The 57,671-nt window shown below is 42.9% G+C and carries 51 protein-coding genes, 1 tRNA gene and 1 other RNA gene (1 of these 53 running past the window's edge); 9 read left to right on the forward strand and 44 right to left on the reverse strand.

Going from position 1 to position 57,671, the window contains the following annotated elements:
- Positions 1-582: 582 nt before the first annotated feature.
- The 6 genes from ACIQZD_RS15485 to secG form a co-directional block, all read right to left on the reverse strand.
- Complete coding sequence (locus ACIQZD_RS15485; protein WP_402904269.1) at positions 583-1,080, reverse strand: DinB family protein; 498 nt, start codon at positions 1,078-1,080, stop codon at positions 583-585.
- A gap of 1,300 nt (positions 1,081-2,380) precedes the next feature.
- Positions 2,381-2,742, reverse strand: a transfer-messenger RNA (tmRNA) gene (gene ssrA, locus ACIQZD_RS15490).
- Between the two features lie 123 nt (positions 2,743-2,865).
- On the reverse strand, positions 2,866-3,333 hold the full coding sequence (smpB, locus tag ACIQZD_RS15495) for an SsrA-binding protein SmpB (RefSeq protein ID WP_101223703.1): 468 nt from the start codon (positions 3,331-3,333) through the stop codon (positions 2,866-2,868).
- Positions 3,334-3,400: 67 nt separating this feature from the next.
- Positions 3,401-5,749: a ribonuclease R gene (gene rnr, locus ACIQZD_RS15500; protein WP_402904272.1), complete on the reverse strand. Its 2,349-nt coding sequence runs from the start codon at positions 5,747-5,749 to the stop codon at positions 3,401-3,403.
- A 30-nt stretch (positions 5,750-5,779) separates the two neighbouring features.
- Positions 5,780-6,526 carry an alpha/beta hydrolase gene (locus ACIQZD_RS15505; protein WP_101223705.1) on the reverse strand — a complete coding sequence of 249 codons (747 nt, stop codon included), beginning with the start codon at positions 6,524-6,526 and terminating at the stop codon, positions 5,780-5,782.
- Between the two features lie 141 nt (positions 6,527-6,667).
- Positions 6,668-6,901: a preprotein translocase subunit SecG gene (gene secG / locus ACIQZD_RS15510; RefSeq protein ID WP_034309999.1), complete on the reverse strand. Its 234-nt coding sequence runs from the start codon at positions 6,899-6,901 to the stop codon at positions 6,668-6,670.
- A gap of 176 nt (positions 6,902-7,077) precedes the next feature.
- Here secG and ACIQZD_RS15515 point away from each other — a divergent pair, with 176 nt between their 5' ends.
- Both ACIQZD_RS15515 and ACIQZD_RS15520 read left to right on the forward strand, forming a co-directional pair.
- Positions 7,078-7,620, forward strand: coding sequence for a hypothetical protein (locus ACIQZD_RS15515; RefSeq protein WP_101223706.1), 543 nt, complete (start codon positions 7,078-7,080; stop codon positions 7,618-7,620).
- A 55-nt stretch (positions 7,621-7,675) separates the two neighbouring features.
- On the forward strand, positions 7,676-8,506 hold the full coding sequence (locus ACIQZD_RS15520; RefSeq protein WP_402904277.1) for a M15 family metallopeptidase: 831 nt from the start codon (positions 7,676-7,678) through the stop codon (positions 8,504-8,506).
- Positions 8,507-8,685: 179 nt separating this feature from the next.
- Here ACIQZD_RS15520 and eno read toward each other — a convergent pair whose 3' ends face one another.
- The 9 genes from eno to ACIQZD_RS15565 form a co-directional block, all read right to left on the reverse strand.
- The gene (gene eno / locus ACIQZD_RS15525) at positions 8,686-9,981 is read right to left on the reverse strand and encodes a phosphopyruvate hydratase (RefSeq protein WP_034309992.1); all 1,296 of its coding nucleotides are present in this window, start codon (positions 9,979-9,981) and stop codon (positions 8,686-8,688) included.
- A 30-nt stretch (positions 9,982-10,011) separates the two neighbouring features.
- Positions 10,012-11,547, reverse strand: a complete 1,536-nt coding sequence (gene gpmI, locus ACIQZD_RS15530) for a 2,3-bisphosphoglycerate-independent phosphoglycerate mutase (RefSeq protein ID WP_402904280.1) — start codon at positions 11,545-11,547, stop codon at positions 10,012-10,014.
- Positions 11,540-12,301: a triose-phosphate isomerase gene (tpiA, locus tag ACIQZD_RS15535; protein WP_402904284.1), complete on the reverse strand. Its 762-nt coding sequence runs from the start codon at positions 12,299-12,301 to the stop codon at positions 11,540-11,542. The genes gpmI and tpiA overlap by 8 nt, the downstream gene beginning before the upstream one ends.
- Positions 12,302-12,346: 45 nt before the next feature.
- Positions 12,347-13,531 carry a phosphoglycerate kinase gene (locus tag ACIQZD_RS15540; protein WP_402904287.1) on the reverse strand — a complete coding sequence of 395 codons (1,185 nt, stop codon included), beginning with the start codon at positions 13,529-13,531 and terminating at the stop codon, positions 12,347-12,349.
- Positions 13,532-13,779: 248 nt separating this feature from the next.
- On the reverse strand, positions 13,780-14,787 hold the full coding sequence (gene gap, locus ACIQZD_RS15545; RefSeq protein WP_076368241.1) for a type I glyceraldehyde-3-phosphate dehydrogenase: 1,008 nt from the start codon (positions 14,785-14,787) through the stop codon (positions 13,780-13,782).
- Between the two features lie 32 nt (positions 14,788-14,819).
- Complete coding sequence (locus ACIQZD_RS15550; protein WP_402904291.1) at positions 14,820-15,854, reverse strand: sugar-binding transcriptional regulator; 1,035 nt, start codon at positions 15,852-15,854, stop codon at positions 14,820-14,822.
- A gap of 139 nt (positions 15,855-15,993) precedes the next feature.
- A complete protein-coding gene (locus ACIQZD_RS15555; protein WP_137023278.1) occupies positions 15,994-16,245 on the reverse strand; it encodes a glutaredoxin family protein in 252 nt (83 codons plus the stop codon).
- A gap of 5 nt (positions 16,246-16,250) precedes the next feature.
- On the reverse strand, positions 16,251-17,588 hold the full coding sequence (gene rpoN / locus ACIQZD_RS15560) for an RNA polymerase factor sigma-54 (RefSeq protein WP_350445729.1): 1,338 nt from the start codon (positions 17,586-17,588) through the stop codon (positions 16,251-16,253).
- 317 nt (positions 17,589-17,905) lie between these two features.
- A tRNA-Arg gene (locus ACIQZD_RS15565) sits at positions 17,906-17,977 on the reverse strand.
- 289 nt (positions 17,978-18,266) lie between these two features.
- On the opposite strand from ACIQZD_RS15565, the gene clpP reads away from it, so the two are divergent.
- Positions 18,267-18,875: an ATP-dependent Clp endopeptidase proteolytic subunit ClpP gene (gene clpP / locus ACIQZD_RS15570; RefSeq protein WP_063233960.1), complete on the forward strand. Its 609-nt coding sequence runs from the start codon at positions 18,267-18,269 to the stop codon at positions 18,873-18,875.
- A gap of 97 nt (positions 18,876-18,972) precedes the next feature.
- On the opposite strand, the gene ACIQZD_RS15575 is transcribed toward clpP, so the two are convergent.
- From ACIQZD_RS15575 to ACIQZD_RS15645, 15 genes are all read right to left on the reverse strand, one after another.
- Entirely contained in the window at positions 18,973-19,230 is a 258-nt protein-coding gene (locus ACIQZD_RS15575; RefSeq protein ID WP_101223717.1) for an HPr family phosphocarrier protein, read from the reverse strand.
- A gap of 20 nt (positions 19,231-19,250) precedes the next feature.
- Complete coding sequence (gene whiA, locus ACIQZD_RS15580) at positions 19,251-20,204, reverse strand: DNA-binding protein WhiA (RefSeq protein WP_101223718.1); 954 nt, start codon at positions 20,202-20,204, stop codon at positions 19,251-19,253.
- Positions 20,205-20,271: 67 nt separating this feature from the next.
- On the reverse strand, positions 20,272-21,258 hold the full coding sequence (locus ACIQZD_RS15585; protein ID WP_402904298.1) for a gluconeogenesis factor YvcK family protein: 987 nt from the start codon (positions 21,256-21,258) through the stop codon (positions 20,272-20,274).
- Positions 21,248-22,147 carry an RNase adapter RapZ gene (gene rapZ, locus ACIQZD_RS15590; RefSeq protein WP_214743933.1) on the reverse strand — a complete coding sequence of 300 codons (900 nt, stop codon included), beginning with the start codon at positions 22,145-22,147 and terminating at the stop codon, positions 21,248-21,250. Before rapZ ends, ACIQZD_RS15585 begins: the two co-directional genes overlap by 11 nt.
- 45 nt (positions 22,148-22,192) lie before the next feature.
- A complete protein-coding gene (locus ACIQZD_RS15595; RefSeq protein ID WP_063233957.1) occupies positions 22,193-22,651 on the reverse strand; it encodes an NUDIX hydrolase in 459 nt (152 codons plus the stop codon).
- A 563-nt stretch (positions 22,652-23,214) separates the two neighbouring features.
- On the reverse strand, positions 23,215-24,162 hold the full coding sequence (gene trxB / locus ACIQZD_RS15600) for a thioredoxin-disulfide reductase (RefSeq protein WP_350300537.1): 948 nt from the start codon (positions 24,160-24,162) through the stop codon (positions 23,215-23,217).
- 103 nt (positions 24,163-24,265) lie between these two features.
- Complete coding sequence (locus ACIQZD_RS15605; protein WP_402904303.1) at positions 24,266-25,768, reverse strand: tetratricopeptide repeat protein; 1,503 nt, start codon at positions 25,766-25,768, stop codon at positions 24,266-24,268.
- Between the two features lie 442 nt (positions 25,769-26,210).
- Positions 26,211-26,867 carry a bifunctional phosphoribosyl-AMP cyclohydrolase/phosphoribosyl-ATP diphosphatase HisIE gene (gene hisIE / locus ACIQZD_RS15610; protein WP_402904306.1) on the reverse strand — a complete coding sequence of 219 codons (657 nt, stop codon included), beginning with the start codon at positions 26,865-26,867 and terminating at the stop codon, positions 26,211-26,213.
- Entirely contained in the window at positions 26,864-27,622 is a 759-nt protein-coding gene (hisF, locus tag ACIQZD_RS15615; protein ID WP_402904309.1) for an imidazole glycerol phosphate synthase subunit HisF, read from the reverse strand. The genes hisIE and hisF overlap by 4 nt, the downstream gene beginning before the upstream one ends.
- Positions 27,623-28,357 (reverse strand): 1-(5-phosphoribosyl)-5-[(5-phosphoribosylamino)methylideneamino]imidazole-4-carboxamide isomerase, encoded by a 735-nt coding sequence (gene hisA, locus ACIQZD_RS15620; RefSeq protein WP_402904312.1) that lies wholly within the window; start codon positions 28,355-28,357, stop codon positions 27,623-27,625.
- Positions 28,354-28,986, reverse strand: coding sequence for an imidazole glycerol phosphate synthase subunit HisH (gene hisH, locus ACIQZD_RS15625; RefSeq protein ID WP_402904315.1), 633 nt, complete (start codon positions 28,984-28,986; stop codon positions 28,354-28,356). Before hisH ends, hisA begins: the two co-directional genes overlap by 4 nt.
- 2 nt (positions 28,987-28,988) lie before the next feature.
- Positions 28,989-29,576 (reverse strand): imidazoleglycerol-phosphate dehydratase HisB, encoded by a 588-nt coding sequence (hisB, locus tag ACIQZD_RS15630; protein ID WP_063233950.1) that lies wholly within the window; start codon positions 29,574-29,576, stop codon positions 28,989-28,991.
- Between the two features lie 100 nt (positions 29,577-29,676).
- On the reverse strand, positions 29,677-30,957 hold the full coding sequence (gene hisD, locus ACIQZD_RS15635) for a histidinol dehydrogenase (RefSeq protein ID WP_402904318.1): 1,281 nt from the start codon (positions 30,955-30,957) through the stop codon (positions 29,677-29,679).
- A 26-nt stretch (positions 30,958-30,983) separates the two neighbouring features.
- Positions 30,984-31,613: an ATP phosphoribosyltransferase gene (hisG, locus tag ACIQZD_RS15640; RefSeq protein ID WP_402904321.1), complete on the reverse strand. Its 630-nt coding sequence runs from the start codon at positions 31,611-31,613 to the stop codon at positions 30,984-30,986.
- Positions 31,606-32,790 (reverse strand): ATP phosphoribosyltransferase regulatory subunit, encoded by a 1,185-nt coding sequence (locus ACIQZD_RS15645; protein WP_402904324.1) that lies wholly within the window; start codon positions 32,788-32,790, stop codon positions 31,606-31,608. Before ACIQZD_RS15645 ends, hisG begins: the two co-directional genes overlap by 8 nt.
- Before the next feature lie 489 nt (positions 32,791-33,279).
- Here ACIQZD_RS15645 and ACIQZD_RS15650 point away from each other — a divergent pair, with 489 nt between their 5' ends.
- The 3 genes from ACIQZD_RS15650 to ACIQZD_RS15660 all read left to right on the forward strand — a co-directional run bounded on the left by ACIQZD_RS15650 (position 33,280) and on the right by ACIQZD_RS15660 (position 35,201).
- Positions 33,280-34,344: a processed acidic surface protein gene (locus tag ACIQZD_RS15650; RefSeq protein WP_402904327.1), complete on the forward strand. Its 1,065-nt coding sequence runs from the start codon at positions 33,280-33,282 to the stop codon at positions 34,342-34,344.
- 1 nt (position 34,345) lies between these two features.
- Complete coding sequence (locus ACIQZD_RS15655; RefSeq protein WP_402904331.1) at positions 34,346-34,987, forward strand: class D sortase; 642 nt, start codon at positions 34,346-34,348, stop codon at positions 34,985-34,987.
- A 70-nt stretch (positions 34,988-35,057) separates the two neighbouring features.
- Positions 35,058-35,201 (forward strand): hypothetical protein, encoded by a 144-nt coding sequence (locus tag ACIQZD_RS15660; protein ID WP_230176162.1) that lies wholly within the window; start codon positions 35,058-35,060, stop codon positions 35,199-35,201.
- Positions 35,202-35,236: 35 nt separating this feature from the next.
- Here ACIQZD_RS15660 and ACIQZD_RS15665 read toward each other — a convergent pair whose 3' ends face one another.
- From ACIQZD_RS15665 to ACIQZD_RS15710, 10 genes are all read right to left on the reverse strand, one after another.
- A complete protein-coding gene (locus ACIQZD_RS15665) occupies positions 35,237-35,755 on the reverse strand; it encodes an acyltransferase (RefSeq protein WP_402904335.1) in 519 nt (172 codons plus the stop codon).
- The gene (gene ppaX, locus ACIQZD_RS15670) at positions 35,752-36,420 is read right to left on the reverse strand and encodes a pyrophosphatase PpaX (protein ID WP_101223733.1); all 669 of its coding nucleotides are present in this window, start codon (positions 36,418-36,420) and stop codon (positions 35,752-35,754) included. Before ppaX ends, ACIQZD_RS15665 begins: the two co-directional genes overlap by 4 nt.
- The gene (locus ACIQZD_RS15675) at positions 36,410-37,354 is read right to left on the reverse strand and encodes a nucleoside recognition domain-containing protein (protein WP_402904339.1); all 945 of its coding nucleotides are present in this window, start codon (positions 37,352-37,354) and stop codon (positions 36,410-36,412) included. The genes ppaX and ACIQZD_RS15675 overlap by 11 nt, the downstream gene beginning before the upstream one ends.
- 27 nt (positions 37,355-37,381) lie before the next feature.
- A complete protein-coding gene (lgt, locus tag ACIQZD_RS15680; RefSeq protein WP_402904342.1) occupies positions 37,382-38,194 on the reverse strand; it encodes a prolipoprotein diacylglyceryl transferase in 813 nt (270 codons plus the stop codon).
- A 26-nt stretch (positions 38,195-38,220) separates the two neighbouring features.
- Positions 38,221-39,156 (reverse strand): HPr(Ser) kinase/phosphatase, encoded by a 936-nt coding sequence (hprK, locus tag ACIQZD_RS15685; protein ID WP_137016681.1) that lies wholly within the window; start codon positions 39,154-39,156, stop codon positions 38,221-38,223.
- Between the two features lie 548 nt (positions 39,157-39,704).
- Entirely contained in the window at positions 39,705-40,805 is a 1,101-nt protein-coding gene (locus tag ACIQZD_RS15690; RefSeq protein WP_402904345.1) for a DUF4097 family beta strand repeat-containing protein, read from the reverse strand.
- Between the two features lie 569 nt (positions 40,806-41,374).
- Complete coding sequence (gene uvrA, locus ACIQZD_RS15695) at positions 41,375-44,254, reverse strand: excinuclease ABC subunit UvrA (RefSeq protein WP_402904348.1); 2,880 nt, start codon at positions 44,252-44,254, stop codon at positions 41,375-41,377.
- 6 nt (positions 44,255-44,260) lie between these two features.
- Positions 44,261-46,246: an excinuclease ABC subunit UvrB gene (uvrB, locus tag ACIQZD_RS15700; protein WP_402904351.1), complete on the reverse strand. Its 1,986-nt coding sequence runs from the start codon at positions 46,244-46,246 to the stop codon at positions 44,261-44,263.
- Positions 46,247-46,464: 218 nt separating this feature from the next.
- Positions 46,465-46,695 carry a CsbA family protein gene (locus tag ACIQZD_RS15705; RefSeq protein WP_034309928.1) on the reverse strand — a complete coding sequence of 77 codons (231 nt, stop codon included), beginning with the start codon at positions 46,693-46,695 and terminating at the stop codon, positions 46,465-46,467.
- A gap of 191 nt (positions 46,696-46,886) precedes the next feature.
- Positions 46,887-48,509, reverse strand: a complete 1,623-nt coding sequence (locus tag ACIQZD_RS15710; RefSeq protein WP_402904355.1) for a catalase — start codon at positions 48,507-48,509, stop codon at positions 46,887-46,889.
- A gap of 247 nt (positions 48,510-48,756) precedes the next feature.
- On the opposite strand from ACIQZD_RS15710, the gene ACIQZD_RS15715 reads away from it, so the two are divergent.
- Together ACIQZD_RS15715 and ACIQZD_RS15720 are read left to right on the forward strand one after the other, a co-directional pair.
- Positions 48,757-50,979: an MMPL family transporter gene (locus ACIQZD_RS15715; RefSeq protein WP_402904360.1), complete on the forward strand. Its 2,223-nt coding sequence runs from the start codon at positions 48,757-48,759 to the stop codon at positions 50,977-50,979.
- 192 nt (positions 50,980-51,171) lie between these two features.
- Positions 51,172-51,705 (forward strand): YceI family protein, encoded by a 534-nt coding sequence (locus ACIQZD_RS15720; protein ID WP_402904363.1) that lies wholly within the window; start codon positions 51,172-51,174, stop codon positions 51,703-51,705.
- A 650-nt stretch (positions 51,706-52,355) separates the two neighbouring features.
- Here ACIQZD_RS15720 and ACIQZD_RS15725 read toward each other — a convergent pair.
- Both ACIQZD_RS15725 and ACIQZD_RS15730 read right to left on the reverse strand, forming a co-directional pair.
- Positions 52,356-53,411, reverse strand: a complete 1,056-nt coding sequence (locus ACIQZD_RS15725) for a FecCD family ABC transporter permease (RefSeq protein ID WP_402904366.1) — start codon at positions 53,409-53,411, stop codon at positions 52,356-52,358.
- Entirely contained in the window at positions 53,408-54,412 is a 1,005-nt protein-coding gene (locus tag ACIQZD_RS15730) for a FecCD family ABC transporter permease (RefSeq protein ID WP_402904369.1), read from the reverse strand. The genes ACIQZD_RS15725 and ACIQZD_RS15730 overlap by 4 nt, the downstream gene beginning before the upstream one ends.
- 189 nt (positions 54,413-54,601) lie before the next feature.
- Between ACIQZD_RS15730 and ACIQZD_RS15735 the strand changes: the two genes are divergently transcribed.
- On the forward strand, positions 54,602-55,591 hold the full coding sequence (locus tag ACIQZD_RS15735) for an ABC transporter substrate-binding protein (RefSeq protein ID WP_402904833.1): 990 nt from the start codon (positions 54,602-54,604) through the stop codon (positions 55,589-55,591).
- Positions 55,592-55,659: 68 nt separating this feature from the next.
- On the opposite strand, the gene ACIQZD_RS15740 is transcribed toward ACIQZD_RS15735, so the two are convergent.
- Together ACIQZD_RS15740 and ACIQZD_RS15745 are read right to left on the reverse strand one after the other, a co-directional pair.
- The gene (locus tag ACIQZD_RS15740; RefSeq protein ID WP_260358756.1) at positions 55,660-56,853 is read right to left on the reverse strand and encodes a PDZ domain-containing protein; all 1,194 of its coding nucleotides are present in this window, start codon (positions 56,851-56,853) and stop codon (positions 55,660-55,662) included.
- Between the two features lie 213 nt (positions 56,854-57,066).
- A protein-coding gene (locus ACIQZD_RS15745; RefSeq protein ID WP_402904372.1) for a S41 family peptidase crosses the window boundary here: on the reverse strand, positions 57,067-57,671 show its end. 820 nt of this gene lie beyond the right edge of the window; only the last 605 of its 1,425 coding nucleotides appear in the window; its start codon lies off the right edge, out of view; its stop codon occupies positions 57,067-57,069.

Raw genomic sequence — 57,671 nt, forward strand, 5'->3', positions numbered from 1 at the left:
CAAAGGAAGAAATGGAGAATTGCATCTTGCCTCAGTAATAAAATTCTTACTAGCTTATCAAGCTGATGGGTTTTCCCATGCTCCAATCCCATTTTCTTCAAAAGGATTCCACAGATGGAAATTGTACAGTTTATCTGCGAAATTGGAAATTTTAAAGATAAGTTGTGGCAATCATTTGGTTTATCTCCATTTTTAGAGAAAAAATAAAGGAATCCATCTACTTCGGCATCTAAATAGTGGAATCAAAAAAGCTTAACGTAATTGTTAAGCAATCTTTGTTTTTGATTTTTATATGAAAGTACAGGACTTCACAATCTTTTTTTACACCTAATTAAACTCAATCCCTAAGTATGTTGTCCATGCAAAAAGACGCCTTCTTATTTAAGAAAAGCGCCCGACTGTTGAACAATGAAATATGCGAAAGATCGCTCTGCAAATACGTTCTAATTTATTTGACTAACGCACCCGTTTAGCCATCCATAATGCAGGAAAATCACCCGCTTCACCAGAATGAAATGGGCTTCACACCGTCAATATTGCCTCTACGGCTGGGCGAGGAAGGTCGCGCTGAATTATGGTGCTTTAGGACCAATCAACGCCACCCCAAGAGGATTGCAACTTTCGCAACAGAACAATTTGTCCGAGATGATACGTATCGTGCATCATGATATTGCTGAGTAAACGCTCAATAGAGTACCTGTTAGCTGCGTACGGAGCTTTTAACTTTTCATCTTCAAGGTCCGCAATGACCGTTTTTAATTTATTCATGACTTCATTAAGGTGCTGCACTGTCTGGGCCCACCCAATTTCGTCTTCTGGATCCCCCGGATTTCCAAAGGTTTCTTCATTGTCTTCTGCCTTATGCGGATTCTCTGTACCCTTAATTCGATGGATTACGTCTTCATTCCAAAATATCAAGTGGTTGACAATCTGCCAAATCGAATTGCTGACTCCCGAACTTGTCCATGCTGCCTCAGCTGCGATGACTCCATGAAGCGCCTGATCCATGGATGCAAACCAATCATTCTCATGGCAATGCATGTCGAGTTGTTCTAAAAACATTTTGGTTACAACTTGCATACAACCAATCTCCTCACTGTTTAGTGTAATCTTTCAAATTTAAAAGACAAGAAAAAATCTAACTATAGTATAAATTAATCGTTCCTAAAAAGGTAAAAACCAAATCCAAGTGGTCCCTTCCATATTGGACATCCTTTCTCTCCAGCTTCTAATTCTCTCCAACATGGCAGGGTAATCCGAAATTTCCGGGTGACGATAACAATAATCCTCAATCAATTTCGATAAAAAGCCATTCATACGCATAAAACAACCTTCATTTTCGACTGTCGGCCATATAACGAAAAAATATTCTCAATGAAATACTCCAATCATTTATTTTGAGAATACAACAAACCATGATCACTATGACTTATTCGGCTCATCCAGCTTTTATTCCTTCATCATGACAAATAAAGTACCTTATAGGGCATGCCTTTTTAAGTGTTTTTTCTGGTTGACCTGTTGGCTAAACGACATAACTGGCCTTTGATTTTATAAGTGGCTTAATTCATATAATGCTTTGGCATAGATGGCTGTCGCTTTGATTAACCTTTAAAAGATCATCTTTTCTATTTTCCACTTCTGCCAGCCAATTGATTTCCATTACATCCTCAACTCCCTTCTCAATTATATTAATTTTATATCCAATTCCTTTTCTCCTTTAAAATACTCTTAAGCTAACCTGCCCCAATAGTTTAATAAGAAAATTCAACAAGAAGGGGGGTGAATCCTTCAAAGTAAAAATGCTTCAAAAAATAAAAGGACCAACTAGCCGGCATAGCAATTTGGTCCACAAAACCAATAACATTTTTATGTACAACAAACATTATTTTTGTAATGTAAATTAACTTTTTGTGATAGCTATCCGAACCCATACTTAAGAACATCAAAGAATGGAAATACCTATATAAGAGGATTGAAATTGCAGCAATGACAGCTCCAGAAATTATAAACCAGAGACGCCTGCTATAAATCAACTTCATGTTTAACCCTCTCTTCTTATCCTTATTTAATACAATAATGGAATATTTCGGGTGTTCGTCACCTAAGAATTCACACTGTCGATTACTACAAACTTCGCCTAAAGGTAACCGTAAAAAAAGAAAACCAAGGAAAACATTATATATAACAGATCTTATTTTAAAAAAAGGGATAATAAAAATGCTCAGAGCAAACAAAGCTCTGAGCATTTTTGTATCCACTCAACTTTCAAAATAATTTTAAACATAATATTGTCAAAGCATTTTTTAAGCTTAAGTTTGTCAACATTACCAAGTTATGCTTAAAGTTAGACCAAATAAAAAACCACCAATATATGTATTGGTGGAGACGGTGGGAGTCGAACCCACGTCCAGACATAACGGCACTTAAGCTTCTACGAGTGTAGTCGATATATTCGCATTTCGCGAACTCATTAGCCTATCGACAGGCGGCAGAGCAGCTAGTCTGATTGGTCTCTTCCTTCATCCTCAGACGGTGGATTCCGGCGTATCCCACTTAGAGTGAGTCCCTTACCCTACCACGTGGGCCATGGAGGGAGGAACAGCTATCGACTGTTATTAAGCAGCGAAAGCTAGGTTGTTGTTTTGTTTGCCAGTTATAGGCGTTGACGTTTTAACGAGGCCGATCCCCTCGACTCGCAACTTAAGCTCGAACTATCCCTGTCGAATCCGTAACGTCCCCATGATAGAAATGGAGCGTACGAGAGAAGAATAGTCAGCAAGTTGGCTGATATTCAATTGTCATCGGTACAGGATTAATTATAACAGATTGGTTCAAAAAATCAATTGTAAGGTCTTGGCAGTTCTACATCTTCTGCCGATCACGGAAAGCACGTTCAATATCACGCTTCGCTTCCTTCTTCTTCAGGTCTTCACGCTTGTCATATTGCTTCTTCCCTTTACCGAGTCCGATCAAAACCTTGGCAAAGCCATTTTTCAAATACATTTTCAACGGTACGATCGTGTAACCTGTTTCCTTTGTTACACCGATCAGTTTACTGATTTCTTTCTTATGCAAAAGAAGCTTCCGTGTCCGCAACGGGTCATGGTTAAACTGGTTTCCCTGCTCATAAGGGCTTACATGCATATTATAAAGATAAATTTCTCCATTTTCTATTTTAGCGAAGGCATCCTTCAAATTTACTCGGGCCGCACGGATTGCCTTGATTTCGGTCCCCTTCAAAACGATTCCGGCTTCAAACGTTTGTTCAATAAAGAAATCATGATAAGCTTTTTTATTTTGTGCTAGTTGTTTACCTGAGCCTTTTGGCATCTAACTCTCCCCTTTTTACATCCAATCGCGGCAAGAGGATGAAAGAATCATCCCCCCGCCTCAATCTTTATCTCTTTTTTGGTTTTCTCTTGCGCTTGGCAGCTGGTGCATTTTCAAAGAATTTTTTCTTCTTTTTCGGTTTTCTCCCAGTAGAAGGCGAATCTCCATTACGGCCGCCGCCTTTTCCTTCATTACGTCCGCCACGGCCGCGTTTACGTTCACCTGAATTGGCTTTGAATATTTTCTTCTCGCCAGATGGACGCGGACGGCTTACCTTCATGCCGATAATTTCAAAATCGATGGCGCGTTCCTCTTTATTGACGTTGGAAACACGTACGTCGATCTCATCGCCAATCCGGAACACATTACCGGTACGTTCCCCGATCATTGCAAGCTGACGCTCATCGAAGCGGTAATAATCATCCGTCATGAAGCTGACATGGACAAGTCCTTCAATGGTGTTCGGCAGCTCGACGAACATCCCGAAATTCGTGACCGAACCAATGATCCCGGTATACTCTTCGCCGATTTTATCCAGCATATATTCCGCTTTCTTCAGATCATCCGTTTCCCGTTCAGCATCGACTGAGCGACGTTCACGTTTCGATGTATGATCGGCAATCTCAGGTAAATTGGCATTCCATTTCTCCTTCGTAGCTTCATCCATTTTACCTTCCACCAAGTAGGTCCTGATCAACCTGTGCACGATCAAATCCGGGTAACGGCGAATCGGCGATGTGAAATGTGTATAAAACTCAGCAGATAAACCAAAGTGACCTAAGCTCTCCGGATCATATTTCGCCTGTTGCATGGAACGAAGCATGACTGTGGATATGACCGTTTCTTCCGGTTTACCAGCAACCGCCTCAATGATTTCCTGTAACGCCTTAGGATGAACGTCATTGGCCGATCCCCGGACAATATATCCGAAGTTCGTTATGAATTCAAAGAAACGCTGCAGTTTTTCCGGCTTGGGATCTTCATGAATACGGTAAATGAACGGTACGTCAAGACGGTGGAAATGCTCTGCAACGGTTTCATTAGCCGCAAGCATGAACTCTTCAATCAGCTTTTCGGCAACCGACCTTTCACGTAAAACCACATCAGTCGGATGGCCTTCTTCATCAACGATGACTTTCGCTTCATTGAAATCAAAGTCAATCGCACCGCGGTTCATCCGGTTCTTGCGCAGGATGGCAGCTAACTTCTCCATGTCCTGGAACATCGGCACCAACGCTTCATAGCGTTCGAGCTGTTCTTCATCTTTATCGACAAGGATTTTGTTCACATTTCCATATGTCATACGTTCCGTCGTCTTAATTACACTTTCAAAAATCTCATGGTTGACGACTTTGCCATCTGGCGTAATTTCCATTTCACAAGAGAGTGTAAAGCGATCGACTTGTGGGTTCAAGGAACAAATGCCATTCGATAAACGATGCGGGATCATCGGGATGACCCTGTCCACCAAATAAACGCTCGTCCCTCTTTCCAAGGCTTCCTTATCGATTGGTGATCCTTCCTTCACATAATGGCTGACATCAGCAATATGAACACCCAGCTTATAATTGCCATTTTCAAGTTTGGAAACAGTGACGGCATCATCCAGGTCCTTTGCATCTGCTCCATCAATCGTGACCAAAACATCATTGCGCAAATCCCTGCGGCTTCCAATTTCACTTTCTTCAATAGTATCCGAAACGGCATTGGCTTGTTCCATGACGTCATCCGGGAACTCCATTGGCAAACCATATTTATGGATCACGGAAAGAATATCTACACCAGGATCATTTTTATGTCCAAGAATCTCAATGACTTCACCTTCGGCACTTATGCGTCCTTCAGGATAAGAAGTAAGCTTGACGACAACCTTATGGCCCTCTACCGCTCCATGTGAAGCATGCTGCGGAATGAAAATATCGTTTGCGATCTTTTTATCATCAGGGATGACGAAACCAAAACTTTTACTTTCGGAGTATGTACCGACAACTTGTGTAATACCGCGTTCAAGAATTCTGATGACCGTGCCTTCTTGCCTTGAGCCCGATGTTTCCGAAGATACTCGTACCATGACGACATCTCCATGCATCGCTGTGCCCGTTTCATTCGGCGGAATGAAAATATCATCCATTCCTGGGTTATCTTCAGGTGTGACAAAGGCGAATCCCTTAGCGTGTCCCGTTAATTTACCGCGGAACAAATTCATTTTTTGCGGCAGCCCATAACGATTGCTCCTCGTTCTGACCACCAATCCCTTTTCTTCCATCTTTACTAAAGCCTTAACGAAATTCTTGAAATCTGCCGAGTCTTCGATTTTCAAAGCCTCTTCCAGTTCTTGTACCGTTAACGGCTTATACGCTTCATCCGTCATGTATGTCAGAAGCTTATTAATATGTTCTTGAATGTTATCTTCCATGAAAACCCTCCTATTCAGGGTATATTTTTGTTATTCGGCCCAATCCAGACTTTCTAAAAATTCCAATACATCTTCATGCAGCTGGTCCTTTTCTTTATCAAGAGTTATGACATGACCGGATTCTTCATACCACTTGATTTTTTTGACCGGTGATTCAATGGCATCAATAATAATATCGGCACTTTTTGGATTGATAACATCATCATGCCGGCCCTGCACCACAAATGTTGGCGCGTATATAAGGTCGACGTGCTCTCGTACATCCGTTATCAATTCCTGTAGGGCTTTCAATGTATTCATCGGTTTATCGGCAAGGAGGTCCATTTCAAGCTCTATTTGCTCTTGAGTTTTTCCTTCATACTTCTTAAATTCTCTGGCGTACTCCAATACTCCTTTAAACATCATTTCTTCACTTTTGATATACATAGGCGCACACATTGATACGATACCCTTTATAGGTACAGTGTAACCTAATTTAAGAGAAAATACGCCTCCTAATGATAGTCCGGCAACAGCAATTTCTTCATGGCCTTTGCTTTTCAGGAAATCGTAGGCCATCATGACATCTTTCCACCAATCTTCCGGACCCGTTTTCACCAGCTCCTCTGGGGGAACGCCATGCCCTTTATAGTGCGGGGCATGGCAGGTGTATCCCTGTTTCTCCAAGTAACGCCCTAGCATCCGTACATCCGCTGAATTCCCCGTAAATCCATGTAAAAGTAAGACAGCTCTTTTTCCGCCTTCAAAAGTAAAGGGCTGCTGCAGCTTTATTTTCATGATCTTAAGCTCCTTTATCAGTAAATAGAATTTTAAAACATCCCTATCCTATAATTAAGTACTAAAATCACTATATCTATTCATGTAACTATTGTGCAAAGAAAAAAGTCTAGCTATTTAGCTAGACTCATTTTTGATCCATTACACATCAAAGTATGCAACAAGTAAAGTTAAAGCAAAGAATAAAATCGCCAATACTATTGTCGCACGATGTAAAACCAGGTCCAAACCGCGTGCCTTTTGCTTTCCGAATAGCTGCTCAGCACCGCCGGCAATCGCACCTGATAAACCTGCACTCTTACCTGATTGAAGCAATACCGTCACAATGAGGGCTATACTGACAATCACTAAAAGCGTTATGAGAAATGCATGCATGCAATTACACCTCCTGAAGAACCAATAAACAATTACTTTAACTTTACCACACCCAATAAATATCCACAATCTTTGTTATACTATGATGGTAAGAATTCCTAAAAATCCATAGTCATTTATTTCTTTTTGAAACAAAGTTTGAGATAATTTGCATAAATAGAGAAAGAGGTGTCAACATGTTTAAGTCCATACTCCGGATTCTTGATCTCCTGACCATCCTATTCTCGGCGGTTGCCGGCTATTCTTTATGGACAGGCGGAAGCAATTTTATCAGTGTCCTATTAATCATCCTATCACCGCTTTTATTGCTGCTGGCAAAGTATCACGGAAATCGATACTTATTATTTGCTGCATATATCACGACAACCGTTTATTTTACTGCTATTATTTATAATGGACTTTCCAATAGCGGTACCGACTTTTTCCAATCAAGCTTCAATGTCCTCCTGATCGGGGCAGCAGCCGCCTTGCTGAGCGTCATAGCGGCGGTCATTGGGTTTGGGACCAATACTCTTACGATTCTTTGGTTATCGCTTCACGCCCTTGTCACATTCGAGACAATCAGGATGTCATCTGGTTTCCTTTCGAGCTTTTGGTCTGATCCCGTTGTGGAAACCGCAGTCCGTAACGATTATCCATTTTTATTGATGGTTGTCTGGATTGGCTTATTTCTTGATAAATATCAAAGTGAATTAACAAGGGATTACTTATCACGATAATTTTTCAAAACTACTTTTATTGGAAATCTTATATTAAAAGCAAGGGGCCTTTCATATGTTAAAACCTATATTTGCAGCAACTGCTCTATCATCTTTCATTCTAATGGCTGGCTGTTCATCCGACATGACAAGCGAGCATGAAAAAGAGCAAAAAGAAGAACAACCGAGCTCCCAGGATACGGAGACGGAGACAGAAACCGACAAGAATAATGATTCAAAAGAATCGGCCCAACGCCAGGTGGAAGTTGATGAAACGGCTAAACCCGCACAGGCTGGCCTTCAGACGTTAGCCCATCCGGAAAGCATTCCTGTACTTGTCAATAAGCAATACAGCCTGCCTGAAGATTACAAACCTGCTGACCTTATCTATCCAAAAGTGGATTTCATCTTTGAAGATAAAATCGAAAAAAGAATGATGCGGGAAGAAGCGGGAAAGGCTCTTGAATTGATGTTCCAAGCTGCCGAAAAAGACAATATGCACTTTGCCGGCGTTTCCGCTTACCGCTCACACCAAACACAAATCACGGTCTTTAATAACTATGTGGCTAAGGACGGGGAAGAAAAAGCGAAAACCTACAGTGCAATGCCTGGGACAAGCGAGCATGAAACGGGCCTGGCGATTGATGTCACGACCCACGATGGTGCGTGCGCTGCCCAAGACTGCTTCGGTGATACGAATGAAGCGGCGTGGCTTGCTGAACATGCACATGAATACGGATTTATCATCCGCTACCCTGAAGGCAAGGAAAACATCACAGGTTATAAATACGAACCATGGCACATCCGCTATGTTGGTGTCGATACCGCAACTGAAATCTTTGAAGCGAAGATTACATTAGAAGAATACTACAATGCGGTACCAGTGGAAGCTGTATCGAATAAATAAAAAAAAGGTGCCCGGATGCGGCACCTTTTTTTATTAATCAAACGTTTGATTAAATCCTTTCATCTCCAACCAAGCCGGAATCGGTGACTAGTTTATAGGCATAAAAAACCTCCTATTCAATGTGGATGGCCACATTGAATAGGAGGAGAAATTACTATAATCGATCTTCTAGTCAGAAATTACTTCTTCAAGTTATAGAAAGATTTCAAGCCGCCATATACAGCCAAGTCACCAAGCTGGTCTTCGATGCGAAGAAGTTGGTTGTATTTAGCGATACGGTCTGTACGGGACATGGAACCAGTTTTGATTTGTCCTGCGTTTGTTGCAACGGCGATATCAGCGATCGTTGCATCTTCCGTTTCACCGGAACGGTGGGAAACGACTGCAGTGTAGCCTGCGCGTTTAGCCATTTCGATTGCATCAAACGTTTCAGTCAGTGTACCAATTTGGTTCACTTTGATCAGGATGGAGTTGCCGATGCCTTTTTCGATGCCTTCAGCCAATTTTTTCGTGTTCGTTACGAAAAGATCGTCACCAACAAGTTGAACTTTAGAACCGATGCGTTCCGTTAAAAGTTTGTGGCCATCCCAGTCATTTTCATCCAGGCCGTCCTCGATGGAGATAATAGGGAATTCATTCACTAGCTCCTCATAGAAAGCTACCATTTCTTCTGATGTAACACCATTGCGGCCTTCGCCAGCAAGATCATATTTGCCTGTTTCCTTGTTATAAAATTCAGATGAAGCTACGTCCATGCCAAGGTAGATATCTTCGCCTGCTTTGTAGCCAGCTTTTTCAATTGCCTCGATGATGACTTGAAGCGCTTCACGGTTTGAACCAAGGTTTGGCGCAAAGCCGCCTTCATCGCCGACTGCCGTATTCAAGCCTTTGGCAGAAAGGACAGATTTCAAGGCATGGAATACTTCTGCACCCATACGAACTGCTTCTTTGAAGCTAGGAGCGCCTACAGGAAGGATCATGAATTCCTGGAAGTCAACATTGTTATCGGCATGTGATCCGCCGTTAATGATGTTCATCATTGGAGTCGGAAGTTGTTTCGCATTGAACCCTCCAAGGTAACGATACAATGGTAAACCTGAAAATTCCGCAGCGGCATGGGCAGCAGCCATTGATACGCCAAGGATTGCATTAGCTCCCAAGTTTCCTTTGTTTTCAGTGCCATCCAATTCAATCATAGTAAGGTCAAGGCCTGCTTGGTTCGTTACATCCAAACCGATGACAGCTTCAGCAATGATATCATTTACATTATCGACTGCTTTTTGTACCCCTTTACCCAGGTAGCGAGATTTATCTCCGTCACGAAGCTCAACCGCTTCGTGTTCTCCTGTTGAAGCACCTGATGGTACGATTGCACGTCCGAAGTATCCGGACTCTGTTTGGATTTCTACTTCTATTGTTGGATTACCACGTGAATCTAGCACTTCGCGTGCATATACATGTTCGATGTACGGCATTATAAATCTCTCCTTTTCCTATTCACAATTTTATTTAGATAATAGGGATTTCCCTGTCATTTCAACAGGTTTTTCGACTCCAAGCAAATCAAGCATCGTTGGAGCTAAATCACCTAGGATACCACCTGTTCTTAATGTTACCTGATTTTTAGTGATAATGACAGGCACGGGATTCGTAGTATGGGCTGTCATGGGGTTGCCTTCAAGCGTTACGACTTCATCAGCATTCCCATGGTCAGCGGTAATAATTGCTGTACCGCCTTTTGAGACGATTAAATCGACAATCCTGCCTAGGCATTCATCCACCGTTTCAATCGCTTTAATTGTAGGCTCAAGCATCCCTGAATGACCAACCATGTCCGGATTGGCAAAATTCAAGAGAATGGCATCAAAGCGATCAGCCTCAATTTGTTCCACCAATGCATCCGTCACTTCATAAGCACTCATTTCAGGTTGTAAATCATATGTAGCGACTTTCGGAGAATTAATTAAAATCCTCTCTTCACCAGGAAACTTCTCTTCACGTCCGCCGCTCATGAAAAATGTCACATGCGGATATTTTTCTGTTTCAGCGATACGAAGCTGGGTAAGCTGGTTTTGGGAAAGTACTTCCCCTAATGTATTATCAAGATTTGTCGGATTAAATGCAACATATCCGTCAACTGTTTCTGAAAAATGTGTCAAGCAGACAAAATGGAGATGCTTCGGATGTCCAGGACCGCGGTCAAATGAGCGGAAATCCTCATTCGTGAACGTATTGGAAATCTGGATCGCCCGGTCTGGCCGGAAGTTATAAAAGATTACGGCATCATCATTTTTAATCGTTGCCACCGGTTTACCGTCTTCCGCCGTTATGACTGAAGGTATCACGAACTCGTCAAAAATACCATGTTCATAGGAATCCTCGACACATTCCATCGCGGAAGAGTAAGCAGGGCCATCACCATACACCATCGAACGGTAGGATTTCTCCACACGTTCCCAGCGCTTATCACGGTCCATCGAATAATATCTTCCGGATATGGTCGCAAACTGACCAACACCGATTTCCTTCATTTTCGCTTCCGCTTCCTTAATATAACCTTGCGCCGTTTTCGGCCCGACATCACGACCATCTAAAAATGCATGTACATATACATTTTTAACTCCTTCTTTAGCGGCCAATTTCAACAGGGCATACATATGATCAATATGACTGTGCACGCCGCCATCTGAAAGAAGACCGAAAAGATGAAGGTCCGTGCCTTTTTTCTTGGCATGGCTCATGGCATCGACCAAAGTTGGGTTTTGGGCAAACTCACCTTCACGGATAGCCAGGTTCACACGGGTCAGACTTTGATAAACAATCCGTCCTGCCCCGATATTCAAATGCCCCACTTCCGAGTTCCCCATTTGACCGGCAGGCAAGCCGACCGCTTCCCCGCTTGCAGTTAAATGGGAATGCGGATACTGTTCCCAAAAACGGTCAAAGTTCGGTTTTTTTGCATGAAAAACAGCATTTCCCTTTTCCTCGTTACGGCAGCCAAAACCGTCTAAGATGATAAGTGCCACAGGCGACTTACTCATAGTGACCAGCCTCCAGCAATTGTAAAAATGAATCGGATTTCAAGCTTGCACCGCCAACCAACGCACCGTCTATATCAGGTTGTGCCATGTATTCTTTAATATTCTCAGGTTTTACACTGCCACCGTATTGAATGCGGATGGCTGCAGCTGCTTCATTTGAAAATTTGTCTGCAACAACTGAGCGGATATGCGCACAAACTTCATTTGCATCTTGAGCAGATGACGATTTTCCTGTTCCAATCGCCCAAATCGGCTCATAAGCAATAACGGCTTGTTTCAATTGATCGTCAGATAATCCTGCAAGGCCTTTTTCAATCTGGCTGCCTACGAAATCATTCGTTTCGCCAGCTTCCCTTTGCTCAAGTGTTTCACCGCAGCAAACGATCGGGGTCAATCCGTGGGCAAAAGCGGCATGAGCTTTTTTATTAACGGCTTCATCCGTTTCGTTGAACATTTCCCGGCGTTCGGAATGACCAAGTATGACGTAGGATACACCAAGATCAGACAATGCGATTGGGCTGATTTCTCCTGTGAAAGCACCGCTATCTTCAAAGTGCATGTTCTGCGCCCCGATTTTCACATCGGTTCCTTTTGCTGCTTGAACCAGTTGATCCAAAAATAAAGCTGGAGCACATACAACCGTATCGATTACATCTTGCTTCGGAATCAAATTGCTCACTTCTTCTAAAAAGGCTGTAGCTTCAGATAAAGTTTTATTCATTTTCCAGTTTCCTGCAATAATCGGTTTACGCATTTGGTTTCTCATCCCTTCTAAAGTTGAAATATGTAACGGTCAGTCTTATTTATCGTTCAAGGCCACAACGCCAGGCAACTCTTTGCCTTCCATGAACTCAAGAGATGCACCGCCGCCAGTTGAAATATGGGACATCTTTTCTGCCAAGCCAAACTTTTCTGCAGCTGCGGCTGAATCCCCTCCGCCTACAATGCTGTACGTATCTTTTGCTTCCGCCAAGGCTCTAGCAACGGTTTTCGTTCCATTCGCAAATTTATCGAACTCGAATACACCCATTGGTCCATTCCAAATGACAAGTTTGGAACTTTTGATTACATCCGCAAATAACTCACTTGTTTTTGGACCGATATCAAGAGCCATTTTATCATTTGGAATAGCATCGATATCGACATTCGCTGTCTCAGCATCAGGTGAAAACTCAGCCGTTACGACAGCATCGATAGGCAAATGAAGCTTTACGCCTTTTTCTTTTGCACTTTCGATGAAAGATTTGGCCAATTCAATTTTGTCTTCTTCCAATAAAGAATTACCGATTTCATGACCTTGCGCCTTAATGAATGTATAACCCAGTCCGCCACCAATGATCAAGTGATCGACTTTTTCCAAAAGGTTTTCGATAACGCCTATCTTATCCTTTACTTTTGCTCCGCCAATTATAGCTGTAAAAGGCCGTTCTGGGTTGGATAGGGCTTTTCCCAGTACAGAAAGCTCTTTTTCCATCAGCAATCCGGCAACGGCTGGGAGATGGTGCGCTATTCCTTCAGTTGAAGCATGTGCACGATGCGCAGCTCCGAATGCATCGTTAACATAAACATCAGCAAGTGCAGCAAATGACTTCGCTAATTCTTGATCGTTCTTCTCTTCTCCTGGATAGAAACGAACGTTTTCCAACAACAGGATCTCGCCATCTTGCATGTTACCAATGATTGATTGAACGGTCTCACCGTAAGCTTCTTCTGCCTTTTGCACATCCTTGCCACTAAGTTCGCTTAGTCTTTCCGCAACAGGTGCTAGACGCAATTCTTCTACGACTTGTCCTTTAGGACGGCCAAGGTGGCTGGCTAAGATGACTTTAGCGCCTTGTTCTGTCAGATAGGAAATCGTCGGCAATGCAGCTTTGATTCTCGTATCATCCGAAATCTTTCCGTCTTGCATCGGCACATTGAAATCGACACGGCAAAACACGCGTTTCCCCTTTAATTCAATATCTCTAATCGACTTTTTATTCATAATCCAAGAACCTCCTTAGATATTGTTATCATATTTTTGATTTCTTTAGTCAAAAAGGGAGAGGGTAAATTTCCCAACTCCCCTTTTCTCTTTTTCATTATAGTCGGTTTCCAGGAAATTATCCAAAAACAAGAAATGTAAACGCTTGACTGATTAATGACTTACTAATAATATCATCTTCTGCCAAGTTTTTTTAGAGGTGTGATAAAAAAAACCTCACCTTGGTGAGGTTTTTTTTATTATTCTAATTACAATCCTTTTTTAGCCAAATAGTCGATTAAATCAACCACACGGCTAGAGTATCCTGTTTCATTATCATACCAAGATAATACTTTAACCATGTTTCCTTCCATTACCATTGTGGAAAGGGCATCAATTGTAGATGATGATGGGTTACCGTTATAGTCAGTTGATACTAGCGGAAGTTCGCTGTACTCAAGAATTCCTTTTAATTCACCTTCAGAAGCCTTTTTGAATGCTGCATTAACTTCTTCAACTGTTGTGTCTTTTTCAAGTTCTGCAACAAGGTCGACAACAGATACGTTTGGAGTAGGTACGCGCATTGCCATACCATTCAATTTCCCTTTAAGTTCAGGAAGAACAAGTGCTACAGCTTTTGCTGCCCCAGTTGTTGTAGGAATGATATTCTCGGCAGCTGCACGTGCACGGCGGTAATCTTTATGTGGCAAATCAAGGATTTGCTGATCATTTGTATAAGAGTGAACAGTAGTCATCATACCGCGTTTGATTCCGAATTGTTCATGAAGCACTTTAGCAAATGGAGCTAAGCAGTTCGTTGTACAAGAAGCATTGGAGATTACATGGTGGTTAGCTGCATCATATTTATCTTCGTTCACACCCATGACGATTGTGATATCTTCATCAGATGCAGGAGCAGAGATGATTACTTTTTTCGCGCCAGCTTCTAAATGCTTAGCTGCATCTGCACGTTTCGTGAAACGTCCTGTAGATTCTACTACTACTTCTACGCCTAGTTCACCCCATGCTAATTGTGCAGGGTCACGTTCAGCCAATACTTTGACTTTATGACCATCAACAACAAGGTAATCCCCATCAACTGTTACTTTTTCATTAAGAGATCCATGAATTGTATCGTATTGAAGAAGGTGCGCTAACATATTAGCATCCGTTAAGTCGTTAATAGCAACAATCTCTACCCCAGGATTACTCAATGCTGCACGAAATACATTACGTCCAATACGTCCAAAACCATTAATACCAACTTTTACTGCCATGAAAAATTCCTCCTTTTAAGTTCGCAAATATATTAAGGGGTGTAATTCCCCTGAATTAACTCTTGTGCCGCCGCTTCATCCGTGATTAAAACGGTTGATGAAGGTGCGCCTTTCATGTAGGAACGGATAGCCTTTGCTTTAGTTTTACCACCTGCCACAGTTATCACTCGCTTTTCAGGGCTAAGATCATCTAACTGAATGCCGACTGTCAAAACTTTATGAACAACTTTGCCGTTTTCATCGTAATAATAACCGAATGCCTCTCCTACAGCATTTCCATCTAACAGCTTCTTTAACATTTCTGGCGAAGAATTTCTTCTTTCTGCCATCGCCATGGCATCACCGATTCCATGAATGATCATATCGGCAGATTTGATTTGGGAAATCACTTCTTTAATTGCAGGTTCTTTCTGAAATGAAGCATAAACCTCACCGCTTAATTGATCGGGTACATATAACACTCTGTATGAGGCCTGTGCCTTCTGGGCCATTTTTTCGACAATCGTATTGGCCTGATTCTGCACTGCTTCACCAATTCCCCCGCGGGCTGGGACAAATGTCAATTTCTTCGACGCTTCATCAGGTGACAGCGAATCAGCCACTTCGGCCATTGTCGATCCGCCAGTAACCGCAATGATATTCTTTGAGTTCCATTCTCGTTTCATACGGATTGCACAAGCTTTACCCAATTCTTTTTTCACCCATGGGGTTTCATCACAATTTCCTGAGACAATAATGACCTCATCCACTTGCAATAAATCCTGCAATTGCCGTTCCATTATGTCTATACCCATTACTTCACGCATTATTCCTTCTAACTTATCCAGGATTTCAATCCCTTCATCAGTCAGCGTCATGCCAGAGCTGAATATGTTAACCAGGTTCTGACTTTTCAGAAAATCAACCTCGCCTCTAAGCGTACGCTCTGTCAAATTAAGGCTCACGGACAGACTGCGCCTTCCAACCGGCTGCATCATTTTGATATAACGCAGGATATCATATCTTTTTTGCATAACCATAAGGAAATCTGGTAATAATTTTCTTTGTACCTCGAGTAATGTACGCATATTTAAAACTCCTAAAAAGTTAAGTTGGACATTAAATGTCCCACGTAGTCATTTTCTGTCCCACTTAAAACAAAAAAATATTCCTGCTACATATTTTATTCTAGCAGGAACGGAATGTTTCTTCAAATGATTTGAAAAATTATTTTTCCAAAAGACGATTTAGAGCTGATTTATCAACATTCCCGAATTGAACGATATCATCTTTCCATTCTACGACAGGAATCATCAGCCCGAATTTCTCAAGTAAATCATCATCGGTATGGATATCGATTTCTTTATAGCCTATGCCTGATTCCTCTTTCACTTCTTCAAGCACTTGCTTAGCTTTATCGCATAACGGGCATTTATCCCTACTATATAAAACAAACGCATTTGATTCCAAACCACTCATCCTTTTCAATCATATCTTTTTCGTTTAGATGAAGAAGGGATACCTAATTGTTCGCGGTATTTGGCAACGGTTCGGCGTGCCAGGATAATTCCATGCTCTTCTTTCAACCGTTCTGCCAGATCTTGATCCGAAAGCGGCTTTTGTTTATTTTCCCCATTGATTGCTGCCTGCAGGCTCTTTTTTGCCTGCATGCCCGACATATCCTCATCAAGTCCGACTGACTGTAAAGAAGTAGTGAAAAATATCCGCATCTCTATCGTGCCAAATGGTGTCTGCACGTATTTCCCTTTGACCGCCCGGCTTACTGTGGACTCATGTATACCAAGTTCGTCGGCGATTTCCTTCATCGTCATCGGTTTCAAATAGTTCAGGCCATGATGAAAGCACGCCGGCTGTTTATCGACGATGCACTGAATGACCTTCAATATCGTTTCTTTCCTCTGTTGGATCCCTCTGGAAATCCATTGGTATTCCTGCCACTTATCCTGGATAAACCGTTGAACCCCCTGATCCTTATGGCTCTTCATACGGTTTAAATACCCTTTATCCACATTAAGATTAGGTGTGTTACCATCATAATTCCCGACAAGCAGCATGCCATCACGAACTTCCACGACCACATCCGGTACTATATAAGAAGGTTTTTCCTGAAAAAAGAGTGAAGCCGGTCGCGGGTTCAATGTCTGGACATAATCAAATACTTCTTGAATCTCCTTCATTGTAACACCGATTTTCTTACTTAGGTCTTTCCAGCGCTTTTCAGCAAAATCGAGGAAATGGTTTTCTATGATCGATTCTGCAAGCAGATTCACCCCTTCTGCTTGCACCTGAAGCAAAAGGCACTCTTGAAGATTTCTCGCACCAATTCCATGCGGCTCGAGTTCCTGTAAAATTGAGAGGCTTTCTTCCAAAACGATAGGAGATATACCTGGGATACATATATCATCCAGCTCAGTCCTCAAGTAACCGTTTTCATCAAGGTTATGAATTAATAGCAGCAACGCCTTCTGCTGCTCACCGGTAAGCTGCTGGTGATTCACCTGGGACATGATATGCTGTTCAAGCGATATAGTATCTTCACTGATCTGTTCAATCCAATAGTTGGCATCATACGTATTCTTAAGAGTCCGTTTCCCCTTTTTCCGGTCAAAAGTTGGCTGAAATAAAGCCGATGTTGGCTGATCTATGGACAGTAATGGATTCTCCACCATTTTATTTTCTAAAAAAGCCGATAGCTCCTGCGAGGAATATTGCAGCAATGTAATAGCTTGCATAAGCTCCTGAGTCATTGCCATCTTTAATGTTTGCTGTTGAAAAAGTCCTGCTTTCATATTCATACTCATCGATTCATCCCTCCCCCACTCCATTTTACATTATCAGGAGAAAATTCTACACAAAAACCCATGAAAACGCTTACGATTTTTTTCTGAATAGTTTATTTGTTTTAAATACTATATGTTAGAAATGCAAATTTAACAACTACTTTTAATGAAAAATCACCATTTTTCAATAGTGTGCGCGAATATTTTCAAGACAGGGCTTACATTACAGGATTCGATGGAATATTACGGAAATCGAGTGGATTCACCAAAAATCTTAGGAGCCCTCTTAAAAATGACCAATAAAAAATCCCCCACTTTATTAAGCAGAAGATTGGTAATGCCCTCGGCAGGAATCGAACCTGCATTTCAAGCTTCGGAGGCTTGCGTTCTATCCGTTGCACTACGAGGGCGTAATAGAAAATATTTTTTCAACAGACTTCATTATATGATAGATTCCCCTCCTTTGCAAGGGTTATCAGGTTTAAAACTTCGTCATTTGGGTATTATGGGTAATGTGGAAATTCATCCCTGTGCGGCATAATATATAAAGTAATCTATCGGGAAGGAGCCTTAGCCAGAAAATTGTCGAACAAATTATCCATTATAGGGTTTGTTTTGTTTGACCTAAATTGACCAAAAAGTGTATCATACATACATAAAGAATTTAAATGATTCTCTTAATCGAAGGAGGAAATGAACATGAATTTAATTCCTACAGTTATCGAACAAACAAGTCGTGGGGAGCGTGCCTACGATATTTACTCCCGTTTATTAAAAGACCGGATCATTATGCTAGGAAGTGCAATTGACGATAATGTATCCAACTCCATTGTTGCTCAATTACTATTTTTAGAAGCGGAAAATCCTGAAAAAGATATCACTCTATACATCAACAGCCCTGGTGGAAGCATCACTTCCGGTATGGCCATTTACGATACTATGCAATATATCAAACCTAATGTATCCACAGTATGCATCGGTATGGCCGCTTCCATGGGTGCTTTCCTATTGGCCGCTGGCGAAAAAGGCAAACGTTATGCGTTGCCAAACAGTGAGGTCATGATTCACCAACCACTTGGAGGAGCTCAAGGTCAAGCTACGGAGATTGAAATTGCTGCCCGCCGTATCCTTCACTTGAAAGATAAACTGAACCAAATCTTGGCAGAACGTACTGGTCAACCTATTGAAGTCCTTCAAAGAGATACGGAACGTGATAACTTCATGACTTCCGAAAGAGCCCTTGAATATGGCTTGATCGACAAAGTCATCACGCGCAGCATCCTTGATGATAAAAAAGACTCTAAATAATCATGCAACAAACGGCTCCGGAGAACGCCTTTTAGCGACTTCCGGAGCTTTTTTACATAATGAAAAAAAAGGATGCTCTTTTAAGCATCCTTTTCTTTTAACCCTCTTGCTGAACAAACTCTTCCAATGCCTCTAACGCTTCTTTCTCATCGCGTCCTTCGACGATTAACTTCACGGTCACGCCAGAACTGATGGCAAGGCTCATTAACCCCATTATACTTTTTGCGTTCACTTTCTTTCCTTCTTTTTCAAGAAAAACATCTGAATGAAAGCGGTTAGCTTCTTGTACAAAAAGAGCCGCCGGCCGCGCTTGCAAACCCGTTTTCAATTTTACCTCAACTTGCTTTTCCACCATCTTGATCTCCCCTGTTAGCTTTATTTTTTCGCAGCAATAGCCTCTCCCCCACGGAGCCTGTCAGCTATTTCATCAATCTTTCGTAATCGGTGATTAATCCCGGATTTACTGATGGTTCCCCCGGAAACCATTTCCCCTAGTTCCTTTAAGGTTATATCCTGAAACGCTATCCTAAGCTCCGCAATTTCCCGAAGCTTATCCGGTAAAATGCCTAATCCCACCGTATCCTCGATATAATGGATATTTTCAACCTGGCGTAATGAGGCCCCGATCGTTTTGTTTAAATTGGCTGTTTCACAATTCACAAGCCGATTCACTGAATTACGCATATCACGGACAATCCTTACATCTTCGAACCTTAATAAAGCTGAATGGGCGCCAACTATACTTAAAAACTCGGCAATCTTTTCGGCTTCTTTCAAATAAATGATGTACCCTTTCTTGCGTTCAAGCGTCTTGGCCTTCAAGCCAAACTTATTCATTAGCTCACAAAGGGCATCATTGTGCTCTTTATAAAGTGAGAAAATTTCTAGGTGATAGGAAGACGTTTCTGGATTATTCACCGAACCCCCCGCAAGAAATGCACCTCTTAGGTAAGAACGCTTACAGCATTTCTTCCCAACAATAGTATCGGATATAGCATGGAGAATTTCAAAGCCATCTCCTAAAATTTCCAAATCGGTTAAAACCCGCTGCCCTCCGGATGACATCCTGACAATATATACATTATTCTTTTTAAGCTTCATCTTTTTACGGACCAACAGCTCGACCTGGACCTCATAACTTTTTTTCAGCAGCGTATAAATCCTTCTGGCAATCGCAGCATTCTCAGTTTGAATATCCACAACAAGCTTCCGATTAGAAAATGAAAGGGATCCGTTCATCCGGATAAGCGCACACAATTCCGCTTTACCGCAGCAATCCTTTCCCTCTAATGTAGTAAGCTCTTTTTTCGTTTCTGAAGCAAAAGACATCCATTTCACCCCCAATCGAACGCAGGTAATCTATTTTTATCAATCAAAAAACCGTCCCCGCTTATATCTACGGTGCAATGTGGCTTTTTGTTTCATTTACAAGCATATTATAGAGCAAATCCGCCACTTTTTTCGTGTCATGGCGTATTACATTCCCTTCATAGCTAAAAATGCGTTCTTGTATGATTTCAAGCCCCATCATTTTTAAACTTTCCACATCATACATGACCGGTTTAGCATATTCAGCTTGATAGCGTTGCTGAATTTCGGTTGGTATTTCCTCATTATTAACAAGTATCCTGTCAATATATGCATTTCCCATATGGTCATATATCGCTTTTATATGATCGCTCGCGGTATAATCCAGCGTCTCTCCGGCTTGTGTCATCAAATTGCAAATGTACACCTTCTTCGCCTTCGAACGGGCAACCTCTTCGCCTAAACCAGGAACAAGTAAGTTAGGCAGAATGCTAGTATATAGGCTCCCTGGACCTATGACAATAAGATCTGCCTGTTTGATTTCCTGGAGAGTTTCACTGAGCGGCTTTATATGATGAGGAGACAGAAACACTTTTTTTATTTTCTTTCCTGAGAAGGGGATCTTGGATTCTCCTGTAACAATCGTTCCGTCCTCCATCTCCGCATGGAGAACCACACTTTGGTTGGCCGCCGGAAGCACTTTACCGCGCACATTAAGAAATTTACTCATTTCCTGGATCGCATGGACGAAATCCCCGGTCAGCGAGGTCATTGCCGCCAGTATCAAATTCCCCAGCGAATGCCCGGACAACTCATTTTCACTCTGAAAGCGATGTTGAAACATTTGTTCAACAAGGGGCTCTACATCCGATAACGCAGCCAGCACGTTACGAATATCACCCGGAGCGGGAATATCCATATCCTCGCGAAGGCGGCCTGAACTTCCACCATCATCAGCTACCGTTACGATTGCCGTTATATCAACCGGATGCTTCTTTAACCCTCTCAACAAAACAGGAAGGCCGGTTCCCCCTCCAATGATCACAACCTTAGGTTGTTTCTTTTTATCTAACATCTGCTTTCCCCTTACTTTTTTCGATATCGCGATGTGATACTTGAACCCTGTAATCCTTCTTGAAGTGGTTTGAAATATACTCCGTCAATGCTACAGAACGGTGCTGACCGCCTGTACACCCTATCGCAACAACAAGCTGTGCTTTTCCTTCACGTTTATAATATGGAAGCATGAACGCAAGCAAATCAGTAACTTTTTCCAAGAATTTTTGCGTCTCACTCCATTTTAAAACGTAACTCGACACTTCCTGTTCCAAGCCAGTCCTTGGCCTCATATGGTCAATATAATATGGATTTGGCAGGAAACGTACATCAAACACAAGGTCGGCATCTATGGGCAGACCATGCTTGAACCCGAACGACATGACATTGACTGTAAAACCGACACTTTTATCGGCAGAAAACTCCGAAGCGATTTTCTCCCTCAATTCACGCGGTTTCAGTTGGGAAGTATTAAAGATCAGCTGAGCCCTTCCCTTCAATTCGTCCAATAGTTCCCGTTCCATTTTAATGCCTTCCAATGGGCGGCCTAATGGAGCAAGTGGATGGGTCCTTCTCGTTTCCTTATATCTGCGGACCAAGGAATCGTCATCAGCTTCAAGAAAAAGGATTCTTGGTGATACTGCAGCTGAATCCGTTAAATTATCCAGTGCAAGAAATAAGGAATCAAAAAACTCCCTCCCCCTCAAATCCATGACAAGAGCCACTTTATTCATCTTATTCCCTGAGTCCTTCATTAACTCCAAAAACTTTGGCAATAGCGTGGGCGGCAAATTATCGACGCAAAAAAAGCCGAGGTCTTCAAAACTTTGAACCGCCACTGTCTTACCCGCTCCGGACATTCCGGTAATGATGACCAATTGCGTTTCACTCATCTGCCCTGTACTCATAGTTTCTCCGCCCCCATGTATAGCAATCTTTTTTATATGTGAAAATTAACCTGGATCCAATCGGTAAGAAAGCAGCTTAAACTCAGGTGTATAGGTAAAGGTTCCATAAATGATCCCACTTCCATGAACCATATAGTCCAGGATGTGAAAATCACCTTCAGCCATCATCAGCTTTTTAACATCTTCGACCGGATGCCAGCTTAGTTCCCCTTCTTCACAAACATCCACATTTACACCATCGGAATCCGTTGCAAAGAAAGTGAACATCATCCATTCCGACAATACCTTATCTCCGTCCTTCATAATGAAGGTGAAAATACCTTTGATGGAAGGGTTTTTTAAATAAACGCCCGTTTCTTCACGATATTCCCTAATACAAGCATCGCGTACAGATTCCCCAGGCTCCATCTTTCCGCCTGGAGCTACCCACCATCCGCGTCTAGGCTTTTTCAATAAGAGGATTTGATTATCCTTGATCAATACACAGTTTGTGACACGTTGCACGTTCTTCACCTCAATTGGCTCTGCTCGACTATAGAAACCTTCACCCCCCGTGTTGAAGAGATTCAGTTTATATCCTTAAACCGCCGCTAGATATCCATTTGGCGATTTACAAATGCTAATAGTTCAAACAAGTTGTATTTTTCATCTTCTTACCATTATGAAAGATATATATATGTTTAGTATATCTTATCATTATACTATTTTTGAAATGAGCTAACAATAAAGTAAACTTCCTGCATTGGGATTGGGGGAATATTCATTCGCATGGAATCACGAAGATAAGCCTTTATCCTGCTTAACTCCTATTCTTCTCCACTTTCGCTGTCTAAATGCAAAGGGCGGGCTTACTTCACATTATAAATCATTTGAGCACATCCTAAAAATTGGAACTAAAGAAATAGTCTTAAAGCAGGACACAAAAAAAAGGACACAGAAACTTAATCTGTGTCCTTAAACGTTTATAATTAAAGGGGGTCAACTTCTATCCATACTATACCCAATCATTATTTCACGCATGTTACAACATCGTTAAAACGGAATTACGATTGTATATTCTAGTGAAATCAAGCCTTAGGCTGCAATTTTTCTTGAAGTTCCTCAACAAAATGCTGGGCGGATTGAGCGGCAATGCTTCCATCGCCTGTAGCTGTAACGATTTGGCGCAATGTTTTTTCACGAACGTCACCAGCAGCAAAAATACCAGGGACGCGTGTTTCCATCCGGTCATTCGTTTCAATATAGCCTGTGGAATTCAAGATGCCCAAGTTCTCAAATGGTTTAGTTAGCGGAAGCATTCCGATATAAATGAATACACCGTCTGCGTCCATCACTGTCTCTTCTCCGTTTTCAGTGGAAACTAGTGTGACACCGCCGACTTTGCCGCCTTTTTCATTGATTTCCTTCAAAGTATGATTCCAGATGAAGTCAATTTTCTCATTGGCAAATGCACGATCTTGAAGAATCTTTTGAGCACGAAGTTCGTCACGTCTGTGAACGATCGTCACTTTTGAAGCAAAGCGGGTTAAGTACACACCCTCTTCAACAGCAGAGTCTCCGCCGCCGATAACGAATAGTTCTTTTTGCTTGAAGAATGCACCATCACAAACTGCACAATACGATACACCGCGGCCGCCCAATTCTTTTTCGCCGGGAACGCCGATTTTCTTGTATTCGGCACCAGATGAAATGATGATTGAACGTGCCTTGAATTCCTTGGAACCGGCTTTGATCGTTTTATACTCTTCACCGTCGATGATTTCCTTAACATCCCCATAGGCATACTCCGCACCGAATTTCTTTGCATGGTCAAACATTTTCGTTGAAAGTTCAGGTCCGAGTATAGTGTCGAATCCAGGGTAATTTTCAACTTCCTCTGTATTGGCCATTTGCCCGCCCGGTACTCCGCGTTCTAACATCAATGTTGAAAGGTTCGCACGTGATGTATAGACAGCCGCCGTCATCCCTGCAGGACCCGCTCCAATAATAACAACGTCATAAATTTTTTCAGACATGTTTTCACTCCTCCATATTCCATTACAAATGGAACCTTCACTACGGTTAGTGTTCCCTACCTATTATCCTATATAACAAATAATTTTTCGTCCAAATATCTGCTCATCCAAGCAAGGTTTGAACCAACTTTACGTACTTTGATAAGGTGGACACCGATATGAAATGTTTGTCTGCGATTGCCTGTTTGCTCGCCTTCTCATTTTTAAGCTGATACCACACGTATTCCACCGCTGATGCCCATCCTGCTGGATTATTTAGCTTCTGCTCGGATTTCACCGCTTCGATGAAGACGGAAAACCACATTAAATACAGCCCGGCTTCATTTAATTGTATCGGTTGGAAATGCTGATATAATAACTCAGCTGTGCGATCGGCAAAATCAATCGGTGTTAATTGACGATCTTTAGCAGGAGCTTGAACAAGTTCGGCATAATCACGTTCCAAATCAGTGAAATTCTGATTAAGGTTGAGGACCTGGTTTTTCAATAGCTTCTGTTTATGAACCGAATGTTTCAGAAGGAAAATGGCAAACAGCCTTTCTTCGATGAATTCACTTTCCAGCCTTTTTATAATAGAAGGAAAATGATGTTCAAAACCATCTGAAGTTGCATTCATATCTCCCCACGGCTCCATGCCTTCCTTTTCCGGGTTCATTTCCACTACCTTTTTCCATGCCTTTTTGGCAGCCTGTTCATGGCCTAGGTGGTAAGCGGAAATGGTTAACCAATAGTAGAAGGTTCCATCTCCCTCGAACCCTTGCCTTTGGAGTACTTTAAGCCATTTATATGCAGAAGCATAGTTTCCGATCAAAGCGAAGGTCGCTCCAAGCTTGAAACGATGTTCGGATAGCATCGGCCTAATTTTCTCCAGCATGTGTATGAGCTCTTCAACCTTTGCTTCATCCTGTTGATAATGATGAAAAACAACAAGGTTACAAAGCGCATGCAGGTTTCCAGGACTTTTTTCCAGTACCTCATCAAGTGTTGCAAAGGCTTCATTTACTTGACCAAGATAGAAATAGGCAAGTGCCAGGTTATTATAAGCGGACCAGTAATCCTCGTACTCGGCAATCGTTTCTTTCAGTACTTCGATTGCCTTTGGAAAATTGCCTGATTCAAGGTACTCACGGGCTTGTTCCTGTTTGGTAATGAGCCCATCATGCTTAAAGGGATTTTCTTCTGACTCATCCGACTCAAAAGTTATCAGTTCAAGCAGGTCCTCTGCGTCATCGCTGAACTCCCCGTCTTCTTCTTTATCAAGATAAGCACTGGCGTGACGATAAGCCTCCTTGAACATGCCTAAGTGGGCATAATTATTCGCCAGGAAGTAATGACATTCCGACATATAGGGATCCATCACATCCAAGATGTTTTCCAAGAGGTTGTTTGAATAATTATATTCTCCGATTTCCGAGCAAGTGATTGCCAATTGACAGGCTATCATCGGTTCAGCGGGTTCAAGTTCCAGCGCACGTTCCAGGTATTTTTTTGATTTAGGTAGTTCTCGTCTATGATAAGCTTTTAAACCCTTGGTGAAATAATACTCACCTGTTGGGTGAAAAGTTAGAATTTTTGCCTGTTGGCCAAATTTAGAGTCTTTACTCATGTAATCCTCCATCTTCAAGTTGATTAACCATAGTATTATAACATATTGGAGTAAATTTGCCGAACAATTCAAGAAAATGGAAAATGGGAATCGCCATGCTTTCTTCAAGAAAAAATTGACGTATATTCCTAGTCAAATGGGGAGCCAGGATTGCTGCTCGTTGTCGTAAATACACACAAAAGGGGTTGGAAAATATCTCTTTCATGTTCCCGAACAAAGCAACACCTTCAAATCTCAGGTATGGTTTCTACCAAAAGTTTGTAGCAAAAGTTGATTGGGGCGGGTGTGCGAGACTCCGGCTTAGAAAAGCCCGTGGAAAGCGGGTGCCTGGATCGATAATCAACGTCCAAATTGTACAAGCCATAAAAAAACTGAAGAGAAACTTGATTTTCATCGAGTTTCTCTTCAGTCTGAGCCCTCCTTGACGGAGGGCACTCACCATTCATTCAGTTTCTTTCGGTTCATCCTTATCGGCATGTCTAGCCTTCAATACATCAAGCACTGCTTGGAAAGGCAACTCCTGCTCCTGAAGAAGAACGAATAAGTGATAGAGGAGATCGGCACTTTCCATCGAAAGTTCCTCTGCATCGCGGTTCTTAGCAGCAATGATCACTTCTGCCGCTTCTTCACCGACTTTTTTCAGGATCTTATCAACGCCTTTATCGAATAGGTAGGTAGTATATGAACCATCAGGCATTTCCGATTTTCTTTTTTCAATCAATTTTTCCAATTCCGTCAAGAAAGTCACATTCGCCTTCACGTCTTGTCCGGCTTCACTGTTTTGGTAAATCGTTTCGCTAAAACAGCTTATTGCCCCTGTATGGCACGCAGGACCTGCAGGAACTACCCGAACGACCAATGCATCTTGATCGCAGTCATACTTCATTTCGATGATTTTCTGGGTATTACCGCTGGTTGCTCCTTTATGCCATAATTCATTGCGCGAACGGCTGAAGAAAACCGTTTCACCTTTTTCAATCGACAATTGCAGTGATTCTTGATTCATATAAGCAAGTGTCAGCACTTCGCCGGTTCCTGCATCTTGAATAATTGCCGGTATCAGGCCTTTTTCATCGTATTTAATAGTTTCAAGATTCATCGTACAACCACTCCTTGTTGTTTGAGAAACGCTTTGACTTCTTTGACGGATGTTTCTTTATAATGAAAAATCGATGCGGCTAATGCTGCGTCGGCTTTACCTTCTTGGAAGGCTTCCTGGAAATGCTCAGCGTTGCCAGCCCCGCCTGAGGCGATGACCGGCACCGAAACGGCTTCAGATACCGCTTTTGTCAAAGCGATATTAAACCCTTGTTTCTCACCGTCACAATCCATGCTTGTCAATAGTATTTCACCTGCACCGCGGATTACGGCTTCCTTCGCCCACTCGATCACTTCCCATTCAGTCGGTTTGCGGCCGCCGTGAGTATATACGCGCCATGACCCAAGCTCTTCTTCATATCGGGCGTCTATGGCGACCACGATACATTGGGAACCAAAATAATCAGCACCTTCATTAATTAAATCAGGGCGCAGAATGGCTGCTGTATTTAATGAAACCTTATCGGCACCAGCTCGGAGGATCTTCTTCATATCCGCTAATGAATTAATGCCGCCACCCACCGTGAACGGGATTGCCAAGCTGCCCGCTACCGCTTGAACGACGTCGACAATCGTTTCCCTGCCTTCATGTGATGCGGAAATATCCAGGAATACAAGCTCATCGGCACCTTCTTTGTCGTAAAAGGCTGCAAGTTCGACCGGGTCTCCTGCATCCCTAAGGGAAACAAATTGTATCCCTTTGACTACGCGCCCATCCTTTACATCGAGACATGGAATAATTCGTTTAGTAAGCATTTAACCACGCACCTTTTCTAGTGCTTCTTCTACAGTAAAGCGATTGGTATAAATTGCCTTTCCAATGATTGCCCCTGCAATGCCTTGGGCTTCATGCTCTTTGAGGGTGATAAGGTCTTCGAGTGAACTAATGCCGCCCGAAGCAATCACGTTTTTACCGGTTGCCTCTGCCATGGCCAATATACCTTTCACATTCGGACCTGAAAGCATGCCATCCGTCGCGATATCAGTCACGATAAATGTCTCTGCACCAGCATCGGCCAGTAATTTACCAAGATCTATCGCAAGGGTCCCAGACGTTTGAAGCCAACCATGAGTGGCAACCCTGCCATCCTTCGCATCGATCCCGATTGCGATATGGCTTCCATATTTCCTAATCATATCTTTAGTGAAATCAGGGTCTGAAACGGCCGTGCTGCCTAGGATGACACGTTCCACACCATTATCCAGGTAATGGGCTATATCCTGTTCCGTACGGATGCCGCCGCCGATTTGAATGCGGGCCCCTAACTCACTTGCAGCTTTGATTACGTATGAATCATTGATGCGCACTCCCTCTTTAGCTCCGTCAAGGTCGACCATATGTATCCAATCGGCTCCTTGGTCCGCAAAGCTTTTTGCCATATCGAAGGGGGAATCGCCATAAACGGTTTCCTGATTGTAATCTCCCTGGATTAAGCGGACGCATTTGCCTCCACGCATATCAATCGCCGGGTAAATAGTAAAGTTGCTCATGCTTCTTCCTTCCCTTCCACTAATGACAGATAATTTTTTAACAGTGACATGCCCATCTTCCCGCTTTTTTCCGGATGGAACTGCATGCCGAACACATTCCCTTTACCGACGATCGCAGGCACTTCCACATCATACCTTGCCGAAGCAGTGACGAATGATTCATCGGTATCGACGTAGTAGGAATGGACGAAATAAACATGCTCCTCTTCCAGCCCCTCATTCACTGGTGATGCGTGTTTGAATTCAAGACGATTCCAGCCCATGTGCGGGACTTTATAAACCTGGTCATTCGCATCCAAACCCTTAAAACGAACGACTTTTCCCGGGATGAGGGATAATCCTTTAGCCGGTCCATTTTCCTCACTTTCATCAAAGAGAAGCTGCATACCAAGGCAGATCCCTAATAGATAACCTCCATCGGCTACATATTCCCTCAGGAATTCATCCAGCTTTTGTTTTTCCAAGAGACTCATGGCATCCCTGAAAGAGCCAACGCCGGGAAGTATGATTCCTTTCGACTTTGAAAGTTCTTTTGGGTCATCGGAAATGAATGAATCGGCACCAAGGCGCTCAAGCCCTTTACTTACAGAAAATAAATTCCCCATGCCATAATCGACGATTCCGATCATTTTTACAACATTCCTTTCGTCGAAGGGATGCCTTTGACACGTGGATCGATGGTCGTAGCTTCATCCAATGCACGTCCCAGCGCTTTGAATATTGCTTCGATCATATGATGTGTGTTGTGACCGTAATGAACGACTACATGCAGGTTCATCCTGGCTTCAAGAGCGAATTTCCAAAGAAACTCGTGCACGAGTTCAGTATCGAAAGTACCGACCTTTTGCGAAGGAAACTCAGCCCGGAACTCTAGATGCGGACGATTGCTTAAATCGATGACAACCTGGGCGAGTGCTTCATCCATGGGTACGAAAGCATTTCCGTAACGCTTTATCCCGCGCTTGTCTCCAAGGGCCTCCAATAACGTCTGACCTAAGCAAATGCCAATATCTTCAGTTGTATGGTGATCATCGACGTCGGTATCTCCGTTTGCATCTACGGTCAAATCAAACTTCCCGTGTTTCGTGAACAAATCAAGCATATGCGTCATAAACGGAACGCCCGTCTTAATGGAGGAATTACCTTCCCCATCCACACCAAACTTCAAACTTATTTCCGTTTCATTCGTCTTTCGCTCCACACTAGCAAAACGTTCCATTACAACTCCTCCTCAACGGGGTAAAACCCCTTATCTCAAGATGTAAAAGCATGTCAAAAGTCTTTATATCAATGACTTCACGTATTTTAATATTTCAGGACTATTTCCCGTATTCATTCACACCACGTGATTCAATGGCACGGGCGTGTGCCTCAAGTCCTTCCATTCGGGCAAATGCTGCGATTTTTTCTGCATTTTTGCGGAAGGCCGTTTCACTATACATGATGATGCTTGATTTCTTTTGGAAATCATCCACATTAAGCGGACTGGAAAAACGGGCGGTTCCATTGGTAGGCAGCACATGATTGGGGCCTGCAAAGTAATCCCCGACGGGCTCCGAACTAAAGCGGCCAATGAAGATTGCCCCGGCATGCCGAATTTTAGCCATGATTTCAAGTGCATCATTGGCCACAATTTCCAAATGTTCCGGTGCGAGTTCATTAATCGCTTCAACAGCTTCCGCCATATTCCCGCATACAACGATTCTTCCATAATCCCTTATGGATGCTGCAGCAATATCATGGCGTGGAAGTAACGCCACCTGCTTGGTCACTTCTGCGGCAACTTCTTCTGCAAGAGACGTTGACGTCGTGACCAAAACACTGCAAGCACGGGCATCATGCTCCGCCTGTGACAGCAAGTCAGCCGCAACTTCTGCAGCGATGGCCGTTTCGTCCGCCAATATCGCTATTTCACTTGGACCTGCTATCATATCAATGGCGACATCTCCGAATACTTCCCGCTTCGCTAACGCCACATATATATTTCCCGGACCCACTATTTTATCCACTTTCTTAATCGTTTCCGTCCCATAAGCTAGAGCAGCTATTGCCTGTGCCCCGCCAACTTTATAGATTTCCTTAACTCCGGCAATTTTGGCAGCTGCCAAAACCGCTGGCGATAATTTTCCATCCTTCCCTGGCGGAGACACCATAACGATCCTTTCCACCCCCGCGGCCTTCGCAGGCAACGCATTCATCAGTACTGACGAAGGATAGGCCGCTGTGCCCCCAGGTACATATACACCTACAGCATCAAGAGGTGTTAATTTTTGTCCTAGCATCGTTCCCGTATCATCAGTCGTAAACCATGAATTTCGAATTTGTTTCTCGTGAAACATTCGAATATTATTCGCGGCTTCTTGTATAATATCAAGCTGCTCAGCTGTTAAGGATGCTGTCGCTTCTTCCATTTCCTGTTCCGATACAAGTAATTCCCCTGCACTGACACCATCGAAACGTTCGGTATAGGCATGTAAAGCGGCGTTTCCGCTTTTCCTGACATCATAAATAATATCCTGAACCGCTTTTCTTTGATCGGCAGTACCTGCATCAACCGAGCGTTTCAGTGAAATCCCTTCAGCAAACCGTTCTATTTTCATACCTTCACCTCATTAGCTATTCTTTACTATTCAATGATTTCTGCTAGCCGTTCCACGATTTCGGTAATCCTTGCTTCTTTAATTCGATAGCTTACAGGGTTTGCCACCAGCCTCGAAGTCACATTGGCGATTTTCGCATATTCCACAAGACCGTTTTCCTTCAATGTCCTCCCCGTAGAAACGATATCGACGATTCGTTCAGCCAAACCAATTAACGGCGCTAACTCAATAGACCCATTCAATTTTATAATCTCGACTTGCTCCCCCTGCTCGCGAAAATAACTGGAGGCAACATTCGGATATTTACTGGCTATTTTAGGGGCGATGTCACTTATTTTCGTACCAGGCAGTCCAGCTACAGCTAAATAGCATTCACTGATTTTCAAATCAAGTAACTCATAGACATCACGTTCTTCCTCTAACATGACATCCTTCCCTGCAATTCCAATGTCAGCGACGCCGTGCTCCACATAGGTTACGACATCCATCGGTTTAGCTAAAATGAACCGCAGATTTTCCTCTTCCACTTCAAGGATCAATTTCCGGGAATCATCAAACTCGGGAGGGAGACGAAAACCGGCCCTTCTTAATAGCTCTGCCGCTTCTTCAAAGATTCTTCCTTTCGGCATGGCAATCGTTAAAAAGCTATTATTCATCTTTTCCATACCCCCCATTCCCTACGAATAAATGAACTTCAGAAAATGTCCGTGTAAAGGCATCGACATTTTGGACGACCGTAATATCTTGAATCGTTACCAATTTTCCTTCGGAGCGTTTAATTCTTGCAAATTCAATGGCTTCCAATCTTCGTTCGGGACTGTATAAAATACATTCTGGCGCGACAGGCTGTATCGGCTCCCCAAGAGCTTCTGCAAGACGATCCACCCGGATTGCAAAACCTGTGGCCGAAGCATTCCAGCCGAACTTCTCAAGCAGATTATCATACCGGCCGCCATTGCCGATTGGCGAACCGACTTGTCCGGCATACACTTCAAATAAAGTTCCTGTGTAATAGCTCATATGACTGACCAATGTTAAGTCAAAGCTCACATATTGTTCCACATCAAATTCTTTCAGCTGCGCAGACAATTCCTTCAGTTCAGCCAAAGAATCCTGCCCTTTATTATTTTCAACCAACCCCAGCGCCTTTATCAGGGTCCCTTCACTGCCCCTTAATGAGGTAAATTCGATAAGCCGTTGTTTATCAATGGATGAAAGCGACAGTGATTTAACATGCTCGCGATAACCAACATAATTCTTTTCATACAAAAACTTCCTTAATATAGAGGCTCTTTCCTCCGTACCAAGAATGCTCAAGAAAAATTCTTGCAGAAATCCAATATGCCCAATGGAAATTTTAAATTCCTGAAGCCCGGCAGCCTTTAAAGCATCCGCAAGCAGGGCAATCATTTCAGCATCGGCACTTATAGACTTATTTCCGATGCACTCAATACCAATCTGTTCGAATTCTGCCGGCCTGCCTCCTTCACGCTGCTGTGCCCGGTAAACATTCGCGGAATAGGCAAGGCGAAGCGGAATTTGCTGTTTTAACAGTTTGGATGCTGCCACCCTTGCAATGGGTGCTGTCATCTCGGGACGGAGTACGAGCGTATGCCCCTGGGCATCAAGAAGTTTAAACAACTGTTGATCCAATATTGCCGAAGCCTCGCCAATTGTTTCATAATATTCCAAAGCAGGCGTTTCAATAAATTGATAGCCCCACTTCTTGATTTCATCACTCATTTTATTTCTGGCCGACACTTTCGTTTCATACAGCACCGGCAATGTATCTCTCATGCCTAACGGTTTTTCAAACATAAATGGCTTTGTCACGACTGCACATCCTTTTGAATTGATTACTATCTATATCCAATCGGTCCGCCTGTAGGCAAAAACCGATGCATCCATTCCTTATTTTGTTTATCCCTTTTATCTTTCCAAGGTTTCACGCTTAAATCCAAATTTCGGATAACATATAAAAATAGTATCAAATAAAATGACATAATCATATAAATACTCACAATAATCTATCAAATCACTTTAGTTCGCTAATATGGTAGCAGGTTGAAGTTATTAATAGTTTACCCCTGCCCCCACCTTACGTCAAGGAAAATATGCCTAATTCCATTACTTCAAACCACAGCTGTCTTTAATGTTCTTCATGATCGATTTATGTCCAAACGCAAGGAGTCATACCTTTTTACCCAGATGATTCTTCCTATCTTTAACCATTCATTGTTATTAATGTATACCTTTTGGTTTAGCTGTTTTATAATATTTTAGGAATTTGTCAATATTATATAATTTTAGGGGGAAATGGTAATGAAGCAATATTTTTCGTTTTTTGTGGCACTTATCGTTCTTTTTTCACTGGGTTTAAGCGGAACAAAGGGTTTTGCGTCAACAAAGATCAACCAGGGTGAGCTTAATGCATACCTTTCTGAAGTTAGAATGACACAAGAAGAATTGGAAGAGTATTTATCCTATTACGACTTAACATTGAATGAACTGGAATCAGTAGAAGAGTTGCGTGATACATTAGGACCGGCCGTCACTCCTGAGACCTTACAGAATCTACTTAAACAATATGATATGACAGAAGCAGAACTTACGGAATTATTAATAGAATACGGCGAACTGGAAGAGGGAGATTCCATCATCGACACCTTTCATTTCATTTACGACATTGAGGATATCATCGATTTAGAACTGGATTATGATGAGGAAGAGATGGAATATGATGAAGAAATAATCGATTTAATGGATGGCCTATTTACTGAGATCGGCCTTACAGACGAAGAGCTCGACAGATTCATGAACCATCTTTTTCCTATCGTCGAAGACCCTTCTTTTGAAGCTCGTTTAATGGCGATCTCCGATAGGATGGATCAACTCGAGCATTTTGAAACAATTGATGAATTGTCTGCAGAACAAGTGGCTGAATTGCTTTCTATATATAATGATCTTCAAAGCTTGCTGCAAATTCAATTCAAATTCGCCTTAATTCAGGATGGTGTCACGACAAACCTATCCCTTGAGGCTTTATTCCAGCTTAAGGAATTGACGAATGCTAGTTTACTAGTTTCCATTTATGATTCAAACGGCAATTTTTTGCTCGATTTTAAATTGACAGGTGAAATGATCGGTTCCGATTTAGTGAAAGAAACCGGTAATGACATTAAACAGTCCACCGAGGCCATTTCTAAAGTGGTTGAGGTAAAAAAAGAAAAGAAGAAACCTGCAAAATCTACAAAACCTGCACATAAAACGGAAAAAGGCGGAGTGCTTCCTAAAACGGCTGGTCATTACTTATTCGGTGCTTTAATCGGTTTAGTGATGATGGGCATCGCTTTCGGATTAATAAGAAAAGCGAGACTCGCTAATTAAGATGAGCAAAAATAGGCAATCCAGGCATAAGAAAAAATGGTTACTTGTCACTGCTGTTTGCTTTTTAACCTTAGGCTTTTATTTTACAACGACAAACGCCTATACACTGTTAAAAGGCTATGCCCTGTATAAATGGAATGAATCTGACACAACGGAAGCAACGGCTAAGCTCCCCGAACCGAAGGCGAAGGCAAATATTCCCGATGGGCTTGAACTATATGAAGAACGACCGGAAACAGGTGATTTGATGGGGGAGCTTTATATTCCAAAAATTGAGGCAACACTCCCAATTTATCACGGAACGGACGAAGATGAACTCGAAAAGGGCGTCGGTCATTTTGCGGGGTCCGTCCTTCCCGGTGAAAAGGATAATTCCGTTTTATCCGGTCACCGAGATACAATTTTCAGAGATCTAGGTGAAGTCGGCGAGGGCGACTTGCTGATTGCCAAGACAGAAGCCGGTTCGTTTACATATAAAGTGAGGAAGGTTCGTATCGTCGATGCAGATGACCGTACCGTGATCGTTCCCAAGCCTAAAGCCACACTTACAGTAACAACCTGCTATCCTTTTTCATATATTGGTAGTGCACCGGAACGGTACGTATTGGTTGCCGATTTATTGAAATCGGAAATAGTTAAATGAGATATGGGGCTGAAGTTGTTCAGCCCCCTCTTCATAAATCTTTAATAGATGATAGGAGGACAAGCTAAATATGGATAAACAGGCACAGGAAAGGTTTTTTCGTGTTTTAAAAGAAACGTATGAAGCGACGGTGAACCAGGAATATATATCAATCAACGAAGTCATGGAGCATCTAAAGAATGAACTGACTCCGTTATACCCAAAATGCCATTAAAAAGACCTGCCGCATATATGGGCAAGTCCTTTTTTTCACAAGGAAGTTTGCTGCTCCCTTTCAAGCATTTCTTCTTTGGTATATATGATTTTCATTGGATTTCCCCCGACGAAAGCTCCCTCTGGAACATCCTTATGGACAAGCGTACCTGCAGAGACAATCGCCCCATTTCCGATTGAAACTCCTGGAAGAATGGTCGAATTGGCTCCAATCAATACTTCATCCCCAATGACTACATCTCCTAAACGATATTCCTGAATCAAATATTCATGAGCAAGAATCGTCGTATTATAGCCAATGACAGTATTTCTTCCAACTGATATTTTTTCCGGAAACATCACATCGGGCATGACCATCAAGGCAAACGAAGTATGCTTACCGACTTTCATATGTAAAAAAGTCCTGTACAGCCAATTCTTCATGCCCAGAAAAGGCGTATAACGCGCTAGCTGTATCACCACAAAATTCTTGACGACTTTCCAGAATGGAACGGTCTTATATACATGCCATAGTGAATTAGCCCCTTCAACTGGATAGCGGGACGTGCGTCTCATTTTCTAGCCTCCGTGAGCTTTTCAACCTCAACTATATTCAATAAATCCGCCATCTGCTCAAGCATATAATCAGGGTGATAGCTTTCCAGGAATTCACGGCCTTTAATGGACCATGAGACCCCTGCCGTTTTTGTACCTGTGTTCTTACCGCCCAGAATATCATGATAACTGTCTCCAATCATGATCGCTTCTTCAGGAACCGAACCGAGTTGATTTAAAGCTTTTACCAAAGGCTCTGGATCCGGCTTTGCTTTTTCCACCTCATCCAGTGTGACCACCACATCAAAGAATTGATCCAGTTTGCTTAAACGCAGGCCCTTTTCGACGACATCACGCTTCTTTGTCGTAACGACTGCCAATTTATAACCGCTTTGCTTCAACGTTTGAACGGTTTCGAACACACCGTCAAATTGTGTGACAAGCAAATCATGGTTCCTCCAATTATGCTCCCGATAGTATGCAATCATTTCATCCACACGTTTTGGATCAATGGAAGAAAACGTATCGACCAAAGTCGGTCCGATAAATGGAATGATATCTTCCCGATTGAACTTTCCAGGACAAAAGTGGTTTAAAGTTTCTGTAAAAGAGGCGATGATCAATTCATTTGTATTGATCAACGTACCATCAAGATCAAATAATAATGTAGTTATGTTACTGTTCATATACAGCTTCCTTTCTCTGTACCCTATCAGTCCGATTCCATATATACGCAACGGCCATCGTTAAAACAATGGCAGTGAGTAGCCGAATAAGTAACAGCGGCAAGACCGGAATCCCCAGCGGAATAAAAATCAGTGTGTCTTCTACAACAGCATGGCAGGCAACTAAAAAGATGAATGCAATTGTCATATCCTTCTTCGAAACATTATCCTCTTTAGCCGCTTGAATCATAACGCCTGCGCCATATGCCAAACCGAGAGTCAGGCCTGTAACGAAAGGCATGGAAGCATTCGGCTTCATCCCCAGGACCTTCATGAAGGGTGCAAGGGCTTTCGAGAAGGCTTCCAGCCACTTTAAATCTTTCATGATTTGAACCGCCACCATGAGCGGAATAACGATGACCGCCAGCTGGCCAATTCCTGAAAGGGCCTGGATGACCCCATGTAATAGGATTGCACCCGCTCCGTTAATCTCTGCAGCCTCCCCGATAGCTACTCCTTGGGCCATTTCAGATCCGCCCTGCCAAACAAGATTGATGACGACCGCGGACAAAAGCGCAAGCCCGATCCGTACTGTCAGGATGACCCACAGCTTGACACCGGTTTTCATCGCCACACCTGACTCGATCAATAAATTATGTGAAAAAGATAGCATCATAGCGATGATAAAAACTTCTTTCACAGTCAAATCAAGCGTTAATATGCCAGCGATCGCTGCGTATAAATTCAGGAAATTCCCTAATACAAGCGGAATTGCAGCATCCCCTGGAAGACCGATGAGATTCATCAAAGGCGCTATCAAGTTGATGATGAATGGCAATACAGGCGTATATTGAAGCACAGTGACGATCAGAGTAACCGGAAATATCACTTTCCCCAAAGACCAGGTTGTATTCAAGCCTGAAAGAAGTCCCTTTTTAACCGAATCTACTATCACTATGCCCTCTCCCTTTTCACATATTACCTATGCATCTAAATATCTTTTGTCTGCATGCCCGCGGACCCTTCTATAGACCACCAAAGCGATGGCTGCAGCTACCAATACAATCGAGATCACTTGTGCGATACGCAGTGAATCCGTCAGCATCAAACTGTCCGTCCGCAATCCTTCAATGTAATAACGTCCGATGGAATACCATATTACATAGGTTAAAAACAGTTCCCCCCTGCGCAAGTTCACTTTCCGTAAACTTAAGAGAATAATGACACCGACGATATTCCAAATCGATTCATACAAAAAGGTTGGGTGATAATACGTACCGTTTATGTACATTTGATTAATGATGAATTCAGGCAAATGCATATTTTCCAGGAATGACCTTGTTATTTCTCCCCCATGCGCTTCCTGATTCATGAAATTACCCCAACGGCCAATCGCCTGCCCCAACAATAAGCTCGGTGCAGCAATATCCGCAAGCTTCCAAAATGACACTTTCTTGACCTTGGCAAACACGATTGCAGTCAGTACCGACCCGATCAACGCACCATGTATGGCAATTCCGCCATTCCATATTTTTATGATATCTCCCGGGTTTTGTGAATAGTACTCCCATTGGAAGATCACATAATAAATACGGGCACTAATGATCGCGATTGGGACAGCAAACAAAATCATGTCAGTAAAAATTTCCTTATCAAGACCTCTTCGCTCAGATTCCCTTAAAGCGATAATAAGACCCAATAACACACCGAAACCGATGATTAGTCCATACCAATGTACCTGGATGGGACCTAGATCTATCGCTATTGGATTCAGTGGCTGTATTCCTTGTTCCATTTTGTCCCCTCTTTTCTTATAACCTTTTAAAATTCATCATGTTCCGGATCTGCAATTGCATGGTTCAAGCGATCTGAAAACTGTTCCGCTGCATTTACTCCCATTCGCTTCAGGCGGTAATTCATGGCTGCCACTTCAATGATGACAGCTAAATTTCGCCCTGGACGGACAGGTACGGTAATTTTCGTCACTTCCGTATCGATGATTTTCATTTTTTCTTCATCAAGGCCCACCCGGTCATACTGCTTGTTTTTTTCCCATAGTTCCAGATTGATGACGATTGAGATCTTTTTATTGCTGCGGACTGCGCCAGCTCCAAAAAGTGTCATTACATTAATGATTCCCAATCCTCTTATTTCTAGAAGATGTTCGATTAAATCCGGGGCATTCCCGACCAGCGTATCTTGGTCTTCCTGCCTGATTTCGACGCAGTCATCGGCTACGAGACGATGACCCCGTTTCACTAATTCCAGGGCTGTCTCACTTTTACCGACGCCGCTTTTCCCGGTGATCAACACACCTAACCCATAGATATCCACCAATACACCATGAACAGCAGTAGTTGGTGCCAACCTGCTTTCTAGGAAATTGGTCAGACGGCTGTATAACCTTGTTGTCTTCATATTAGATCTCATCACAGGAACGGATTCCCGCTCAGAAGCTTCGATCAATTCTATCGGCACTTCCTGACCACGCGTAATGATGATGCCTGGAGTAAAGTCCCTGCATAACTCTTCCATCCTCTGTACTCGATCCGGTTCATTCAGCCGATTAAAAAAGGACATCTCCGTCATACCTAAAAGCTGTACTCGATCTGCGGGATAATAATCAAAAAAACCGGCTATTTCAAGTCCGGGACGAGATAAATCACTCGTGACGATTGGTCTGTTAATTCCTTCTTCCCCACTGATAAGTTCTAGACCGAACGCTTCTACTATATCCTTTGTACGGACTTTTGCCATATATCTTTCCTCCTTTAGGAGCGATGCTATTTTTTGAGATACTTTTTCTATTTTAGCATTTTTCTGTTAATAACCAAACAAAGCATTATCGATTTATTGTTTTTTTATTCACTCCACCCGGATTGGCCGCGTGAACAGGAAGAGATGAGTGGAACATACATGAATCCTTACATCAAAATAAAGAAAGCCCGCCAATTTATATTGGCAGGCTTTCTTTGCAGACAAAAGGGATCAGAAACGTATCTTTCATCAAATGATGTTCCCGAACCAATTCCAAAGCAACTCCTTAGGTATGGTTCCGATACAAATTGGATGTTGATTTCCGCTAAAGAAACTCGCTTTCCGCGGGCGGTCGTGGAGCCTCCTCGGCTTGCGCCTGCGTGCTCCCCTAGACGCGCTTTTCCCCCAGGAGTCTCGTACCTTCCTCTCCAATCAACCTGTTATTAAATTTAGAGAACAAGCCATAAAAAAACTGCAGGCAAACTCGTTTTCCATCGAGTTTGCCTACAGTTTGAGCCTCCAGTGGTATTGACGGGCTTTCCCTTTCTTCAGGAAACCGTTATCGCTGCAGTCTTGGTTTCTGCAAAAACATGAAGCACAGGAACCTCTTCTTTAACCGTCTTAAACTTAAGGACCTTCTGAACCACATCACTTTTCTCTTCGATGATTGTCATCCCTTCCAAAGTTACATTAAAGCTTCCTAAATTTGATTTCAATTCTCCTTCGATCGCCTTACCTGGCGGCAGGGTCAGCTGGACTTTTCCAGTGACTGACTTAGCATGGATCGAATCGCAATCCATCCCTGAATTCGTACAGATGATTTCCCCATTGAACGTTTGGACATCCAATTTCTTGAAGTATCCATCAGCATTAATAGCTCCATTCAGGGTCTCGGCTTCCAAGTCATTAAAGTTGGTATCTGAAATGGTGATCATCCCATTACCTGTTTCAAGCTCACAGAAATCACCCGTACCCTGCATGATATGAATGGCACCATTCGCCGTTTTCGCTTTAAGCTTCTCTGATTTCAGTGATTCAGTCGTGATTGCACCATTGAACATCCTTACATGGATGTCCTCATATTCCTTTCTTGGAATGTACATGATCGTATCAACCTTTATGGATTTTTCACGGACCTTGAACTTCAATTTTCCATTTTCTATCGTGAAATCGACTTCTTCCAAAAAGTTTTTCCTGGCTTCTTCTATTTCTTCCACACGGTATACCTTAGCTTGGCATTCAACCCGGACATCATTATGGTCCCATGCGGCGATTTTTATTTTCCCATTTGCTATATCTACATCAACCTCATCCAGGAAATCATGATCATGCTGGAAAATATGACTGACCTCCACAGATTTCCCGAAATTGAAATCAAGATCCGTTTCTTTGATTTTCTTAAAAGCACTTTCAACGAAATCAATAATCTTTTCTTTCGATGACTGGATATTCTTTTTAAACGTATCCTGAGTGCTTCCTTCGCTTTTCTTATCCACGACTACCGTCGATAATTCGTTTTGCAATTTCTGCTCTTTTGCTTCACTTTCCTGACTGGCTTTTTCTAATTCTTCCAAAAGGCCCATGGCTTCTTCCGCTGATAACTTTCCATCCTGAATCATTTCTAAAATCTTCTTTCTTTCCTCCTGCATGAACATTCCTCGCTTTCTTCTATCATTTTATTCATACATACGCCTAGATATCTAAAAAGTTTCATAAATACCGTTTTTCCCATCATTCGACAAAGGAAAATGACAATTTCCGAAAAAGAAGATGTATGATTTCCCCGGAAATATCTTGTTTTCCTATTCTTTAATCAAATGATTGATTAAATGCACACCGTCATTTTTCTACAAAAAAACAAGCCTGATGGCTTGTTCCAGACTATAGACAAATTCGAAGAAAACGAGTTTGCCTGCAGTTTTTTTATGACTTTTACAACTTGGACGTTGATTTCCGATCCAGGGACTCGCTTTCCGCGGGCGGTCGTGGAGCCTCCTCGGCTTGCGCCTGAGGGGTCTCCACTAGACGCGCTTTTCCCGCAGGAGTCTCGCACCTTCCTCTACAATCAACTTCGTTATAAAAAATTAAGATAGAAACCCATTAATAAGGAATTGAAGGTGTTGCTTTGGGTCAGTTGGTTCGGGACATCCATTTGATGAAAGATATGTTTTCCGAACCCCCTTTAGTGGACAAACTGAAACAAGCCGAACGCCTTCTTTTAAGCATGTTCATGCTCCGTTTCTTTTTCTTCAATCCAATTTTCCATGCGGATTTGATCACGGGTAAGTACAGGTTTTAAGTATTTTCCCGTGTACGATTCGGAAACTTCACATATTTTTTCAGGTGTTCCATAAGTGACGATCGTACCGCCCTTTTCTCCGCCTTCCGGTCCCAGGTCAATAATATGGTCCGCCGTCTTGATGACATCCAGATTATGCTCGATCACCAAAACGGTATCCCCATTGTCAACCAGCCGCTGCAGAACCTGGAGCAGCCTTGCTATATCGTGGACATGTAGACCGGTAGTTGGTTCATCCAAGATATAGAAGGAGCGCCCAGTGGATCGGCGATGCAATTCAGAAGCAAGTTTCACCCTTTGCGCTTCACCGCCTGATAAAGTGGTGGCAGGCTGTCCAAGCTTGATATAACCCAATCCAACGTCATAAATCGTTTGTAGCTTCCGTTTGATTTTTGGGATATTTTCAAAGAAACTAACGCCTTCCTCAACTGTCATATCGAGAATGTCGGATATGTTTTTCCCTTTATATTTCACTTCTAGAGTTTCCCGGTTATAACGTTTACCATGACAGATTTCACATGGAACATAGACATCTGGGAGAAAATGCATTTCAATCTTGATAATGCCATCACCACGGCATGCTTCACAGCGGCCGCCCTTCACATTGAAACTGAACCTTCCTTTTTTATAACCGCGGATCTTCGCTTCATTAGTCGAGGCAAACACGTCACGAACATCATCGAATACACCCGTATAGGTAGCTGGATTCGATCGTGGAGTTCTGCCGATCGGTGATTGGTCAATATCAATGACTTTATCTAAATGCTCAATTCCCTTGATTTCACGGAAATCGCCTGGTCTGGCTTTTGCCCGATTCAGCTTTTGAGCCAATGACTTATGGAGGATCTCATTCACCAATGTACTTTTCCCTGATCCCGAGACTCCTGTTACGGCTGTAAAGACCCCAAGCGGGAATTTCACATTAACGTTTTTCAAATTATTTTCCTTGGCACCTTTTATCTCAATGACACGGCCATCATTTTTCCGGCGTTCCAATGGCAATGGAATGAATTTCTTCCCTGCTAAATATTGCCCCGTTAAGGATTTAGGATTATTCATGACCTCTTCCGGAGTTCCAGCGGCCACTATTTCCCCTCCATGCGCTCCTGCTCCAGGACCAACATCGATCAAATAATCCGCAGCAATCATCGTATCTTCATCGTGCTCGACAACAATGAGGGTGTTGCCGATTTCGCGCATATTCTTCAATGTTTCGATCAATCGATCGTTATCCCTCTGATGCAGCCCTATTGAAGGTTCATCCAAAATATATAGGACTCCGGTCAATCGGGAACCGATCTGCGTTGCCAATCTTATACGCTGCGCTTCACCGCCTGATAATGTTCCCGCTGCCCTGCTCAACGTCAAATATTCCAAACCTACATTAGCCAGGAAACCGAGCCGCTCACGAATTTCACGTAAAATCAATCTCGCAATTGCAGCTTCTTTTTCAGTCAAATCAAGCTCATCGAAAAATACTAACGCATCCTCCACTGATAAAGCTGTCGTTTCACTTATATGGACCCCTTGAATGAGCACGGAAAGACTCTCTTTTTTCAATCGATGACCCTTACAGGTTGGACAGTGATGTTCTGACATGTATTTCTGCATTTGCTCACGAATAAAGTCAGAACTCGTCTCCTTGAAGCGCCTTTCGATGTTTCTTAAAACTCCTTCAAAAGGAATATATCCTTCTTGCACTCTTCCAAAATCATTTTTATAACGGAAATATATCTTATCTTTACCTGAACCAAGCAAGACCTTATCCATCTTCTCTTCCGGTAAATCTTTAACGGGCACATCCATATCTATCCCATAATGGTTGGCCACCGCTTCAAGGAGCTGAGGATAATATTGAGAACTCGTCGGCTCCCATGGCGCAATTGCATGTTGACGGAGACTTAATTCGTTATTCGGGATGACCAGATCACGGTCCACCTCAAGCCTTGCCCCCAAGCCATCACAATCCGGGCAGGCCCCAAACGGGCTATTGAAGGAAAACATTCTAGGCTCTAACTCTTCAATCGAAAATCCGCAGTATGGACAAGCATGATGTTCACTGAACAGCAGCTCTTCCTCACCCATGACGTCAATGATGACTTTGCCTTCGCCAAGCTGCAAAGCACTTTCCAATGAATCTGCAAGCCTGGCCATGATACCCTCTTTAATGACGATCCGGTCTATGATGACTTCAATCGAATGTTTTTTATTTTTTTCGAGAGTAATCTCATCGCTGAGGTCATGCATTTCCCCGTTCACACGAATGCGGACATATCCTTGTTTCTTAACTTCCTCCAAAACTTTCGCATGTGTACCTTTTCTGCCTGAGACAAGCGGTGCCAATACCTGAAGCTTGGTTCGTTCAGGGTAATCAAGAATGCGGTCCACCATTTGCTCAATCGTTTGTGAGGTGATTTCAATATTATGGATTGGACAGGTCGGCCTGCCGACCCGTGCAAATAACAGCCTTAAATAATCATAGATCTCCGTAACAGTCCCTACGGTTGAACGAGGATTTCGACTGGTCGTTTTCTGGTCTATGGAAATGGCTGGTGACAAACCTTCAATCGCATCGACATCCGGTTTATCCACTTGGCCCAAGAATTGACGAGCATAAGCGGACAGTGATTCTACATAACGTCTTTGCCCTTCTGCATAAATCGTATCAAAAGCCAAGGAAGACTTTCCAGATCCGGATAATCCGGTCAGCACAACAAGTTTGTCTCTCGGTATCGTGATATCAATATTCTTTAAATTGTTGGCCCTGGCGCCTTTTATCACAATTTTATCCATTGCCATGTTTCGTCACCCTTCCGCTTTTAACTCTAGTAATAAATCACGCAGCTCGGCAGCTCGCTCGAAGTCCAGTGCCTTTGCCGCTTCCTTCATTTCTTTTTCCATGCTTGCCATCACTTTTAAACGCTCTTTTTTAGGAAGCTTCGCGAGGCTTGGTGCAAGGTCTTCCTTATACTCTTCGCCTTCTTCGGCTACATGAGTCGCCCTTATGGAGTCGCGGATATCCTTTTGAATGGTTTGAGGCATTATTCCATGCTCTTTATTATAATTTTCCTGGATTTCACGGCGCCGCCTCGTTTCATTGATGGCAAGTTCCATCGAATTCGTGATGCGGTCTGCATACATGATGACGTGGCCGTTGGAATTACGGGCTGCACGGCCCATCGTTTGAATAAGCGAACGTTCCGAGCGAAGGAACCCTTCTTTATCTGCATCCAGAATGGTCACTAACGACACTTCCGGAATATCGAGGCCTTCCCTTAAAAGATTGATTCCAACAAGAACATCATATTTGCCCATTCGAAGTTCCCGGATGATTTCTATCCTTTCCAAGGTCTTCACTTCCGAATGAAGATATTGAACCTTGATGCCGATTTCCTTTAAATAATCAGTTAAATCCTCAGACATCTTTTTCGTCAAGGTCGTTATGAGCACACGCTCGTTCTTTTTGACGCGCTCCTGTATTTCACCGATCAAGTCATCTATTTGCCCTTCAATCGGCCGCACTTCCACCGTCGGATCCAGCAATCCGGTAGGACGGATGATCTGCTGAACCATTTCCGGCGTATGTTCGAGTTCATATGGTCCCGGAGTTGCCGAAACGAATATGGATTGATGGACCTTTTTTTCAAATTCCTCAAATCTTAGCGGGCGGTTGTCTTTCGCAGACGGCAGACGGAAGCCATGATCGACGAGCACTTGCTTACGCGCCTGATCTCCATTGAACATTCCGCGGATTTGCGAGAGGGTTACGTGTGATTCATCCACGACCAATAGGAAATCCTCTGGAAAGTAATCCATTAAAGTGTATGGTGTCGCACCTGAGGGACGAAGCGTCAAATGGCGGGAATAGTTCTCGATCCCTGAACAAAAGCCCATTTCCCGCATCATTTCCAGATCATAACGGGTCCGCTGCTCCAAGCGCTGCGCTTCAAGGAGTTTTTCATCTTCCCTTAATTCCTTCAATCGCTCTTCCAGTTCCGTTTCGATATTTTGAATGGCTATCCGCATTTTCTCTTCGCGGGTTACGAAGTGGGAAGCCGGGAAAATGGCGATATGATCTCGTTCACCGGTAATTTCGCCAGTCAGGGCATCGACTTCACGAATACGGTCAATCTCATCCCCGAAAAACTCGACCCGTACGCAATGTTCATCACGTGAGGCGGGGAAAATTTCGACCACGTCGCCGCGAACGCGGAAGGTCCCCCGTTGGAAAGCAATATCATTACGTTCATATTGAATATCCACGAGTCTGTGCAGCAAGGCATTCCGGTCTATCTCCATGCCTGTTCGGAGGGAAACAACCATCTCCCGGTACTCTTCAGGAGAACCAAGTCCATATATGCATGAAACACTGGCAATGATGATGACATCTTTCCTTTCGAACAAAGACGAGGTTGCCGAGTGACGCAGTTTATCGATTTCATCATTGATGCTTGCATCTTTTTCGATGAATGTATCCGTGGATGGAACATAAGCCTCTGGCTGGTAGTAATCATAATAGCTAACGAAGTACTCAACGGCATTATTAGGGAAGAACTCTTTGAACTCACTGTAAAGCTGCCCTGCCAACGTTTTATTGTGGGCAATGACAAGAGTCGGTTTATTGATTCTTTGAATCACATTGGAAACGGTGAACGTTTTCCCTGTCCCCGTTGCCCCCAATAACGTCTGCATTTCCTTGCCTTCCTTAATCCCTTCGACCAGCATTTCAATTGCTGCCGGCTGATCTCCTTGAGGAGAGTATTTTGAGACTAACTCAAACTTATCCTTCACCAAGCATAGCCTCCTATTGAAATATTTTTATATGAAAACGGGACATGCCTATATCCCTTCTATTTATTCCGGTTTGATAAAGCATATATACACATTCTACCACAATAGCCTTAAAACAAACCAGCAATAAGCGAACATCCATTCTATTTTTGTTTTATGGACTTCATGATGTGATGAGGGGGATGACAAGATTGGGTACAAAAAAAGCACCTTTTGTGTCAGGCGCTCTTGGATGTACGTTTCATCATTCTTTTTGATAACCAAAATCCCACTGTAAGGGATAAGGCATCGACGATGATCAATAAGTTTGTATGCGTATAACCTTTATATGCGGAAGCTGTAATCAAGGCAACAGTTAAAACAAGGCCCACGACATTGTTATAGGTGACTCTTGAAAATAGCATGACAAGTAGACAAGGAAGGAAAAGGGCAGAAAGAATTTTAATCATTTTTTCATCTCCTTTATAAGAGAAAAATAGAGTAGTTTCAGTTTAAATGATTATCAAGTTTTTTGCCAATCAATTTCCCACTTGGTTTTCAAGGCATCATCAGAACAACAATCCACACATCCATCAATTATGCCCATTAAAAAAAAGAGGCAAACCCCTTTAAAGGGAAGTTTGCCTCTTTTTTAGTCCAATCAATATGGATCCGCTTCATGTCCTTTACTAACGGCGTCCTCAGGGTTATCCGTCCCACCAAGTGGTTTTGAAGATTCCGTATGTTCAGAAGCCGAGGCCAGTCCCTCTTTCAATCTGCGGCCATACTCTTCATCGGCCTCTTCGGCAAGTGCTATCATTTTTTCCTGAATGCGCTTGTCAGCAGGAGCCAATGCCGCCACTAAATTGGAAATTAAATCGTCCTTTTCCCAATCCTCGAATTCACGGAATGTTTCACCGGCCTGTTTCGTATTGTTTTGGCGATCGATTGTCTCACGAACAAGTTTCCCTTCCACCATAGGTGTATACTCCTTGCCCGTCTGCTTGGCTTCTTTCAAGCCGCCGACAGTTGATGGTTCGTAGTTGATGTGGGGGCTTTGGCTGCCTCTGCCAACTTCATATTGCATCTGTCCGCCAGTCTGATTCGTGGCTGTTCGTTTCTTCGGAGCATTGATCGGCAATTGAAGATAATTCGCTCCAACACGGTGACGTTGTGTATCGGAATAAGAGAATGTACGTCCCTGTAACATCTTGTCATCAGAAAAGTCCAGTCCATCCACTAGGACACCTGTGCCGAATGCAACCTGTTCGACTTCAGTGAAATAGTCTTCAGGGTTTTTATTCAATACCATCGTTCCGACATGCAGCCAAGGGAACTCATCTTTCGGCCAGATCTTCGTATCATCCAGCGGATCAAAATCCAACTCAGGGTGATCATCATCACTCATGATCTGTACGTTGAGATCCCATTCAGGATAGTCCCCGCGTTCGATCGCTTCATATAGATCCTGTGTGGCATGATTGAAATTCGTAGCTTGAATTTCATTTGCCTCTTGTTGTGTCAGGTTCTTGATCCCTTGTTTCGGTTCCCAATGATACTTGACAAGCACTGCTTTCCCTTCCTCATTCACCCATTTATAAGTATTGACCCCTGACCCCTGCATCATGCGGTAGTTAGCTGGTATGCCCCATGGGGAAAACACAAAGGTAACCATATGGAATGTTTCAGGCGAACTCGCGCAAAAATCAAAAATCCTCCTGCCGTCCTGAATATTCGTGACCGGATCCGGTTTGAAGGCATGAATCAAATCCGGGAATTTCATGGCATCACGGATGAAGAAAATTTTCAAGTTATTGCCTACAAGATCCCAGTTGCCATCTTCCGTATAAAATTTAACGGCAAATCCCCTGGGATCACGTAATGTTTCCGGGGACGTCCCTCCATGAATAACAGATGAGAATCTCACGAATACCGGGGTTTTTTTACCTTCTTCCTGAAAAACCTTCGCTCTCGTATATTTTGAAATAGGCTCGTCCCCCGCTTTACCGGTCGGAACGAAATAACCATGTGCACCTGCACCACGGGCATGCACGACCCGTTCAGGAATGCGCTCCCTATCGAAGTGGCTGATTTTTTCCAGGAAATCATAGTTCTCAAGTGTACTAGGACCCCTGTTCCCTACAGTTCTAATACTCTGGTTATTCGTTACCGGGTGCCCTTGCCTGTTCGTTAATGTTTCTTTCGATTCATCATTTATTTTTTTAGATTTATCAGACAAAAAAATCCCTCCTCTGTTAATAAAATCCACAATACTACTATACATTCCCCTATTCCCTATATTTCACTCCTCAATCTTGGAATTTAATTGAAATTAGTTAAAAAGTACTTTTCCCCCATGTATCGATGAGCATATTTCTGGCCAATAACAACTGGTCTGAATCATATAATGATAAGAAAGCTTTGAAGCATTTAGTAGAAAAGTGGAGTGAGCATACCCATTTTTGTATATGTCAACAGCACACCATTATAATGAGCTAAGGATAAAAAATTCAAAAAGCGGGGTGCCTTCATTGGACGAATCAATATTAGGAAGACTTGGCAGGATGATGACGGGAAAAGTCAATCATTGGGTTGTCATTGCTGTATGGATAATTGCAGCAATCGGATTAACCATCACATTGCCTGCCGTTAATGATCGAACAGCAAATAATGCCGCTGACTTGCCTGAAGACTCACCTTCCGTCGTAGCTGATGAACTTATTAAAGAAGAGTTTCCAAATTCCTCTGGAATACCTGCCCTGCTTACATGGCATCGGGAAGGTGGACTGACAGAGGCCGACTTGGCCGAAATCCAGTACCTTTCCAAGAAACTGACAGATAGCCCATTGACACAGCAATCTTTTTTACCGCCGCTTCATGAAATTCCATTGCCTGCTCTTCAAGGATCGGTTTCAGAAGATGGAACGACTTTCGTACAGCCGCTTTTCTTTAAAGAAAAGACCGAGACTGAAATTCTTGAAAAAAATCTTGAAAGCATTAATGAAACAGTATCGGAACGCATTGGATCGGACCCATTCAAGGTCCCGACAGATTCAGACGAATTATCACTTCGAGTGACAGGCCCTGTAGGGATATCCGTCGATGCAACGGGATTATTTTCGGGTGCTGATTTCAAATTGCTATTAGCGACAGTAATACTTGTACTTGTCGTATTATTACTCATTTACCGTTCCCCGCTTTTAGCCATCATTCCTTTAATCGGAGTAGGCTTCGCCTATATTGTCACAAGCCCGATCCTTGGATTCATGGCTGATCACGGTTGGATTACAGTCGATTCACAGGCCATTTCGATCATGACCGTATTATTATTCGGTGCCGGAACGGATTATTGTCTATTTTTAATTTCGCACTACAGAAGTGAATTAAGAAATCATGAAAGCAAACGGAAAGCCATGATCGCCGCATTTAAAGATTCATCAGGCGCCATTGCGATGAGCGGCCTTACAATCGTCATCTCGCTGCTAACATTGCTTGTAGCGAAATACGGAGCCTACCACCGTTTCGCTGTACCATTCAGCTTGTCCATTTTAATCATGATGCTGGCAGCTTTAACACTTGTACCGGCATTGCTTTCTGTATTCGGAAGGGCTTCCTTCTACCCAATCGTTCCGCGTACACCAGAAATGGAAGAAACACGGGCCAAGAAAAAGGGAAAAGCCGTCAAAAAGCATAAAGAAGGCCGCATCGGTAACTGGATTGGTCATATCGTCACAACCAAGCCATGGACCGTCATTCTTACATGCTTGATCATCTTCAGTGTATTAGCTGGATATTCTTCACAAATAAAATATTCATATGATATTCTCTCTTCCTTTCCTGAAGATATGAACTCCCGTGAAGGCTATTCTGTCATTTCCGACTCGTACTCACCGGGTGAACTGGCACCAGCCACAGTGGTTGTCGACACGGATGGTGAAGATATCGATTTAGCGCCGGCATTAGAAGGGATGAATATTGTTGAAAGTGTGGCCGATCCAGTCACAAGTAAATCCAATGAAGATTTGCAATCCTATGAGGTCAAATTCAACATCAACCCATATGATATCGAGGCAATTGATTCCATTCCGGAAATCCGCACAATTGCGGAGAAAGAATTGAAGGCCGCCAATATATCTTCCGTCGAAGATAAGGTTTGGATTGGCGGGCAAACTGCGACGCAATTCGATAAAAGGGATACCGTAAAAGCCGATGAATTCATGATCATCCCGATCATCATCGTCCTGATTTCCTTGCTTCTTTTAGCCTACTTGCGATCTGTGACAGCCATGGTGTATTTAATGGGGACAGTGATTCTCTCATTCTTTGCAGCTATGGGCTTAGGTTGGATAATCCTCCACTATTTCATGGGTGTCGATGCCATAGAGGGGACGATTCCACTTTATTCTTTCGTATTCCTTGTTGCACTTGGAGAAGACTATAACATTTTCATGGTTTCAAGCATTTGGCGAAAGAAAGAAACGATGCCAATCAAGCAGGCCATCAGAAAAGGCGTTGCCGAAACTAGCGGTGTCATCACTTCCGCCGGAATAATCTTGGCAGCCACTTTTTCCGTTCTAGCCACACTTCCGATCCAAGTATTGGTTCAATTCGGGCTCATTACTGCTCTTGGTGTGTTAATGGACACATTCATTGTGCGCCCGTTCCTTGTTCCAGCGATCACCGCCCTGCTTGACCGCCGTGCCTTTTGGCCAAGTAAAGTGACCGATCAAGAAGAGAAAGAACATGCCAATTAATAAAGGTAGTAAGCTTTACTTTTCTTCATAATTAAAAACCCTGTGCCTAAATGCACAGGGTTTTTCATGTTTTCAAAATTAAGGAAAACTTTCAGTTGACACTATTGCTTCCACCTCTTATAATTACATTAAGTTAAGATATCTCAAATTAAAGATATATAAATTCAAGATGAATAATTAGGAGGAATAATCATGACAAATACAAAATGGACAGTCGACCCGACTCACAGTGCTATTGAATTTTCCGTAAAACATATGATGATCGCTAAAGTAAAAGGAAGTTTTAATAATTTCGAAGCAAACATTCTAGCAAACCCATTGGATCTAACAACTGCAGAGATCGATTTTACCGTTGATGTGGCCAGTATTGACACACGCAATGCAGACCGGGATAATCACTTGCGTTCCGCTGACTTCTTTGATGTAGAAAAAAATCCTACATTAACATTCAAATCTACAAAAATTGTGAAAACGGATGAAGATGAATACGATGTAACTGGAAATGTGACTCTTAATGGAATCACACAAGAAGAAACTTTCAACATCACCTTCGAAGGCCAAGGGAAAGATCCATGGGGAAATGAAAAAGCAGGCTTTAGCGGAAAAGGTAAAGTCAAACGCAGTGATTATGGTCTAACCTATAACGCGGCATTAGAAACAGGCGGCGTACTGATCGGCGATCAAATCACGCTTACCATCGAAATCGAAGTTGCTAAAGAAGCTTAATGAAATAAAACAGCAGCCATCCATAGGATGGCTGCTGTTTTATGTAGACAAATTCGAAAAAAGCAAGCTTGCATACAGTTTTTTAGAGTTAGTACAATTTGAACGTTGATTTCCACTCCAGGCACTCGCTTTCCGCGGGCGATCCGGGAGCCTCCTCGGCGCCTTTGCACCTGCGGGGTCTCCTTTGGACTCGTTTTTCCCGCAGGAGTCTCGTACCTTCCGTTCCAATCACCTATGTTTTAAAATTTAGATATAAATCCTACCAGGGTGTTGAAAATGTTGCTTTGGCCAAATGGTTCCTGAACATCATATAGTCCGGCGGTTATTGATTCCCCTTTCATTTTTGATTTTGCGAAAGATGCGTATGCCGAACGCGCCCCTGTCAATTTGTTAAAACATCCCTTCATTCCAAATGCATATAGCAGTCGCCCGATGAGCCAACAATTGAATATGGGCAAATGAACATGGGCTATCTTTGGTTCAGACTATTGTTTTTATGATAAAGTCTGCAATTCTCTAGATTCAGTAAAAACTAGCAAGCTTAACAGGACCTAAAAGAGTTTTGAATTGTGGCAATGTGATCCCTTTTGTCTACAAACTGAAGAAGCAGCCATCCCTAGGATGGCTGCTTCTTTCTACATTTACCGGAGTTACGAATTCCTCGTTTTATAAAGTAAATAAATGAAGTATGGTGCCCCGATGCTCGCTGTGAAGACACCAGCCGGTATTTCCAAAGGTGAGAATAGGGTCCGTCCAATCAAATCCGCCACCATAACCAGGATGCCGCCAAGCAAAGCTGAAGTGGGCAGTAACACTCCAAAACTAGAACCGACAAGCCTTCTGGCCATGTGGGGTGCCATTAATCCAACAAAGCCTATTCCTCCAGCAAAAGCTGTGGAACCGCCAATCAAGGCCGTACTGATCATCAATAATGTAAACCGCTGTTTTTGGATATGTCCCCCTAGACCCGTTGCAAGGTCATCACCTAGCTCCTGTAAATTAATATTTCTGGCATACAGGAAGGCGATTAACAGGAATAGAATTGTCCATGGTGCCAGTACAGCGATATTATTCCAGGTGGAGTTAGACACTGACCCCGTGATCCAAAGGTTTGCCTGGCTCGCTTGATAGACTGGGCCAAGAATCATCATCATCGTAGTGAGTGCCTTCATTAAAGCCATTACCCCAATCCCGATCAACACAAGCCTTATCGGGGGGACTCCATTTTTCCAGGCTAAGGAATAAACAAGTAATGCCACGACTGTCGCCCCAATGAACGCAGCTAACGGCAGCCAATTGATGCTCACCGTTAATGAATGATTCTTATCGCTAAAAATGGCCAAGAATCCAACGACCGCCACTGTCGCTCCTCCCGTTATCCCCAGGATATCAGGCGAAGCAAGTGGATTCCGAATCATCCCTTGAAGGATTCCGCCAGCTACAGCAAGGCCCATCCCCACCAACAGGGCAACAATTATTCTAGGCAGGCGGAAAGATTGGATGATAAGCCGATCGCTCTCCGCTCCCCCTCCGAAAAGGACCTGAAGGACACTTAGCGGATTTATATTCATTTCACCCACTCCAGTACTGATCACAAACACTAGTGAAGTGACTACAAATAATATGAAAATCACGATCATAGCTTTTTTATCCATCAAGAATGATATTTTTTCATTAAACAAACGAAAGCTCTTATATGACTTCATCGACCGCTGAACCCCTTTCTAGCTATATAAATAAAGAATGGGGTCCCTATTATGGCTGTCATGACTCCGACCGGAACTTCTCGAGGCATCAGGATATACCTCGATATGACATCGGCTGCAATCAAAAGCACCGCCCCAAAAAGTCCAGAGAAGGGAATCAGCCAGCGATGATCGATGCCTACTATAGAACGGGTAAGATGCGGAACGACGATTCCTATAAAGCCAATCGGACCCGCAACCGCCACTGATCCGCCAGCGAGCAGGATGATTGCCAGCCCCAGAACCAGCTTAAGGAAAACTATATTCAATCCAAGACCTTTTGCAACATCCTCGCCCATGGACAACACATTCATTTTACCGGACATGATCAAGGCAAGGCCCCAGCCTGCGACAAGATAAGGCAGGACGGCAACTAAATTGTCCAGACTTCTACCGGAGACGGATCCGGCAAGCCAGAATAGGACTTGCTCTAAAAGAGCCTCATTAGAAACAAGAAGACCTTGTGTAAGTGAAGCTACCATGGCCGTCATGGCTGCACCAGCCAATGTCAGCTTCATAGGTGTCAAGCCGCCTCGTCCCATGCTTCCAATCATATATATGCTTATCGCGGCTATGGCCGCCCCTATGAATGACAGCCATGTGAATACTTGAAGATTGCTTATTCCAAAAACGGTGACCCCAGTGACAACCGCCAATCCTGCCCCGGCGTTGACCCCGAATATATCTGGAGATGCGAGGGGGTTTTTAGTTAGCGTTTGCATTAACACCCCCGAAATGGCCAAACTTGCACCGATTGCCGAAGCGATCAGGGCTCGGGGAAGTCTGACTGATTGAATGACAATGTGTTCATTCGTCCCATTGAAATCGGTAAAAGCATCGATGGCCATTTTCCATGTTGTATCTGTATAACCGTATACAATGCTTGAGCACAGTAAAAACAGCAGCAAAAGAATGGTAATGAACAGCCCCATCCATTTCTGCCATGAATTTTTTAATAACATATCCAGTTACCTTTCCAATCACGTTTGTATAGTAATATTTTACTGGTCTAAACAGGATTATGTCAACGAATTTGAGAATCATTTTCAATTATATATTGACAGAAAAGTATATTCATTTTATGATGAGGCTGTTAAGTGCGAATGATTATCATTTGCCGGAAAATTGGGAGGGATACATAAATGTTTAGGATGTTTAGATTTAAGTCATTATTAACGATTTTTACAATATTTGCAGTCTTCCTTCTAGCAGCTTGCGGGAATTCGGATGAGAAAGCCGATGGAAATAAAGCTGAAGACAAGAAAGAGGAAAAAAGCTACACAATTGAGCATGCCATGGGTACTGCCGAGTTGAAAGAAACACCTAAAAGAGTGGTCGTTCTAACAAATGAAGGCACTGAAGCATTGCTTGCTTTAGGAATTAAACCTGTTGGTGCCGTTCAATCATGGCTTGGTGACCCTTGGTACGACCATATTAAAGATGATATGGATGGGGTCGAAGTTGTTGGTGTTGAACATGAAGTTAACTTAGAGAAAATCGCATCACTGAAGCCTGACTTGATTATCGGAAGCAAAATACGCCAAGAAGCTGTTTATGATAAATTAAATGCAATCGCCCCTACCGTTTTTTCGGAAACGCTAAGAGGAGATTGGAAAGAAAACTTTAAACTATATGCAAAAGCCTTGAACCTTGAAGAAAAAGGTAACGACGTAATTGCAGAATTCGATAAACACACAGAAGATCTTAAAGCTAAATTGGGTGATAAGGTAAATCAAGAAGTTTCCATTGTTCGCTTCATGGCTGGAACTACTCGTATTTATTACACAGATTCATTCTCTGGAGTGATTTTCGATCAATTAGGATTTAAACGTGCAGAACAACAGAAGGAACTGTTCACTGCTGATAATAAATTAGGTAACCTTGCCATTGAGGTTGGGAAAGAAGTCATCCCTAAAATGGATGGAGATATTCTCTTCTACTTCACTTACGCTCCTGAAGGGGACAAACAAGCACTAAGCACAGCAAAAGAAATGACTAATGATCCACTTTGGAAAAACCTTGATGCAGTCAAAAATGGAAATGCCCATGAGGTTAGCGACGCAACATGGAATACAGCTGGCGGAGTAATTGCAGCTAATAAAATGCTTGAAGATATAGAAAAGATCATGCTTGAAAAGTAATAACACGTTTCTATTGAAAACGGCCTTTCTCGATATAAATTCGAGAAAGGCCGTTTTTTATATTGTCATTAACCCACTTGTCCGCTTTCCTTCAATTGATCGTCAACGAATAAGAGGCCCAATTCGTAATGCTCCCCGTCGAATAGCGCTCTTTGCACAAAACGAATCTGCTCATTATTATCGATGACCTCAAGCTTGCAATGTGCCCGGTTTATTTGGAGCGCCCTGTATAACTCTTCTTCTTCCCTGACGACGACACCATTTATTTTCGAAATGACCTCGCCTTTTAGCAACCCCATTTTATCTGCCGGAGATTGAGGGATAACGCCTAAGATCTGGACCCCCAGCTTACTTTTCGAAAAATAAAAAGGAAGCTTTTGATCCATTGCCTTTTGGGAATAATGCAGAAATTCACGACCGAGGATTGCTAAAACAGCCGTCATGATTGCCAATGGGGGGTACCAGTAACCAACTGCCGCCAAAAGCGTAATCACAATTCCCAATGCCCCTACCTTTTTGCCTTGCGCCCTAATGGCCAGTTCAGGGAGCGTCCCATGCACTTTTTGCTTAAAGCCGATTAAAATGGGCAGTACGATCGGCGACAGGGATATGTCCCCGATTGAAAAAACCGGATACCATTCGAAAGGCACTGGAAGTTGTCCTCCAGGAACCATTACGAACATGGGAATTAGCCAGATTCGCTGTGAAACATACACACCTATCGGCTGCCCCCTCTTGGATACCTCCAACTGAGGAGAGACCTTTTTACTTCCGTTGCCAACAATTAAAAACCCTTCAGCAATCAGTAATAACCCTATTAAAATGACAAGTGTCGGATATACGGACCGATCCAGCTGATTAAAGGCATCCTGAAATAACGTAAGCTTGATATCTCTATCATATAAAAAGAAAAGGATAAAGAAGGTGAGTCCCACTGTATAAACGGGGGAAACAAACCTCCTTTTCATGGATAGCATGGACAAAACCGTTACCACTGCCATGATGAACAGCGCCGCCATAGGAATGGCGAGTCCTGTAGCCAGCGTAAGGAAGGAAAGGATCAATCCCCATATCAATCCTTGAGGTAACATGGAACGCAGCTCCATGGAAAAACTGTAGATCTTCGTATTAAAATCATGGCGTTCCCGTTTAACGCGAAGATAGCCGATGAATAAACAATAGGCAATCGAAACATAAAGCAAAGGATGAAGGAAGAGTTTTCCTAATCCCATTAAGCATGCTATCAGCCAATCCGTTGTCAATTTCTTTCCACCATCCTCAAAAGTAATCAAAATTTTGTCAATTTCGTTCTGGTCAGTTACCTCCTATTCTATCAAAAATGTAGCCTCCATGCCTATTAAGATGCAGAATTAAGTAGCTTTATCTTAAGTTTCCCCTATACTGCCTCCATGTTCGCAGGCGGGGCTCGTACAAATGCAAAAGAGGCACCGCTCCAAGGGAACGGTGCCATCAAGTTATTTCACTAAATAATTCAAAGCCGTGCGTAGCTGAATATCATTATCTTCATCCTGGATCTTTTCCAGAATGGCGGATTCCAGATGTGCTGCGGTTTTAGAGTCCAGCTTACCAGTCACTTCCAGGCCAAATTGTTTTTGGAATGCTTTTACTGCGATTTCTGTACTCCAATCATAATATCCATCCTCACGGCCCGGTTCAAATCCAAGTCCTTTCAGAATGCTTTGGGCATACTGGATTTGTTCATCATTCATATCCCGCTGCAACACCTTCTCAATGGCCAGCTGATGGGCATCAAAATACTCCGGTTGTTTCACTTTGATTGTCGGTTCGATCCCTTTTTTATGGATCCAGTTCCCTGAAGGCGTCAGCCACTTATATAATGTAAGTTTAATCTTACTGCCATCACCCATTGGTACAGCTTGCTGTACTGTGCCTTTCCCGAAGGTCTTCTCGCCAACCAATGGATAGCCTCCCGCCTCTTGCATCGCGCCTGCCAGGATTTCCGAGGCTGAGGCGCTGCCTTTATCCGTCAAGACGGCAATGGGATAACTTTTCGCTTTCTTAAGGCTTGTAAAAAACGATTGTGTTTCACCCGTTCTTT

The organism is Peribacillus sp. NPDC096447 (genome assembly GCF_044762725.1).
Lineage (GTDB): Bacteria > Bacillota > Bacilli > Bacillales > DSM-1321 > Peribacillus.

Excerpts from the sequence above, each read along its gene's own strand:
- ACIQZD_RS15485 (WP_402904269.1), bottom strand. The coding sequence starts at position 1,080 with ATGCAAGTTGTAACCAAAATGTTTTTAGAACAACTCGACATGCATTGC.
- smpB (WP_101223703.1), bottom strand. The coding sequence starts at position 3,333 with ATGCCAAAAGGCTCAGGTAAACAACTAGCACAAAATAAAAAAGCTTAT.
- rnr (WP_402904272.1), bottom strand. The coding sequence starts at position 5,749 with ATGGAAGATAACATTCAAGAACATATTAATAAGCTTCTGACATACATG.
- ACIQZD_RS15505 (WP_101223705.1), bottom strand. The coding sequence starts at position 6,526 with ATGAAAATAAAGCTGCAGCAGCCCTTTACTTTTGAAGGCGGAAAAAGA.
- secG (WP_034309999.1), bottom strand. The coding sequence starts at position 6,901 with ATGCATGCATTTCTCATAACGCTTTTAGTGATTGTCAGTATAGCCCTC.
- ACIQZD_RS15515 (WP_101223706.1), top strand. The coding sequence starts at position 7,078 with ATGTTTAAGTCCATACTCCGGATTCTTGATCTCCTGACCATCCTATTC.
- ACIQZD_RS15520 (WP_402904277.1), top strand. The coding sequence starts at position 7,676 with ATGTTAAAACCTATATTTGCAGCAACTGCTCTATCATCTTTCATTCTA.
- eno (WP_034309992.1), bottom strand. The coding sequence starts at position 9,981 with ATGCCGTACATCGAACATGTATATGCACGCGAAGTGCTAGATTCACGT.
- gpmI (WP_402904280.1), bottom strand. The coding sequence starts at position 11,547 with ATGAGTAAGTCGCCTGTGGCACTTATCATCTTAGACGGTTTTGGCTGC.
- tpiA (WP_402904284.1), bottom strand. The coding sequence starts at position 12,301 with ATGCGTAAACCGATTATTGCAGGAAACTGGAAAATGAATAAAACTTTA.
- ACIQZD_RS15540 (WP_402904287.1), bottom strand. The coding sequence starts at position 13,531 with ATGAATAAAAAGTCGATTAGAGATATTGAATTAAAGGGGAAACGCGTG.
- gap (WP_076368241.1), bottom strand. The coding sequence starts at position 14,787 with ATGGCAGTAAAAGTTGGTATTAATGGTTTTGGACGTATTGGACGTAAT.
- ACIQZD_RS15550 (WP_402904291.1), bottom strand. The coding sequence starts at position 15,854 with ATGCGTACATTACTCGAGGTACAAAGAAAATTATTACCAGATTTCCTT.
- ACIQZD_RS15555 (WP_137023278.1), bottom strand. The coding sequence starts at position 16,245 with ATGAGTGGTTTGGAATCAAATGCGTTTGTTTTATATAGTAGGGATAAA.
- rpoN (WP_350445729.1), bottom strand. The coding sequence starts at position 17,588 with ATGAGTATGAATATGAAAGCAGGACTTTTTCAACAGCAAACATTAAAG.
- clpP (WP_063233960.1), top strand. The coding sequence starts at position 18,267 with ATGAATTTAATTCCTACAGTTATCGAACAAACAAGTCGTGGGGAGCGT.
- ACIQZD_RS15575 (WP_101223717.1), bottom strand. The coding sequence starts at position 19,230 with ATGGTGGAAAAGCAAGTTGAGGTAAAATTGAAAACGGGTTTGCAAGCG.
- whiA (WP_101223718.1), bottom strand. The coding sequence starts at position 20,204 with ATGTCTTTTGCTTCAGAAACGAAAAAAGAGCTTACTACATTAGAGGGA.
- ACIQZD_RS15585 (WP_402904298.1), bottom strand. The coding sequence starts at position 21,258 with ATGTTAGATAAAAAGAAACAACCTAAGGTTGTGATCATTGGAGGGGGA.
- rapZ (WP_214743933.1), bottom strand. The coding sequence starts at position 22,147 with ATGAGTACAGGGCAGATGAGTGAAACGCAATTGGTCATCATTACCGGA.
- trxB (WP_350300537.1), bottom strand. The coding sequence starts at position 24,162 with ATGTCTGAAAAAATTTATGACGTTGTTATTATTGGAGCGGGTCCTGCA.
- ACIQZD_RS15605 (WP_402904303.1), bottom strand. The coding sequence starts at position 25,768 with ATGAGTAAAGACTCTAAATTTGGCCAACAGGCAAAAATTCTAACTTTT.
- hisIE (WP_402904306.1), bottom strand. The coding sequence starts at position 26,867 with ATGAATCTTGAAACTATTAAATACGATGAAAAAGGCCTGATACCGGCA.
- hisF (WP_402904309.1), bottom strand. The coding sequence starts at position 27,622 with ATGCTTACTAAACGAATTATTCCATGTCTCGATGTAAAGGATGGGCGC.
- hisA (WP_402904312.1), bottom strand. The coding sequence starts at position 28,357 with ATGAGCAACTTTACTATTTACCCGGCGATTGATATGCGTGGAGGCAAA.
- hisH (WP_402904315.1), bottom strand. The coding sequence starts at position 28,986 with ATGATCGGAATCGTCGATTATGGCATGGGGAATTTATTTTCTGTAAGT.
- hisB (WP_063233950.1), bottom strand. The coding sequence starts at position 29,576 with ATGGAACGTTTTGCTAGTGTGGAGCGAAAGACGAATGAAACGGAAATA.
- hisD (WP_402904318.1), bottom strand. The coding sequence starts at position 30,957 with ATGAAAATAGAACGGTTTGCTGAAGGGATTTCACTGAAACGCTCGGTT.
- hisG (WP_402904321.1), bottom strand. The coding sequence starts at position 31,613 with ATGAATAATAGCTTTTTAACGATTGCCATGCCGAAAGGAAGAATCTTT.
- ACIQZD_RS15650 (WP_402904327.1), top strand. The coding sequence starts at position 33,280 with ATGAAGCAATATTTTTCGTTTTTTGTGGCACTTATCGTTCTTTTTTCA.
- ACIQZD_RS15655 (WP_402904331.1), top strand. The coding sequence starts at position 34,346 with ATGAGCAAAAATAGGCAATCCAGGCATAAGAAAAAATGGTTACTTGTC.
- ACIQZD_RS15660 (WP_230176162.1), top strand. The coding sequence starts at position 35,058 with ATGGATAAACAGGCACAGGAAAGGTTTTTTCGTGTTTTAAAAGAAACG.
- ACIQZD_RS15665 (WP_402904335.1), bottom strand. The coding sequence starts at position 35,755 with ATGAGACGCACGTCCCGCTATCCAGTTGAAGGGGCTAATTCACTATGG.
- ppaX (WP_101223733.1), bottom strand. The coding sequence starts at position 36,420 with ATGAACAGTAACATAACTACATTATTATTTGATCTTGATGGTACGTTG.
- lgt (WP_402904342.1), bottom strand. The coding sequence starts at position 38,194 with ATGGAACAAGGAATACAGCCACTGAATCCAATAGCGATAGATCTAGGT.
- hprK (WP_137016681.1), bottom strand. The coding sequence starts at position 39,156 with ATGGCAAAAGTCCGTACAAAGGATATAGTAGAAGCGTTCGGTCTAGAA.
- ACIQZD_RS15690 (WP_402904345.1), bottom strand. The coding sequence starts at position 40,805 with ATGCAGGAGGAAAGAAAGAAGATTTTAGAAATGATTCAGGATGGAAAG.
- uvrA (WP_402904348.1), bottom strand. The coding sequence starts at position 44,254 with ATGGCAATGGATAAAATTGTGATAAAAGGCGCCAGGGCCAACAATTTA.
- ACIQZD_RS15705 (WP_034309928.1), bottom strand. The coding sequence starts at position 46,695 with ATGATTAAAATTCTTTCTGCCCTTTTCCTTCCTTGTCTACTTGTCATG.
- ACIQZD_RS15710 (WP_402904355.1), bottom strand. The coding sequence starts at position 48,509 with ATGTATAGTAGTATTGTGGATTTTATTAACAGAGGAGGGATTTTTTTG.
- ACIQZD_RS15720 (WP_402904363.1), top strand. The coding sequence starts at position 51,172 with ATGACAAATACAAAATGGACAGTCGACCCGACTCACAGTGCTATTGAA.
- ACIQZD_RS15725 (WP_402904366.1), bottom strand. The coding sequence starts at position 53,411 with ATGAAGTCATATAAGAGCTTTCGTTTGTTTAATGAAAAAATATCATTC.
- ACIQZD_RS15730 (WP_402904369.1), bottom strand. The coding sequence starts at position 54,412 with ATGTTATTAAAAAATTCATGGCAGAAATGGATGGGGCTGTTCATTACC.
- ACIQZD_RS15735 (WP_402904833.1), top strand. The coding sequence starts at position 54,602 with ATGTTTAGATTTAAGTCATTATTAACGATTTTTACAATATTTGCAGTC.